Here is a 57,671-nt window from a genome sequence, read left to right on the forward strand (position 1 = left end):
TTCAACCACCTCAAACACCACCGCGGCTTCGCCACCCGCTACGACAAGCTCGCCGTCCGCTACGCCGCCACCGTCCACGTCGCCAGCATCGACCACTGGCTGCGACGACTTTCGTAACAGGCCCTAGCCGCCGGAGGGTTCCTTCACTTCCTCGCGGTCGACGTCGCCCTCGAGGAGGTCCTCGGCCGCCTTGGCCAGCAGCGGGTCGTCGACCTCGCCGGCACGGACCCGGGCGACGAGGTCGCGGCGCATCCGCGGCTCCCAGAACTTCTTGATGTGGGTCGCGATCTCCTCCGCGGCCTTCTCCGGGGGCAGCGCCTCGAAGTTACGGACGAGGTCGTGCCCGAGCCGGACCACGGGTGGGACGTCGCCGCTCACCGACGGTGCCTCGCCATCGCGCCGACCGGCATGTCGTGCGAGACCGCCTCGGGGGCCTCCCCGGCCTCGGCGCGTGAGGCCTCGGTGGCCACGGTCACCTGCACGGCCGTCACCTTGTACTCGGGGCAGTTCGTGGCCCAGTCGGAGTTCTCGGTCGTCACGACGTTCGCGCCCGTCACCGGGTGGTGGAAGGTCGTGTAGACGACACCGGCCGGCATCCGCTCCGAGACCAGCGCGGTGAGGCGCGTGGCGCCGACGCGGGACGAGAGCTCGACGACGTCGCCGTCGGAGATGCCCCGCAGCTCGGCGTCGGACGGGTGGATCTCGAGGACGTCCTCGGGGTGCCACGTCGAGTTGGGGGTGCGCCGCGTCTGCGCGCCGACGTTGTACTGCGACAGGATGCGCCCCGTGGTCAGCACGAGCGGGAACCGCCGGTTGGCGCGCTCGGTGGTCGGGACGTAGACGGTCGGCGTGAGCTGGCCGAGGCCGCGGACGAACTGCCCGACGTGCATCGTCGGGGTGCCGTGCGGGGCGGCGTCGGTGACCGGCCACTGCATCGAGCCCTCGGCGTCGAGCCGGGCGAAGGACACCCCGGCGAACGTCGGCGTCGTCGCGGCGATCTCTTCCATGATCTCGGCGGCCGAGCCGTACGACATCGGGTAGCCCATCGCCGTCGCGATCTCGCAGACGACCTGCCACTCGTCCTTGCCGACCCGGCTCGGCATGACCGGACGCACCCGGTTGAGCCGCCGCTCGGCGTTCGTGAACGTCCCGTCCTTCTCCAGGAACGAGGCGCCCGGCAGGAACACGTGGGCGAAGCGCGCCGTCTCGTTGAGGAAGAGGTCCTGGACGACGACGAGCTCCATCGCCCGCAGCGCCGCCTCGACGTGCTGGGTGTTGGGGTCGGACTGCGCGATGTCCTCGCCCTGCACGTACAGGCCGAGGAACGATCCGCCGATCGCCGAGTCGAACATGTTGGGGATCCGCAGCCCGGGCTCGGGCTGGATCGTCACGCCCCACAGCGACTCGTAGATGTCGCGCACGTCGGCTCGCGACACGTGCCGGTACCCGGGCAGCTCGTGCGGGAAGGAGCCCATGTCGCACGAGCCCTGGACGTTGTTCTGGCCGCGTAGCGGGTTGACGCCCACGCCCTCGCGACCCAGGTTGCCGGTGAGCATCGCGAGGTTGGCCATGCCCATGACCATCGTCGATCCCTGGCTGTGCTCGGTGACCCCGAGCCCGTAGTAGATGGCCGAGTTCGGGCCGGCCGCGTAGAGCCGGGCCGCGGCGCGCAGCTCGGGGGCGGGGATGCCGGTCTCGGACTCGGTCGCCTCCGGCGAGTGCTCGGGCTGCGCGATGAACTCGAGGTAGCCGTCGGTGCCCTCCGTGCGGGAGCGGACGAACTCCTCATCGAGCAGCCCCTCGGTGACGATGACGTGCGCCATCGCGTTGACGAACGCGACGTTCGTCCCAGGCCGTACCGGCAGGTGGAAGGACGCCTCGACGTGCGGGCTGCGCACGAGGTCGATCCGCCGGGGGTCGGCGACGATGATCCTCGCCCCCGCCCGCAGCCGCTTCTTCATCCGCGACGCGAAGACCGGATGGGCGTCGGTGGGGTTGGCACCGATGAGCAGGATGACGTCGGCCTGCTCGACCGAGCGGAAGTCCTGGGTGCCCGCCGACGTGCCGAACGCGTGGTTGAGCCCGTACCCCGTGGGGGAGTGGCACACCCGCGCGCAGGTGTCGACGTTGTTGTTGCCGAAGGCCGCGCGCACCATCTTCTGGACGACGTAGACCTCCTCGTTCGTGCACCGCGAGGACGAGATGCCGCCGATGTAGCCGACGCCGTGCTCGTCCTGGATGGCGCGGAAGCCGTCGGCCACCTTGGCGATGGCCTCGTCCCACGACACGACGCGCCACTCGTCGTCGATCGAGTCACGGACCATCGGCTCCATCTGCCGGTCGTCGTGGGCGGCGTAGCCGTAGGCGAAGCGGCCCTTGACGCAGGAGTGGCCCTCGTTGGCGCCGCCGTCCTTCCAGGGCGTCATCCGCACGACCCGGGTGTCCTCGCCCGAGCCCTGCACCTCGGCCTTGAACGAGCAGCCGACACCGCAGTAGGCGCAGGTCGTGACGACCGAGCGGGTGGGCATCCCGAGCTGGACGACCGACCGCTCGGTGAGCGCGTCGGTGGGGCAGGCCTGGACGCACGCGCCGCACGAGACGCACTCGGAGTTCAGGAAGTCGGTGCCGCCGGCGCTGACCCGCGAGTCGAAGCCGCGGCCGTCGACGGTGAGGGCGAACGTGCCCTGGGTCTCCGAGCACGCCCGCACACAGCGCGAGCAGACGATGCAGGCCGCCGGGTCGTAGTCGAAGTACGGGTTGCTGTGGTCCGTGGTGTCGGCCAGGTGGCTCGCGCCGTCGAGGCCGTAGCGGACCTCCGCGACGCCGGTCGCCCGCGCCCACTTCTGCATCTCGCAGCTGCCGCGGGCGCAGCCGTCGCAGTCGGTGGGGTGGTCGGACAGGTAGAGCTCCATGACGTTCCGGCGCAGGTCCTGGACCTGCTCGGTGTCGGTGCGCACGACCATCCCGTCCGAGCACGGGGTCGTGCAGGAGGCGGGTGTGCCCTTGCCGCCCTCGACCTCGACGAGGCACAGCCGGCACGACCCGAACGCTGCGAGCGAGTCGGTGGCGCACAGCTTGGGGATCTCGATGCCGGCCTCCGCGGCGGCCCGCATCACCGAGGTCCCGGCCGGGACGCTCACCTCGCGGCCGTCGACGGTGACCGTGGCGGTCTCGTCCGACGCGACGCGGGGCGTCCCGTAGTCGGTCTCCTGCTCCGCGATCACGGTGCTCTCGTCGATGGTCGTCATGGCCGGGCTCCTCCGTCGGTGCTCGTGGCTGACTCGGGTATGTCGTCGGCGACGGCCTCGGCCTCGCCGGGTGGGGCGCCGAAGTCCTCGGGCCAGTGCTCGAGGGCGCTGCGGACGGGCATCGGCGTCAGGCCGCCCATCGCGCACAGCGAGCCCTTGGTCATCGTGGCGCACAGGTCCTCGAGGAGGACGAGGTTCGCCTCGCGGTGCGTGCCGGCCCGGATGCGGTCGATGACCTCGACGCCCCGGGTGGAGCCGACCCGGCAGGGCGTGCACTTGCCGCACGACTCCTTGGCGCAGAACTCCATCGCGAAGCGGGCCATCGCGCCGGCGTCCATCGAGTCGTCGAACACGACGATGCCGCCGTGCCCGACCATGGCGTCGGCCTCGGCGAAGGCCTCGTAGTCCATCGGCAGGTCGAACTTCCCCGGCGGGAGGTAGGCCCCGAGCGGTCCGCCGACCTGGACGGCCTTGACCGGGCGGCCGGAGGCGGTCCCGCCGCCGAAGTCCTCGACGAGCTCGCGCAGCCCGATGCCGAAGTCCGCCTCGACGATGCCGCCCCGCGCGACGTTGCCGCCGAGCTGGAAGACCTGTGTGCCACGCGACTTCCCCGTGCCGAGCGCGGCGTAGGCGGCGCCGCCGTCGGCGAGGACCATGGGGACCGCGGACAGCGTCAGGACGTTGTTGACGACCGTCGGTCTGCCGAACAGCCCCTGGAGGGCGGGGATCGGGGGCTTGGCCCGCACCTCGCCGCGCTTCCCCTCGAGCGAGTCGAGCATCGAGGTCTCCTCGCCGCAGATGTACGCCCCGGCACCGACCCGGACGTCGAGGTCGAAGGCGTGGTCGCTGCCGAGGACGGACGTGCCGAGCACGCCGTGGGCGTAGGCGATGTCGATGGCGCGGCGCAGCGTGCGGATGGCGTGCGGGTACTCGCTGCGCAGGTAGACGAACCCCTCCGTGGCGCCGGTCGCGACGGCGGCGATGGCCATCCCCTCGATGAGGGTGAAGGGGTCGCCTTCGATGAGCATCCGGTCGGCGAAGGTGCCCGAGTCGCCCTCGTCGGCGTTGCAGCAGACGAACTTGACGTCGGCCTCGGCCTTGCGGACGGTGTCCCACTTGATGCCGGCCGGGAAGCCGGCGCCTCCGCGGCCGCGCAGCCCGGAGTCGGTGACCTCCTGGACGACCTCCTCGGCAGAGAGGGTGAGTGCGCGCTGCAGTCCCGCGAGGCCGCCGTGCTCACGGTAGGCGGCGATGTCGGTGGGCTCGGTGACCCCCACCCGCGCGAACGACACCCGGTGCTGGCGGGTGAGCCAGGGATGCTCGTCGACGACGCCCACGCAGCGCTCGGTGGAGGCGAGGTCGCCGGCCAGGACCGCCGTGGCCTCCGCGGGCTCGACGGCGGCGTACCCCACGCGCCCGTGGTCGGTCTCGACCTCGACGAGCGGCTCCATCCAGAGCATCCCGCGCGACCCGTTGCGACGAACGGTTGCCCCGGCGGCCTCGAATGCCTCGGCGACGGCGTCCGCTCCGACCGACACGGCCGCGGCGTCGCACGGCACCCAGACGACGGTGCTCATCGGCCCCACCCCTCGGTCAGGGCGTCGAGCCGCTCGGGCGTGAGCCGGGCGTGCAGCGAGCCGTCGAGCATCCCGGCGGGGCCGAGGGCGCAGTTGCCGAGGCAGAAGACCTCGCCGACCTCGACCTCGGTGGAGCCTGACCAGCGGTCGGCCGCCGCGGCGTAGGTGGCCTCGGCGCCCCGGGCCTGGCACGCCTCGGCGCGGCACAGGCTCACCCGGTGCGTGGTCGGGGGAGTGCGCCGGAAGTCGTGGTAGAAGCCGACGACGCCGAGGACGTCGGCCCGGCTGAGGTTGAGCACGTCGGCGATGACCGGGATGTCGTCGTCGTGGACGTACCCGTGCACGGCCACGACCTCGTGCAGCACCGGCATGAGCGGGCCGCGGGCGGCCGCGAGCTGCTCGGCGATGGCCCGGACGGACGCCGCCCGGGACGGGTCGGTAGGCGCTGGCGCTGGTGCGGGGGTGGGTCCTCGCTGTGGCACAACCTCCACCTCTCTGTGGGGTCATCGACGTACCGCCCGAGCCTACGCGGAGAAGAGCCCTGCGTGCGGCGGCGGACCGACGAATCCGCGCGGGAGTCAGAGGCGTTGGGCGCCGGGGCGTCCGGACTCCACGACGAAGGACGCGGACGTCGAGACCCCGCCCCCGCGCCGCCCGACGAACTCGACCGTCCGCAGGTCGGTCCGCCACTCCGCCCGGGTGACCGTGTGCAGCTGGTAGCCGCGCCGGTCGCCGTCGAAGTACCGGATGTGCGGGTTGTAGCGGATCATCGGCCCGTAGTACGGGCCGTAGACCTCGCGGTCACCGTTCGTCGTCACCGACGTCCCGACGAACTCGGTCGCCACCACGGGCGAGCCCGGGTCGTCGAAGTCCTGGCGGATGTCGTTGACGAAGGTCGAGTGCCAGTCGCCGGTGAGGACGACCGGATTACGCACCCGCGCCGTCGCCAGGACCTCGGTGATCCGGTTCCGTGCCGCGGGGAACCCGTCCCAGGCGTCGTGCCAGAGGCGGGCGCCCGGGGTCGCCTCGTGCTCGAGCCGGGCCATCATCACGTTGTTCCCGAGGACGGCCCAGTGCGCGCGCCCGGCCCGCAGACGGGCGGTGAGCCACGACTCCTGGCGCCGTCCGAGCATCGTCACCGACGGGGCGTAGGCAGCAGCACTCGCCGGTGCCTCGCCCCAGCCACCCGGCGGCACGTCACGGTGCTGGCGCCCGTCGAGCATGCTCAGCCGCACCAGTCCGCCGAGGTCCAGGCCGCGGTGGAGGGTGAGGCCACCGTCCGGGCGCGGGATGGAGGCCACCCGCAGCGGCTGGTGCTCGTAGTACGCCTGGTAGGCCGCGGCCCTGAGTGCCGAGATGTCGCCCTCGTACTGCGACCGGGTGCCGGCGTAGTCGTTCTGCACCTCGTGGTCGTCCCAGGTGACGGCGAACGGGACAGCGGCGTGCGCGGCCCTGAGGTCGGCGTCGGACTTGTACAGCGCGTAGCGGATGCGCCACTGCTCGAGGGTGCGCGGCGCCGGCCTCGCGGGCTCCGGGACGGGGGTGCCTCGTGCCCCGGCGGTCGCCCCGACGGCGCCCTCGTACACGTAGTCCCCGAGGTGGAGGACGAGGTGGGGGTCGTCGTCGACGAGGTGGCGGTACGCGGTGTAGAAGCCGCTGGAGTAGTCCTGGCAGCTCACCGTGGCCAGGGTCGCGGTGCGCAGCGGGTGGCCCGCGGCCGGCGCGGTGCGGGTCCGCCCCACGTCCGAGACGTGACCCCGGTACCTGAACCTGAACCAGTACTCGCGCCAGGGCCTGAGCCCTCGGAGCTCGACGTGCACGCTGTGGGCGAGGCGGGCCGGTGCGAGGGCGAGCCCCGAGGCCACCTTCGTTCGCAGCCGCTCGTCGGAGTAGACGGCCCATTCGACGGCGAGGTCGCGCCCGGGTGCGCCGCCGCCGGGCACGAGGGGGTCCGGTGCCAGGCGGGTCCACAGCACGACGCCGTCGGGCCCCGGGTCCCCGGAGGCCACTCCGAGGGTGAACGGGAACCCGATGTCGGGCCGTGGTGCGGCGGAGGCGTCCGCGAGGGGGACCTGAGCGGCGGCCGCGGTGCCGGCGAGGGCCCCGACCACGGCCAGGAAGCGACGGCGGTCCACCCCGTGCGAGTGGTTGGGCGTCCGTGGAGGCAGCACGGTCCACGACCGTAGGCAACCTCGGCGACCAGCCGGTGACGTAGGGGGGACGCGTGGGTGAAGTCCGAGGGGGTGGGAGAGCATCGGGTGCCGACGGCCGCGCGACCGTCCCGGGCGGTGCTCTCCGGGCCACCGTCCGATTAGGAGCCCGGTACCCCCGCTGGTAGCCTTGTCGACTGCCGTGAGATCGGCCGCGGAACCAGAGAGCCCCGGTGAACCAGCCCGGGCGCGCCGCGCAGCAGACACCAGGAACAGGAGAGTCGTCGCCCCATGCCGCTGAGCACCGACGTCAAGAAGAGCATCATCGCCGAGTACGGCACGTCCGAGGGCGACACCGGCTCGCCCGAGGTGCAGGTCGCGCTTCTCACCCAGCGCATCAAGGACCTCACCGAGCACAGCCGCGAGCACAAGCACGACCACCACTCCCGTCGGGGTCTGCTCCTCCTCGTCGGCCGCCGCCGCCGCCTCCTGCGCTACCTGGAGAGCATCGACGTCGAGCGCTACCGCTCGCTGATCAAGCGCCTCGGTCTGCGCCGTTGAGACTTCCGAGAGGGCGGTCCTCACATCCGTGTGGGGACCGCCCTCTCGCATGAGCGGGCCCGTCCCGCTCGGGGGTGGGCCCAGCCGCCCGCGAAGAACCCACAACTGAACACCGGAACCATCTGCGGCGCGGCCCGTCGCCCCGCCGCCTGAAGGACACACCCGTGCACAACGACGATGCACGCGGTGCGAATGACATCGAGAAAAGGAGGGCCCATGGAGGGTCCCGAGATCACCGCCACCGAAGCCGTCATCGACAACGGCAGCTTCGGTACCCGTACCGTCCGGTTCGAGACCGGACGCCTGGCCAAGCAGGCCGGAGGCGCCGTTGCCGCCTACCTGGACGAGGACACGATGCTCCTCTCCACCACCACCGCCGGGAAGTCCCCGCGTGAGGGCTTCGACTTCTTCCCCCTGACCGTCGACGTCGAGGAGCGGATGTACGCCGCGGGCAAGATCCCCGGCTCGTTCTTCCGCCGCGAGGGCCGTCCGTCCACGGACGCGATCCTCACCTGTCGGCTCATCGACCGCCCGCTGCGCCCGACCTTCCGCAAGGGGCTGCGCAACGAGGTCCAGGTCGTCATCTCCGTCCTGTCCCTGAACCCGGACCACCAGTACGACGTCCTCGCCATCAACGGTGCGAGCGCGTCGACGCAGATCTCCGGCCTGCCGTTCTCCGGCCCGGTCGGCGCCACCCGCGTCAGCCTCATCGACGGCCAGTGGGTCGCGTTCCCGAACTTCAGCGACATCGAGCGCTCGACGTTCGACATGGTCGTCGCGGGCCGCATCGCCGGTGACGACGTCGCGATCATGATGGTCGAGGCCGAGTCCACGGAGAACACCTGGGACCTCGTGAAGACCGCCGGCAAGACCGCCCCCACCGAGGAGGTCGTCGCCGAGGGTCTCGAGGCGTCCAAGAAGTTCATCAGGGTCCTGTGCGAGGCCCAGTCCGAGCTGGCCGAGAAGGCCGCGAAGCCGGTCGAGGAGTTCCCGATCTTCCTCGACTACGAGGACGACGCCTACCAGGCCGTCGAGGAGGCCACCTCCGGTGACCTGACCTCGGCGCTGCAGATCGCCGGCAAGCAGGAGCGCGAGGAGCGCATCGACGAGATCAAGGAGTCGATGAAGGCCTCGCTCGCCGAGCGCTTCGAGGGCCGCGAGAAGGAGCTGTCCGCCGCCTACCGCAGCGTGCAGAAGGCGCTGGTCCGCCAGCGCATCCTGCGCGACAAGGTCCGCATCGACGGCCGTGGCCTCGCCGACATCCGGGCGCTGAGCGCCGAGGTCGAGGTCCTGCCGCGCACCCACGGCTCGGCCATCTTCGAGCGTGGCGAGACCCAGATCATGGGGGTCACGACGCTCAACATGCTCCGGATGGAGCAGCAGCTGGACACGCTGTCGCCGACCACGCGCAAGCGCTACATGCACAACTACAACTTCCCGCCGTACTCGACCGGCGAGACCGGCCGCGTGGGCTCTCCGAAGCGCCGCGAGATCGGCCACGGGGCGCTCGCCGAGCGGGCCCTCATGCCGGTCCTGCCGACGCGCGAGGAGTTCCCGTACGCGATCCGCCAGGTCTCCGAGGCGCTGGGCTCCAACGGCTCGACGTCGATGGGCTCGGTCTGCGCGTCCACCCTGTCGCTGCTCAACGCCGGGGTGCCGCTGCGCGCCCCGGTCGCCGGCATCGCGATGGGCCTGGTCTCGGCGGAGGTCGACGGGCAGACGCAGTACGCGGCGCTCACCGACATCCTCGGCGCCGAGGACGCCTTCGGCGACATGGACTTCAAGGTCGCCGGCACCCGCGAGTTCGTCACGGCCATCCAGCTCGACACCAAGCTCGACGGCATCCCCGCCGACGTGCTGGCCGGTGCGCTGACCCAGGCCCGGGACGCCCGCTTCCACATCCTCGACGTCATGAACGAGGCGATCGACGCCCCGGACGAGATGTCCCCGTACGCCCCCCGCGTCATCTCGGTGAAGGTCCCGGTCGACAAGATCGGCGAGGTCATCGGCCCGAAGGGCAAGATGATCAACCAGATCCAGGAGGACACGGGCGCCGACATCTCGATCGAGGACGACGGCACGGTCTACATCGGCGCCACGGATGGCCCCTCGGCCGAGGCGGCCCGCGCGGCGGTCAACGCCATCGCCAACCCGCAGATGCCGGAGATCGGCGAGCGCTTCCTCGGGACCGTCGTCAAGACGACGACCTTCGGCGCGTTCGTCTCCCTGCTGCCGGGCAAGGACGGCCTGCTGCACATCTCCGAGGTGCGCAAGCTCGTCGGGGGCAAGCGCATCGACGCCGTCGAGGACGTCCTGTCGGTCGGCCAGAAGATCCAGGTCGAGCTCAAGGAGATCGACCCGCGCGGCAAGCTCAGCCTCGCCGCAGTGACCGCCGAGGGCGGCTCCGACGCCGCAGCGGCCCCGGCCGCTCCGGCGGCCGACGCCGGCTCCGACGCGACGGACGACACCGACGCCGATGACGCCGATGACGCCGACGACCAGGGCGGCAGCGACTCGGACGAGCGCGGTGAGGGCGGCGAGCGTCGCCGCCGCAACCGTCGCCGTCGTGGCGGCCGTGGCCGCGGTGAGCGGTCGGAGGAGGGCGCGCCCAGCGACGCCTGACGCCTCGCGTCATCCGGACCGGAGCCCCGGTGCACCCTCGGTGCACCGGGGCTCCGGCCGTCCCGGGCGGTTGTCCACAGGGGGAGTCTTCCCCATCGAGGGACACCGCCGCGGACGGCTAGGTTGTGCGCGACCGCTCAGGGGAGCCGGTCCCGCTCACAGAAGGATTCGTTCTATGCGTGCTGTCCTCGGCGTGCTCGTCGCGCTCGGTGTCCTGCTCACTCTCGCCGGAGGTACGGCCGCGGTCGTCATCGGCCCGGACGGGGTCGCCGAGACGCCGACGAGCGAGGTCGACCTCGGGGAGAGCGCCGTGCTCGTGACCTCCGCCGGCGTGCTCTCGTTCCGCGGTGCCACCATGCAGCTCACGGCGTCGTCCCCGGACGGCCCGGTCTTCGTCGGGCAGGCGCACCCGGTCGACGTGGCGGACTGGGTCGGGCACTCGGGCCGGTGGGTGGTCACGTCGGTCGACCAGCAGGGAGTCGGCGGGACGTCGGTTCCCGGCGATGCGGAGGCGAAGGCCCTGGTGGCCCCCGCCGACCTCCCCTTCTGGACGCGCCGGGCGTCGGGCGCAGGCGAGCAGACTCTCGTGCTGCCGCTCGACGGGTCGCCGACGCAGGTGGCGGTCCTCCCGCCGGAGGGCTCGACCGCGCTGGCCGTGCGGATGGGCCTCGCCCTGCCGGGAGCCTTCACCACGGCTCTGGTCACGGCTGGTGCCGGGCTCGTGCTCGTCGCGGGGGGCATCGTCGGGATGCGCCGACTGGCGCGCCGCGGCCGCGTCGCGGACGAAGCCGTGCCGGTCGAGGACGAGGCACCCGCACCGGCCTCCGGGGCCGTGCTGCGCGCCGTCGTCGCAGGTCTGGCGGTTCCGCTCCTGGTGTCCGGCTGCTCGTGGGGCCCGCAGCAGGTTGACACCTGGGGAGCCGGACACCGTGACCAAGACCGCGGTCGAGGCCGACGGGCTCGGGGCGCTGCTCGAGGACTACGACGAGCGCAACAACGCGGCCATCGCCGCGGCCCACAAGAGCGACGACCCAAAGGTGTGGGCCTCCGCCGATGCCGAGCTCGTCCTCGACGGGGACCGTTTCGACACCCGTCGGGCGAAGGTCGCCAAGAGCAAGGAGCCCGCCTCGACGCTGCGTCACGAGCCGGGGGCGCTCTACGCACCCGAGTTCGGCGAGTACCCCATGTTCGCCATCGGGTCGGCGACCGTCACCTCGTCGGTGAAGGACTCCGAGCCGTGGTCCTCGGTCGGGGTGTGGCTCCGGGAGTCCGCGGCGGAGCCCTGGAAGCAGGCAGCGAACGTCGCTACCGCGGACGACCTGAAGCTGCCCGGGCCGAACCCCGTGGGCGCCGAGAGCGTGCCCACACCGGAGCAGCGCAAGGCCACCCTCGCCGCGGCCACGGCCGTGCTCGGCTACCTCCGGGGCGAGGGCAAGGCCTCGGGCGTCACCCTCGACAAGACGCTCAAGGAGCTCCGCGCCGGGTCCTCGATCCGGGACGCGAAGGGGGTGGACCACCGGATGTCGGCCACGTTCGCCAACGGGGCCGACGACCAGGTCTCGGCCGAGGGGTCGGTGCGCGCGGTGCGCACCGACGACGGCGTGCTGGCCGTCGTGAGCATCCGGGCGCACGACTCGTTCTCGGTGGGTGGCAACAGCCGCCTCCAGTGGGACGAGCCGTACGGCACCGCCCTCGGACAGTCCGGACAACGCACGCTGTTGTCCAGGGACATCGGCGTCGTCGTGCTGCTCGCCGTCGCGGACTCGGGGAAGGCCCGGGTCCTCGCCTCGGGCTGGGACACCGCCAGGTGACGAACCTGCCGGCGACACCTCGGTGTCGCTGGCAGGTTCATGACCTTCCGGAGGACACGCATCGTCTAGCGTGTGTCCGGTAGATGTCGGCAGGGGGACACCGCCGATGCGAGATGGGGGAGTGGTGTGAGATGAACAGACCTGCCGAGGACGCAGCAGCCACCGGGCCGGCGCCACGGGACGTGCCGGAGGAGCCGGTGGACGGCTCTGGGTCGGACCTCATCACAACGCCCGGCGTCGAGCCGACGTCGACCGACCCCGCCTGGCCCGTGCGCGTGAACCGGCCGGAGGGCGGGGCCGCCTGGGCCTGAGGCCCGGGACACCGAAAGGGCCCGCTCCACCTCGTGGTGGAGCGGGCCCTTCGATGTGTGCTCAGGCCGCGGAGCGGGTGCGCAGCTGGTGCGGCGCCTTCCAGCGCATCTCCATCCGCGTCCGTCCGTCGGCAGTCACGACCGGCACCCAGCGCATGGCCAGGCCGGTACGGGTCGTCGTAGTGGCGACCTTTCTCATGATGCCTCCTCCCGGATCGTTCACCCTGCGTTCACCAAGAGTACAGGTATCGCGGAGCTAAGGTGAACAAAACATGAACAACCTGCGTGGCACGGGTATCCCCGGTGGCGCCTCGGAGGCCCGGTCCGTCGTCGTCACCGCGGGGGGAGGGGAGTGCTCCCCGTTGTGCCCGACGCGGAGCAGGTCCACTGTTGGCCCGGGAGAGGCCGACCGACCGAGGGCAAGGAGTGTGACCGTGGAGCGCGACATGGAGACCCTGTGGGAGACGCGGGAGGAGATCGACCGCAGCCAGCAGCGGCTTGACTCGATCCCCGTGCGGGACGAGGACGTCGAGGGCAGCGACCCGGCCCGGGTCGTCTCGGTCCGGGTGGCGGCGGACGGCACGGTCCGGTCCATCACCGTCGACCACCGGTGGCAGGACCACGTGGCCGCGGCAGACCTGGCCGACACCATCGCCGCCGCCTACGTCACGGCCGCCGGTGAGCGCGTCGGGACCTGGGTCACCGACGTCGAGGACGCCTTCGCCATGCCGGCACCCCGCAACCGGCCGCTGCCGACGACGGTCGAGGAGGTGATGGAGCTCGTCCCCGACTCCGAGAACCTGACCGAGGAGGAGGTCATGACGCGCATCGCCGAGCTGTGGTCGGAGATCGAGTCCGAGCTGGACGGCGCCCTCGCCGACCTCGAGGACCGCACGACACAGGTGCACCGGGCCTCCAGCCCCGACGGCACCGTGCACGTCGAGCTGAGCGCGTCCGGCGGCCTCCAGCAGCTCGTGCTGCGCGAGTCCTGGCTCGAGCGGGCGCACCCGGCGAACATCGGGCGCAGCATCCTCGCCGTGCTCGAGCAGGCGCAGGCGAGCGCGCTCGCGGGCTTCGCCCGGACCAGGCAGGACGCCGACGCCGCCGTGGACCGCCTCGGCCGGCTCGGCGACCCCACCCGGCTGGCCCGCCGCGCGGGCCTGGACGTCTGAGGAGGGCACCGTGTCGTTCGAGGTCCAGAAGGAAGCCCTGGAGCACGACGCCAAGATCTGGGACGCCACCGGGGACACCCTGTCCACGGCGGCGGGCGCCGCACGGGGGATCGTGCTCTCGACGAACGCGGTCTCGTTCGTCGGTGACGCCACCGGGTTCACGAGCACCTACGCCGACATCCAGTCCTTCGTGGCCGGGCTGCTCGACGAGGGGTCCGCCGCGTCGTCCGACATGGCGACGACCCTGCGGGACGTGCGGAAGCAGTACGAGGCCGACGAGCAGTCGGCCGCCCAGCGCATCGGCGACCAGTGGTCGCCCGTCGAGTGAGGACACCGAGATGACACCCGAAGAGATCCTCGAGAAGCTGCACGCCAAGTGGGAGGAGGTCGAGCGCAAGGCCACCGCCCTGCTCGAAGCCTTCAACAACACCCTGCAGAAGATCGCCCGCTTCTCCGGCTGGGTGGCCGAGAAGGCGGCCGCCTTCTGGAACAACACCGTCGTGCCGGCCTGGCAGAAGGCCGTGGACTGGATGTCCGAGCACTGGAACGTGTTCGGTGCACCCTGGCTATGCTTCGGGGCCGCCGGCGACTGGCGCTCGGGGGTCGGGCAGCCGACCTCGGAGCGGGCGGGCCTGGCGACCAAGGGCCAGCTCGACGTCGACACGACCTGGAAGGGCACCGCCGCGACGCGCTACAACGACCGCCTGGGCGAGCAGGAGCGGGCCCTCGGTGCGGTCTCCGAGCAGTTCGCGGAGACCATCGCGGCCAGCCTGACCAAGGTGGGTGCCGGGATCATCACCTGGTGGCTCGGCATCATCGTCGGCATCGGCATCCTCGTCATCTGCCTCGTCACGGCCACGGGTGAGGCCATCTCGGTGTTCGGGCTCCCGGCGGTGCCCCCGACGGTCTACGCGGGCTGGGCCTCGTTCGTCGGCGGGCTGATCATCGGCACGGGTGCCCTCACGACCCTGTGCCTGCTCGCCAAGAGCGACCTCGCGGGTGCGCGTACGAAGCTCGCGAAGTTCCCTGGCGGCTCCTGGCCGGCGTTCGGCTCGTAGGCTGCCGCCGTGACGATGGACGAGCGCACCGCCCGGGACGCGGCGACGATCCGGGCCCGCGGTGCCCTCGCGGCGCTCGCCCTGTGCCTGCTCCTCGCAATGGCGTGCGCGGCCTTCGCGCTCACCGCGCCGGGAGACGCCGCGGCCCTGCTGTGGGTGGGTGCCGCGCTCGCCGTCATCGGCGCCTTGGCCGCGCTGGTCGTGCAGCGGGCCAACCGCCGCCTCGCCGGTGACCCCCGGGACGGTGCGGCCGTCGCCGGGATGGGGCTGCTGGCCGTGGCGGTCCTCATGGCGTGGGCGGTGGGGGTGCTCGTCGTGCTCGCCGTCACCCGCGAGGTGGTCTACACCCTGGCGGCCCTCGCCTTCGTCGTCCTCGTCCTGCCCCCGCTCGTCATGGGGTGGGTCACCGCGAAAGGGCCCCATCCCTCCTGAGCGTGCCGCTCACTAGAGTGGCGGCCATGAGTGGCACGAAGGTCGCGGTCGTCGGCGCATCCGGGCGGATGGGGTCCACCACCTGCGCCGCCGTCGAGGCGGCCGGCGACCTCGAGCTCGTCGCGCGGGTCGGGTCGGGTGACGACCTGGGCGACCTGGGCGGGGCCGAGGTGGCCGTCGACTTCACCGTGCCGGACTCCTCGCCCGGCGTCGTCGCGCACTGTGTCGAGCGCGGCGTGCACGTCGTCGTCGGCGCGACCGGATGGAGCGAGGCGCGCCTCGCCACGTTGCGCGACCACCTCGCCAGCCACCCCGAGGTCGGCGTGCTCGTCGCCCCGAACTTCGCCGTCGGCGCGGTCCTCATGATGGAGCTCACCCGCCGGGCCGCCCCCTTCTTCGAGTCGGTCGAGGTCGTCGAGCTGCACCATCCCGACAAGGTCGACGCGCCGTCCGGCACCGCCGCCCGCACGGCCGCCGTCATCGGCGTGGCGCGCGAGCAGGCCGGCTGCGACCCCGTCCCCGACGCCACCCGGCACGACCCGGACGGCGCGCGTGGCGCCCTCGTCCACGGAGTCCCGGTGCACTCGGTCCGGTTGCGCGGGCTCGTGGCCCACCAGGAGGTCCTGCTCGGCAACCCCGGCGAGATGCTCACCGTCCGGCACGACTCCTTCGACCGCGTCTCGTTCATGTCGGGCGTCCTGGCCGCCGTCCGGCAGGTCTCCGCCCACCCGGGTCTCACCGTCGGCCTCGAGCACTACCTCGGCCTCGACGGCTGACCGCCGTACCCCTCACCTGGGCCGACGCATCCATGTGACGGGCGTGTTACCGAACCCTCACACCCTTCGTGCCCGCCGACATGAGGTGGATGTTTCGGACGGTTCACACGGGCCGCGGCCCACTGAAACACCCCGTTCCTAGCGTTCTCGACGTCCGACAACGACGCGGGACGCCGGAGGTCGGTGTTCCCGAGGCACTGGAACTCCGGGAAAGGGCAGCACATGAGCGCCACCGTCACCCCCAGGTCGACCAGCACGGTCGACGTCGAGCCGGGGCACATCGGCCCCGGCCGTTGGATCGAGAAGTGGGACCCCGAGGACGCCGGCTTCTGGGCGGCGAAGGGCAAGGCCATCGCCCGGCGCAACCTCACCTGGTCCATCGTCGCCGAGCACATCGGCTTCTCCGTCTGGCTGCTGTGGTCGATCGTCGTCGTCAAGATGACCGGCACCTACGCGGCCGACGGCTCGCTCGTCACGCCCGGCGCGGCCGGGTGGGCCCTGACCGCCGGGGAGGCGCTGACCGTCCTCGCCGTCGCCTCGGGGGTCGGCGCGTTCCTCCGCATCCCCTACACGTTCGCGGTGCCGCTCTTCGGCGGCCGCAACTGGACGACGATCTCGGCGCTGCTCCTGCTCGTGCCGACGCTCGGCCTCGCCTGGGTCGTGCAGCACCCCGAGATGCCGTTCTGGGTCCTCCTGGCCGTCGCGGCGACGGCCGGCTTCGGCGGCGGCAACTTCGCCTCCTCGATGGCCAACATCTCGTTCTTCTACCCGGAGAAGGAGAAGGGCTGGGCGCTCGGGCTCAACGCGGCCGGTGGCAACATCGGTGTCGCGGTGGCGCAGAAGATCGTCCCTCTGGCCATCGGGCTCGGCGGCCTCGCCGCGGGGCTGTCGAACGCGGGTCTGGTCTACGTGCCGCTCTCGATCGCCGCGGCAGTCCTCGCCTGGCTCTTCATGGACAACCTGCGCGAGGCCAAGGCGGACCCCACCCCGACCGCCAACGCGACCAAGCACCTGCACACCTGGGTCATGGCCTTCCTCTACATCGGGACCTTCGGCTCGTTCATCGGCTACTCCGCGGCGTTCCCCACGCTGCTGAAGGTGGTCTTCGAACGAGGGGACATCGCGCTCACGTACGGCTTCCTCGGCGCGCTCGTCGGCTCGCTGTCCCGCCCGCTCGGCGGCAAGCTGGCCGACCGGGTCGGTGGCGCGGTGGTCACCGTGTGGACCTTCGTGGCGATGGCCGCCGCCGGGTGGACCGCCGTCATCGGCGTGCAGAACGAGAACCTGCCGCTGTTCTTCGTCAGCTTCATGGTGCTCTTCGTCGCCACCGGTGTCGGCAACGGCTCGACCTACCGGATGATCCCGGCGATCTTCACCCGGATCGCGGGGCGTGACGGCGACGGCTCCGAGACGAGCCGGGTCGAGTTCAAGCGTCGCGCGGCCGGCGCGGTCGGCATCATCTCGGCGGTCGGCGCCTTCGGCGGGTTCGTCATCCCCTTCGTCTACAAGTTCGCGAAGGAGAGCTACGGCTCGATCGTCCCGGCCCTCCAGGCCTACGTCGTGCTCTTCCTCGTCATGGCCGTCGTCACCGGGGTCGTGTACGTCCGCAAGGGCTCGCTCATGGCGAAGGTCTGACGTGACCCTCTCCCCCGACCGGGCGACGGTGGGGCCGCGCGACGGCGGCCCCACCGCCACCCACTGCCCCTACTGCGCCCTGCAGTGCGCGCAGCAGCTGGTCCGCGCCGAGGGGCCAGTGCCCGTCGAGGTGCAGGCGCGTGACTTCCCGACCAACCGCGGCGGGATGTGCCAGAAGGGGTGGAGCGCGGCCGAGGTCCTCACCGCACCGGACCGGCTCACGACCCCGCTCGTCCGCCGGGACGGCGAGCTCGTCCCGGCGACGTGGGACGAGGCGCTCGACCTCGTCCACGCGCGTCTCGAGGGGATCCGCGACGAGCACGGCCCGGAAGCGGTCGCGGTCTTCGGCGGCGGCGGACTGACCAACGAGAAGGCCTACACCCTCGGCAAGCTCGCCCGGGTCGTCCTGCGTACGCCGTACATCGACTACAACGGCCGGTTCTGCATGTCGTCCGCCGCGGCCGCGGCGAACCGGACGCTCGGTGTCGACCGCGGGCTGGCCTTCCCCGTCACCGACCTCGGCGGCGCCGAGGCCGTCCTCCTCGTGGGGTCCAACCCCGCGGAGACGATGCCGCCGCTCGTGCAGCACCTCGCGGGCGCGCGGTCCCACGGCGGCCTCGTGGTCGTCGACCCGCGCCGCTCGGCCACCGCCCGCCTCACCGAGCACGGCGCGGGCACGCACCTGGCCCCCGTCCCGGGCAGCGACCTCGTCGTCCTCCTCGCGCTGACCCACGTGCTCGTCGACGAGGCCCTGGTCGATGCCGACTACCTCGCCGAGCGCACGACGGGATGGGAGGACGTCCTCGCCACCGTGAGCCGCTGGTGGCCCGAGCGCGCCGAGGCGGTGTGCGGGGTGCCGGCCGACACCCTGCGCCGCACGGCCCGCCGTCTCGCGGCCGCGGCACCCGTGCACGGCGGGGGCGGTGCCTTCGTCCTCACCGGGCGCGGGATGGAGCAGAGCGCGCACGGCACCGACACGGTGTCGGCCGCGATCACCCTGGCCCTCGCCCTCGGGCTGCCCGGCCGGCGCGGCTCCGGGTACGGGCCCCTCACCGGACAGGGCAACGGCCAGGGGGGCCGGGAGCACGGCCTGAAGTCCGACCAGCTCCCGGGCTACCGGCTCATCGCCGACCCCGCGGCGCGCGAGCACGTCGCCGGGGTGTGGGGCGTCGACCCCGGGTCGCTGCCCGGCCCGGGGGTCCCCGCCGTCGAGCTGCTCGCCCGGCTCGGCACGGAGGGCGGACCGCGCGCGCTGCTCGTCCACGGCGCGAACGTCGTCGTGTCCGCACCGAACGTCGGCCGGGTCCGCGAGGCCCTCGGTCGCCTCGACCTGCTCGTCGTCAGCGACGTCGTCCCGTCCGAGACCGCCCGGATGGCCGACGTCGTCCTCCCCGTCGCCCAGTGGGCGGAGGAGGAGGGGACGATGACGAACCTCGAAGGTCGCGTCGTCCGCCGCCGGCGTGCCACCGACCCGCCCGGCGACGCCCGCGACGAGCTGTGGGTGCTGAGCGAGCTCGCCCGCCGGTTCGGCCACGACCTGTCCGCCGACGCCCGCGAGGTCTTCGACGAGCTGGCCCGGGCCTCCGCGGGTGGCAAGGCCGACTACTCCGGCATCACCTACGACCGGCTCGACGCGGGGGAGGCCCTGTACTGGCCGTGCCCGGCGGACCGTCCGGCGGGCACGCCACGGATGTTCGAGCACGGCTTCGCGACCGCGGACGGCCGGGCGCGGCTCGTCGCGGTGGACCACCGGGACCCCGCGGACGACGTCACCGGCGACCGGCCGCTGTTCCTCACGACCGGGCGCGTCCTTCACCACTACCAGTCCGGTGCGCAGACCCGTCGGGTGGCCGAGCTCGTCGACGCCGCGCCCGAGCCGTTCGCCGAGCTGAGCCCGCTCCTCGCCGACACCCTCGGGGTGGCGGAGGGCGACCTCGTCCGGGTCGTGTCGGCCCGCGGCGCGCTGGAGCTCCGGGCCCGGGTGACCTCCGCCATCCGGCCGGACACCGTCTTCGTCCCGTTCCACTGGGCCGGCGCGCTCAGCGCGAACCTCCTGACCTCGGACGCGACCGACCCGGTCTCGGGGATGCCGGAGTTCAAGGTGTGCGCGGTGTCCGTCGAGCGGGTCGCGGCGCGGAACGCGCGCCCGGTGCTCGAGGAGGTCCACGCATGAGGGTCGTCGTCGTCGGCCACGGCATGGTCGGCTCCCGCGTGGCCGAGGAGCTCGTCACCGCCGACCCCACCGCCGAGGTCACCGTGCTCGGCAAGGAGCCGGTGCCCGCCTACAACCGAGTGCTGCTGTCGAGTGTCGTGGCGGGCTCCAAGGACCCTTCCCTGCTCTCCGTCGCCGGCCCGGCGCACCCGCGGCTGCGGGTGCTGACCGGTGTCGGGGCCGTGGACGTCGACCGCACGGCCCGCGTCGTGCACGACGACGCGGGGGAGACCCATCCCTACGACGCCCTGGTCCTCGCCACGGGCTCCGCGGCCCGGGTGCCGGCCATCCAGGGTGTCGCCCTCGACACCGGCCTCGTCCCCGGCGTGTTCGTCCTCAAGGACATGGCGGACGCCACCGGCATCGTGGAGGCGACGCGCTCGGCGCGGCGGGCGGTCGTCCTCGGCGCCGGGGTCCTCGGTATCGAGGTCGCCACCGGGCTCGCGGCACGCGGCCTGGCGGTCCGCGTCGTCCACCTCGGGGAGCGCCTCATGGAGCGCCAGCTGGGGTGGGAGGCCTCGCAGGTCGCCGTCGCGAGCCTGGAGCGGATGGGCATCACCACGCACGTGGGTTCCTCGGTCGTCGGTGTGACGACCCGGCGAGGCCGGCTGGACGGCGTCCGGTTCGGAGACGGGCTCGAGGCCGCGGCGGACCTCTTCGTCATGTGCACCGGCACCGTCCCGGACACGATGCTCGCCCGCCGCGCCGGGCTCACCTGCGACCGCGGCGTCGTCGTCGAGGACGACCTCCGCTCACCCGACGACCCCGCGGTGTTCGCCGTCGGCGACTGTGCGCAGCCGCCGGGTGGGGCGACCGGCCTCGTGGCCCAGGGGTGGGAGCAGGCCCGCCGGGTCGTCTTGCGTCTCGCCCGGGCCGACGCGGTCGACCCCGCTGCCTCCACCACCGACGTCGTGCGCGTCAAGGCCTCCGGGATGTCGATGGTGAGCATGGGGCTCTCCGGCGACTTCGACCGGGACGACCCACGCCACCGCGTGCTGTCCCTCAAGGACCCCGAGCGCGGCCGGTTCGTCGAGGTCGTCGTGTCCGGAGGGATGCTCGTCGGTGCGACGTGCCTCGGGGACGCCGAGGTGGGCGCGACCCTCTCCGCGCTCTACACCCGGTCGATGCCGGTCCCCGAGGACCCCGCGCTGCTCATGGTCCGCGCACTGTCCGGCGGTGGCCCCGGTGTCGTCTCCCGGGCCCCCGCCGACCTCGAGGACGGCGACCGGGTCTGCACGTGCAACAGCGTCACGGCCGGGACCATCCGGGCCGCGCTCGCGGACGGCTGCCGGACGGCCGCCGACGTCTCCGCGCGGACCCGCGCGAGCACCGGGTGCGGCGACTGCCGCACCACCGTCGAGGCCCTCGTCGCACACGCGGCGGACGGCCACCAGCAGGACATCGAGCACGACCCCGACCTCGTGAGGAGCGAGTCATGACCGAGCACGTCGTCGTCGTCGGTGGGGGGATGGTCGCCCACCGGTTCGTCGAGGCCCTCCGGGCCCGGGACACCGAGGGCGCCTACGCCGTCACGGTCCTCGCGGAGGAGCCCCGCGCGCCCTACGACCGGGTCGGGTTGTCCGCCTTCTTCTCCGGGACCGCACCGGAGGACCTGGCTCTCGGTGACCCCGCGCTGTGGGAGGACCCCCTGGTCGCCCTGCGGCTGGGTGACCCGGCCACCGGGCTCGACCGGGACGCCCGCACCGTGACGACGGCATCGGGTGACGCCGTCGGCTACGACCACCTCGTCCTGGCCACCGGGTCGTACGCCTGGGTCCCACCGCTCCCCGGCGCCGACCTGCCCGGCGTGTTCGTCTACCGGACCGTCGAGGACGTCGTCGCCCTGCGCGAGTGGGTGCAGGAGCGGGCGGCCTCGCTCGACCGCCCCGTCCGCGGTGCGGTCGTCGGCGGCGGGCTCCTCGGCCTCGAGGCCGCCGGAGCGTTGACCAGCCTCGACGTCGCGACGACCGTCGTCGAGTTCGCCCCGCGGCTCATGGCACTGCAGGTCGACGAGGGCGGCGGCCAGGCGCTGCGACGGATCATCGAGGGCCTCGGCGTCGATGTCCGCACGGGAGCCGCGAGCGAGGCCGTCGAGCCCGCCGACGACGGCACGGTGGGCGGGCTGCGGCTCACCGGGGACGACGACCCGCTGCCGGTCGACGTCGTGGTCGTCGCCACCGGCGTCCGCCCCCGCGACGAGCTGGCGGCACCGGCCGGTCTCGCGGTCGGCCCGCGCGGTGGCGTGCTCGTCGACGAAGGCTGCCGCACCCCGGACGAGCGGGTCTACGCCGTCGGCGAGGTCGCGTGCATCGAGGGCCGATGCCTCGGCCTCGTCGCCCCGGGCTACACGATGGCCGAGATCGCCGTGGACCGGCTGCTCGGCGGGGACGCGACCTTCCCCGGCGCCGACCTCTCGACCAAGCTCAAGCTCCTCGGCGTCGATGTCGCCTCGTTCGGGGACGCCTTCGCCACCTCGCCCGGTGCCCTCGAGATCGTCCACTCCGACCCGGTCTCCGGGACGTACAAGAAGCTCGTCCTCTCCGACGACGCCCGGGTCCTGCTCGGCGGCATCCTCGTCGGCGACGCCTCGTCGTACGCGTCCCTGCGGCCGATGGTCGGGGCCGAGCTGGGCGACGACCCGGGCCTGTGGCTCGTGCCCGAAGGCGCCGGCGCCCGGCCGCAGACCGAGCTGCCCGACGCGGCCCAGGTCTGCTCGTGCAACGGCGTCTCGGCCGGCACGATCCGGGCCTCGGTCGTCGAGGACGGCTGCCACGACCTGCCGGCCGTCAAGGCGTGCACCCGGGCGGGTACCTCGTGCGGGTCGTGCGTGCCGTTGGTGAAGAAGCTCATGTCCGTCGAGATGGCCAAGGCCGGGCTCACCGTGTCGTCGGCGATGTGCGAGCACTTCGCGATGGCCCGGGCGGAGCTGTTCAACGCCGTCATGGTGAGCGGCCTGCGCCGGTGGAGCGAGATCGTCGAGCGGTTCGGCACCGGTCGCGGCTGCGACATCTGCAAGCCGGCCGTGGCCTCCATCCTCGCGACGCTCTACAACGAGCACGTCCTCGCCGAGGACCGGGCGGCGCTGCAGGACACCAACGACCGGGTCATGGCGAACATGCAGAAGGACGGTACGTACTCCGTCGTCCCGCGGGTGCCCGGTGGCGAGATCCGCCCCGAACAGCTGGTCCTCATCGGCGAGGTCGCCCAGGAGTTCGGTCTCTACACGAAGATCACCGGTGGCCAGCGGATCGACCTCTTCGGCGCGCGGCTCGAGCAGCTGCCCGCCATCTGGCAGCGTCTCGTCGACGGCGGGCTGGAGTCGGGCCACGCCTACGGCAAGGCGCTGCGCACCGTGAAGTCCTGCGTCGGGTCCTCCTGGTGCCGCTACGGCGTGCAGGACTCGGTGGGGATGGCCGTCGCGATGGAGCTGCGCTACCGCGGCCTGCGCAGCCCGCACAAGCTCAAGCTCGGGGTCTCCGGCTGCGCGCGGGAGTGCGCCGAGGCGCGCGGCAAGGACGTGGGGCTCATCGCGACGGAGAACGGCTGGAACGTCTACGTCGGTGGCAACGGCGGGTTCACCCCGCGGCACGCCCAGCTGCTCGTCGAGGACGTCGACACGGAGAGCGCCGTGCGGATCGTGGACCGGTACCTCATGTACTACGTCCGCACCGCCGACCGGCTGCAGCGCACCGCACCGTGGCAGGAGGACCACGAGGGAGGTCTGGACCGGATCCGAGAGATCGTCGTCGACGACGCCCTCGGCATCGGCGCCGACCTCGACGCGCAGATGGCCCGGCACGTCGACTCCTACGAGGACGAGTGGGCCGCCGTGCTGCGTGACCCCGAGCGGCTGCGCCAGTTCTCGTCCTTCGTCAACGCTCCCGACACGCCCGACCCGACGCTCGCCTACGTCGAGGAGCGCGGCCAGCGCCGCCCTGCGACAGACGAGGAGCGCGCCCACGGTCCCGTCCTCATCGCTCCCGCCACCCTGGAGGTCCGCTCATGACCAGCGTCGCGTCCTCGCAGACGACCGTCGTCGACGTCTGCGCCTACGACCGGCTCACGCCGGACCTCGGGGCCGCGGCACTCGTCGGTGACGTGCAGGTGGCCCTGTTCCGGCTCCCGGACGGCTCGGTGCACGCCCTCGGCAACGTCTGCCCGTTCTCCGGGGCGGCCGTGATGTCGCGCGGGATCACCGGCACCCGCGGTGAGGTGCCCACGGTGGCGTCGCCGGTCTACAAGCAGGTGTTCTCCCTGCTCGACGGTCGCTGTCTGGACCCGATGGGGATGGAGCCGCGCCCGGGTCGTGGTCAGGATTTGCCGGTGTACCCCGTCCGCGTGAACGATGGGCGCGTGGCCATCGAGCTCGTGGACGGCGAGTGACGACACTCGTCGGGCTGGACCTGGCCGGACGCCGCGTCGTGGTCGTGGGGGCCGGCCGTGTCGGGGTGCGCCGCACCCGGCGCTTCCTCGAGGACGGAGCGCACGTCGTCCTCGTCGACCCCGAGCCCTCGGACGAGGCACGCCGCATCGCCTCGCACGGTGACGTCGAGCTCCTCGAGCGCGGCGTGGAGGTGGACGACCTCGCCGAGGCCTGGCTCGTCGTGGCCGCCACCTCCGACCGCGGGCTCAACGCCCGGGTCGCCGCGTGGTGCGAGGAGCACCGGACCTGGTGCGTCAACGCGTCCGACGGCGAGTCCGGGTCGGCGCGGGTGGCCGCGTCCAGCACCCACGGCGACCTGCGGATCGGGGTCGTGAGCAACGGCCCCGCCGACTCGCGCCGCGTCGCCGCGGTGCGTACCGCGCTCGGCCGGCTCGTCGAGACCGGCGCCGTCGACCTGCGCCGGCACCGCCGCCGACAGGGCCGTGTCGTGCTCGTCGGCAGCGGCCCCGGTGCCGCGGGGCTGGTCACGACCGCGGGCCGCGAGGCCCTCGCGACCGCCGACGTCGTCGTCACCGACCGGCTCGGCGCCACCTGGCTGCTCGAGCAGCTGCCCGACGACGTCGAGGTCGTCGACGTCGGCAAGTCGCCGACCAACCACCCCGTGCCCCAGGAGGAGATCAACCGGATCCTCGTCGAGCACGCCCGCACCGGCCGCACCGTGGTGCGGTTCAAGGGCGGCGACCCGTACGTCTTCGGCCGCGGCGGCGAGGAGGTCCACGCCTGCCGGGCAGCGGGGGTTCCCGTCGAGGTCGTGCCCGGCATCACGTCCGCGTTCTCCGTGCCGGCGCTCGCCGGCATCCCGGTGACCCAGCGGGGGGTGGCCACGTCCGTCCTCGTCACGTCGGGGCACGCCGGGGCCGACCCCGCGACGACCGCCGCCCTCGCCGCGGGCGCCACCGTCGTCCTCCTCATGGCGGTGTCCTCGCTGCCCGAGATCTGTGCCGCGGCCCTCGCGGCCGGCGTCGCTCCCGACCTCCCCGTCGCCGTCGTCGAGAAGGGGTCGACCACCCACGAGCGCGTCACCCGGGCCACCGTCGCCACCGCCGTCGAGGTCCTCGCGCGGGCGGGGGTCCGCCCCCCGGCGGTCGTCGTCATGGGGCTCGTGGCCGCCGAGGGCTTCCTCGACGACCCGGTCTGCGCCACCCCGCTGCGGGAGGTGGCGGATGTCTGAGAACCGGTCCGGAACCCAGGTCCTGGCGGGCTGCACGATCGCCATCACCGCCGACCGCCGCTCCCGTGAGCTGGCCGGTGCGCTGGAGCGGCGCGGGGCGTCCGTCGAGCACGCGCCGGCGCTGCGGGTCGTACCGCACCTCGACGACGAGTCGCTCGTCGAGGTCACCCGCACGGTCATCGCCGACCCACCGGACCTCGTCGTGGCGACGACGGGGATCGGGTTCCGCGGATGGGTCGAGGCGGCCGACGCCGCCGGCCTCGCCGACGAGCTGCTCGACGTCCTGCAGGACGCCCGGCTGATCGCCCGCGGTCCGAAGGCGCGGGGCTCCATCGAGGCCGCCGGCCTGACCGCCGACTGGGTCGCGACCTCCGAGACCGCAGCAGAGATCAAGGACTTCCTGCTCGCCGAGGGTGTCGCCGGCAAGCGGATCGCCGTGCAGCACCACGGCAGCGGCTCGGACGGCCTCGACGAGGCGTTCGCCGGCGCAGGGGCCGAGGTGCTGAGCCTCGTCGTCTACCGGTGGGGCCCCGCGGACGCCGAGGTCCTCGCCAGGTCCGTCTCCCGGACCGCCGAGGGAGCCCTCGACGCGGTGGTGTTCACCTCGGCACCCGGCGCGAGCGCGTGGCTCGGGTGCGCCACCGACGACGAGCTCATCGGCATCCGGCGGCGCAACCTCGAGGGGAGCCTGCTGCTCGCGACCGTCGGACCGGTCACGGCCGGGCCGCTCGCGGCGCACGGGATGTCGCCGCTCGTGCCGATGCGGTGGCGGCTCGGCGCGGTCGTCCGCGAGATCGTCGGCCACTACGCGGCGCAGCCGTTCCTCGCGACGGTCGCGGGTCCGCTCTCGGTCCGCGCCCGGGGCGCGGTACTCGACGGCAGCGCGCTCACCCTGACCCCCGCCGGTCACGCGATCCTCTCCGAGCTCGTCGCGGCCCGTGGCGCGGTCGTCCCGAAGGAGCATCTGCTGACGCTGCTGCCCGGGGGCTCTCGCGACGCGCACGCTCTCGAGGCCGCCATCGCCCGGCTGCGGGACACCTGCGGCTCCCGGGACCTCGTCCGCACCGTCGTCAAGCGCGGCTACTCGCTCGCGCTCGCCTCCTGAGCCGTCGCGTGCAGCCCGTCCTCGTCGTGTGCGCGCACGGCACCCGGGACCCCACGGGGCGGGCCACGGTCGCCGACACCGTGCGAGCCGTGGCCGCCCGCCTGCCGGGTGTCGAGGTCCGAGAGGCCTACGTCGACGTCCACGGCCCGGAGGTCGACACCGTCGTCGCGGGCCTGCCGCGCTTCGAGGAGGGGCTCGCAGGGGTCGTCGTCCCACTGCTCCTCGCAGCCGGCTACCACGTCCGGGTCGACCTCGCGGCGGCGGTCCGCGACCGGCAGGACGTTGTCGTGACCCCGGCGTTGGGCCCGGACGACCGGCTCGTCGACGTCGTCCGCGACCGGCTCGGCCCCGAGGTCGGGCCCTCGGACCAGGTCGTCCTCGCCCCGGCCGGCTCGAGCGACGAGCGGTCGCAGGAGGACTCCCGCGAGACCGGCCGACGGCTGGAGCAGCGGCTGCGGGTGCCGGTGCGGGTCGCCTACGCTGCCGGGGCCCGACCTCCGGTCGCGTGCGGCGTCACCGCGGCGCGGATCGACGGCGCGCAGCGGGTCGTGGTCGCGTCGTACCTCCTCGCGCCCGGGTTCTTCCAGCGCAGGCTCGAGGGCAGCGGTGCGGATGCCGTGAGCGCGCCGCTCCTCCCCGACGAGCGGGTGGTGGCGCTGGTGGTCGAGCGGTACCGGTCTGCGCTCGGCGGTGCGTCGGCGGGCTGAGCATCCGAGCCGCGGCGGGCCGGGTACCGGAACCTCGGGTCACACCCCCCGAAGTTCGAGGTGTGCGAGAGGACCTTCCGGCACGAGGCGAAAAAGAGGTGGGGGCTCAGGACCAGCCGAGCGCGCGCAGGACGCCCGCGACGAGCGCGGCGCCGGCGACGACGACGAGGAAGTTCGCCCGCAGGGCGAGCAGCAGGAACGCGACCGCCAAGGCCGCGATCCGGGCGTCGAGCACGAGCAGACCGCCGTCACCGACGACGGTCTGCACCGCGACGAGGGCGGACAGCAGCGCCACGGGCAGCAGGGCGATCATCCTCGAGCGGCGCGGACCGTCGAACCAGCCGGCGGGGACGAGGTAGCCGGCCAGCTTGAGCGCGTACGCCGCGGCGCAGGCGAGGAGGACGGTGACCCAGGGCGTCATGGCAGCGGGTCCGCCCCGGGCCGGTCGTCGGCGTGCGCGGTCGGCGCGCTCTCGTGGCGGCCGGGGCGCCGCAGCCCGACGACGACCGCGGCCGCGGCGGCGAGGATGACCGGGACGCCGGCCGGCAGGACCGGGCTCGCGACGAGCGCGACGACGACCGCGAGGACGGCGGTCACCGCGGCGTCCCCGCTGCGCAGCCGCGGCCACAGCAGGGCGGCGAAGGCCGCGGCCGCCGCGGCGTCCAGCCCGTAGGCCCGGGGGTCGCCGAGGGCGTTGCCGAGGAGTGCGCCCGCGAGGGTCATGAGGTTCCATCCGGTGAACACCGCGAGACCCGTGACCCAGAACCCGAGGCGCTGTGCCGCCCGCTCCTCCTGTCCCAGCCCGACGGCCGTCGACTCGTCGATGGTCAGCTGGGCGGCCGCGAGCCTGCGGACCCCCCGGACGCCGAGGAAGCGGGAGGTCTGCAGCGCGTACAGCCCGTTGCGGACCCCGAGGAGCGTCGAGGTCGCGACGGCCGCCGCGCCCCCGCCACCCGCGCCGAGGACGCCGACCACGGCGAACTGCGACCCGCCGCTGAACAGCAGGAGGGAGAGCACCTGGGTCTGCAGCACCGTGAGACCCGAGGCGACCGAGAGCGCCCCGAAAGAGATGCCGTAGGCGCCGGTGGCGACTCCGACGGACAGGGCCTGACGGACGACCGCGCGACGGCGGTCCGGTGTCAGCGGGTGCTCGACCGCGGCGGTCATCCGTCGTCCGCGATGCGGGCGACGAGCCGCACCTCGCGCAGCGCGTCGCCGTCCGGGGACACCGCCCGGTCCCGGAACGCGCCGTCCGGGCCGAAGCCGGACGCGGTGAGGAACGTGCGGGTGCCCTCGTCGTCGGCGGGCAGCCATGCGGTGACGGCCTCGGCGCCGGCCTCCCGGAGGAGGTCCACGGCGGCATTGAGGAGCCGGGATCCGTGTCCCTGCCGCCGGGCGTCCGGGTGCACGACGAGGAGGCTCACCTCGGCCCACGCGGGCTCGGCGTCGGGGTCCTGGGCGGGACCGGTCGCGACGGCGCCGACGACCTGCTCGCCGGCACGGGCGACGAGCAGCCGGTACGCACCCTCGGGTGGGTTCGTCAGGCCGTCCCGCCAGGCCCGCGCGAAGGGCTCGGGCTCGAAGGCGGCCAGGACCTCGTCGGGGACCCGGCCGGCATACGTGTCGCGGAAGACCGTCGCCTGCACCAGCCCGACGGCGGGTGCGTCGTTGGGGCGCGCGGCCCGCACGCTCGCGTCGGCGACGGGTCCGGGGGAGTGGTCGTGCGCCATCGGCTCAGTGCCCCCTGAACCGGGGCTCGCGGCGCTCGGCGAAGGCGGTGCGCCCCTCGACGAGGTCCTCGCTCGCCCACGCCCGGGCGAACGCGGCCTCGTAGCGCGACACGGCGGCGTCGTCGCCGGGCCGGGTGCCCAGCCCGAGCTTCGAGCCGGCCTGGGTCATCGGTGCGAGGGAGGCCGCACGACGGGCGAGGGAGAGCGTCTCGGAGAGCCCCCCGCGTCCCTGGGCGAAGCCGAGCCGCCACGAGTCGTCCGCGGTGAGGACGGCCGAGGCGAGCACCATGTGCCGGGCCGCGCCCTCGCCCCAGAAGCGGGCGAGGCGGTCGACGGTCCAGTGGTCGACCATGAGCCCGAGCCGGGCGACGGGCACCGCGAACCGGGCGCCGTCGTCGACGACCCGGAGGTCGCAGGCGAGCGCGAGCTGCATCCCGAGACCCATGCACGCGCCGTCGATGGCGGCGACCGTGACGACCGGGACGTCGGCGAGGTGGTGCAGGACGTCGGCGAGCCGCTGGGTGAACGAGACGTCCTCGAGCTCGGTGAGGTCGGCCCCGGCGCAGAAGTGGCCCCCGGCGCCGGTGAGGACGATCGACCGCGCACCGGAGTCGGCGGCCTCGGCGACCGCGGCGTGCAGCTCCTCGAGGGCGTCGAGGTCGAGGGCGTTGCGGCGCTCCGGGCGGTCGATGGTGACGAGGGCGACGCGGTCCTCGAGCGAGCAGGTGACGGGCACGGCCCGACCCTAACGGAGCGCCCTGCGGTGGCGGGACGGCCGGCGCCCGGCGCTCTCTCTCAGCCGCGCTCGTAGGTGACCCAGGAGAAGCCGTCGCGCGGCTCCCGGGAGGTCTCGCGCCACACCGCGGGGTCGATGGCCGGGAAGACGACGTCGCCCTCGGGTTCGAGGTCGACCTCGGTGACGAGCAGCCGGTGCGCCCAGGGCATGGCCTCGGCGTACACCTGACCTCCCCCGACGACGAAGACCTCGTCGGCTGGTCCTGCGAGCGAGAGTGCCTCGGGAAGGGAGTGCGCGGTCTCGACGCTCGCGTGGGACCAGTCGTGCTGCCGGGTCACGACGATCGAGCGACGCCCCGGGAGCACCCGGCCGATCGAGTCGAAGGTCCGCCGACCCATCACCATGGGGTGGCCCATGGTGGTGCGCTTGAAGAAGGCGAAGTCCTCGGGCAGGTGCCACGGCATCGCGTTGTCCGTGCCGATGACCCCGTTGCGGCCGACGGCAGCGATGAGCGAGACACGGGTCATACCGCGATCGGCGCCTTGATCGAGGGGTGCGCCTCGTAGCCGACGAGCTCGAAGTCCTCGAGGTCGTACGCGTCGATGGAGCTGCGCGGCGTGATGTGCATCCCGGGCAGCGGCAGGGGCTCGCGGGTCAGCTGGAGCGCGGCCTGCTCGACGTGGTTGCTGTAGAGGTGCGCGTCCCCGAGGGTGTGGACGAACTCGCCGGCCCGCAGCCCGGTCTGCTGGGCGACCATCATCGTGAGCAGGGCGTAGGACGCGATGTTGAACGGGACGCCGAGAAAGATGTCGGCGCTGCGCTGGTACAGCTGGCAGTCGAGGTAGGCGGCGCCCCCGTCCGCCGCGGGCCGGACGTAGAACTGGAACATCGTGTGGCAGGGCGGCAGGGCCATGTCGTCGACGTCGGCGACGTTCCACGCCGAGACGATGTGCCGTCGCGAGTCGGGGGTCGTGCGGATGGACTCGACGACCTTGGCGATCTGGTCGACGGTGCGTCCGTCAGGGGTCGGCCAGGAGCGCCACTGGTGGCCGTAGACCGGGCCGAGGTCGCCGTTCTCGTCCGCCCACTCGTCCCAGATCGTGATGCGCCGCTCGTGCAGCCATCCGACGTTGGTGTCGCCACGGAGGAACCACAGCAGCTCGCCGATGATCGAGCGCAGGTGCAGCTTCTTCGTCGTGAGGACGGGGAACCCTGCCGTGAGGTCGAAGCGCATCTGGTAGCCGAAGACGCTGCGGGTGCCGGTACCGGTGCGGTCCGACTTGTCGACCCCGTGGGTCACGACGTGGTCGAGGAGGTCGAGGTACTGGCGCACCAGCCCAGCGTAGGGGAGCGGCGGGCGCCGACCGCGTGTCGACACCCGCCGCCCCGGTCAGTGCCCGTCGGCACCCGTCCGGCCCGTCACGGGCGCTTGAGGAACGCGGTGCGGAGCAGGGGCTGGTTGTTGACGAACCCGTAGCCCGCGCACTCGGACGCGCTGCAGCCGACGCGTGAGTTGACGCCCACCCGCATGTCGATGTGCAGGTGTGGCGACGTGCCCAGCGCGTGCGCCGAGGTGCCGACCGTGCCGATCCGCTGCCCCTTGCTCACCTGCTGCCCCTCGGAGACGACCGGTGCGGGGTTGTGGTGCATGTGCGCGAGGTACCAGAGGCGGCCGAACTTGTCCTTGACGGTGACCGTGCTGCCCACCCCGCTGGAGCGCGGGTTCACCGTCTTGACCGTGCCGTTCACGGGCGAGACGACGGCCGTCCCGGTCGCCGCGAAGATGTCGGCGGCGTTGTAGTCGTGGTGGCAGTTCGTCTTGCTGTTCCAGCACCAGTGGGGTGAACGGTTCTTGATGTGGGCCTGGTTCGTGTTGAGCGGGAACCGGAGCTCTGCGTTGCCGATGATGTGCGAGGCGTTGTCGTTGCGCACGTTGTCGTTGAGGTTGACCTTGGTGTTGGTGGGGATCCGGTCGTAGCGGCCGCCGAAGTCGCTGTTGTAGAAGACGAAGACCGGCTTGCCGGTGCGGTTCCACACCGAGGCGGCATGGTTCTTGACGCACACGGTGGACCCGACGAAGGTCGTGCACCCCGACCCGGTCCCGTAGTTGCGGATGGACCGCTTGACGTCGAGGACGGCCCCGCCCTGGCCGACCTTCTGGTAGAGGCAGAGCTCGCCCGACTCGCACGACCCGTTCCGGGTCGCCGCCGAGGCAGCAGGTGCGGTGGCGACCAGCGCCCCCACGAGACCGAGTGACGCGACCGCTGCGGCCGCCATGCGCTTCATCATGATGTCCCCCTAAGAACACGTGACTGTCGTGTCGCGAAGGAACGGCCCCACCGAAACCACACGGCGGCGACGAGCCGCTGTACGCCCCCCGGCGATGCCCCCTCCGCTGGGCGGACACCCGGAACCGGTTCCGGTCTGCACGCCCAGGACGTCATGGGACGTCCACCGACGACCGTAGCCCCGCAGGCCCGACATGACAACCGCGGACGGAGGGGACGGCCGGGAGGGAGCAGTGACCACTACGCTGGAGCGCATGACGTCCAACCCCTTCGGCCGAGTCCTCACCGCGATGGTGACCCCGATGTCGCCCGGGGGGGACCTCGACCTCGCGGGGGTCGACGCCGTCGTCGAGCACCTGCTCGGCACCGGCCACGACGGCATCGTCGTCAACGGCACCACCGGTGAGTCGCCCACGCTCAGCGACGACGAGAGCATCGAGACGGTCCGGCGGGTCAAGGACCGCGCCGGCGACCGGGCTCCGGTCACCGCCGGGGTCGGCTCCAACGACACCGCGCACGCGGTCGAGATGGCGGGCCGCGCGGCCGAGGCCGGGGCCGACGCCCTGCTGCTCGTCTCGCCCTACTACAACAAGCCGACCCAGCCGGGGCTCGTCGCGCACTGCCGTGCCGTCGCGGACGCCACCGACCTGCCCGTGATGCTCTACGACATCCCGGGCCGCACCGGCGTCCCGTTCGCCACCGAGACGCTCATCGCCCTCGCCGAGCACCCGAACATCCGCGCGGTCAAGGACGCCAAGGGCGACCTGCACGCGTCCAGCAGCGTGATGGCCGCCACCGACCTGCTGTGGTTCAGCGGGGAGGACGCGCTCAACCTGCCGCTGCTCGCGATCGGGGCCACGGGCGTGGTCTCGGTCGTGGGTCACGCCGCCGGCAAGCAGTACCGCGCCATCGTGGAGGCCGTCGACCGCGGGGACCTCACCGAGGCCCGCCGCATCCACCGCGCCCTGATCCCGCTCGTCGACGCCGTCATGAAGCCGTCGCAGGGCGCCATCATGGCCAAGGCCGCGCTCGTCGAGCTCGGCGTCATCGAGCACGCCACCGTGCGCCTGCCCCTCGTCGAGTCGCCGGCAGCGCACCTCGAGGCGCTGCGCACGGCCCTCGCCACCCTCTGACCGAAAGAACGCATGAGCCACCCCCACCCCGACCTGGACACCCCTGCGCCGCTCGCGAAGGGAGGGGTCCGGGTCACCCCCCTCGGCGGTCTCGGCGAGGTCGGCCGGAACATGACGGTCGTCGAGCACGACGGCCAGCTGCTCGTCATCGACTGCGGCGTGCTGTTCCCGGACGACCACCACCCCGGCATCGACCTCATCCTCCCGGACTTCGCCTCCATCGAGGAGCGGCTGGACCAGGTGCAGGCGATCGTCCTCACGCACGGCCACGAGGACCACATCGGGGCGGTGCCCTACCTCCTGCGGCTCAAGCCGGACATCCCCGTGGTCGGGTCCCAGCTGACGCTCGCCCTCGTCGAGGCCAAGCTCAAGGAGCACCGGATCACCCCGTACACCCTCGGGGTCGCCGAGGGAGGCCGCGAGCGCCTGGGCGTGTTCGACTGCGAGTTCGTCGCGGTGAACCACTCGATCCCCGACGCGCTCGCGGTGTGCGTCCGTACCTCGGGCGGCACGCTGCTGCACACCGGTGACTTCAAGATGGACCAGCTGCCGCTGGACCGCCGGCTCACCGACCTGCGGGCCTTCGCGCGGATCGGCGAGGAGGGGGTCGACCTCTTCCTCACCGACTCGACGAACGCCGAGGTCCCGGGGTTCACGACCCCGGAGCGGGAGATCGGCCCGGCGATCGACAAGGTCTTCCGGGACGCCGACCGGCGGATCATCGTCGCGTGCTTCTCCTCGCACGTCCACCGCGTCCAGCAGGTGCTCGACGCCGCCGCGGCGGCCGGCCGGAAGGTGGCGATGATCGGTCGGTCGATGGTGCGCAACATGGGCATCGCCTCCGACCTCGGCTATCTCCGGGTGCCCGACGGGGTGCTCGTCGACATCAAGGAGCTCGACGACCTGCCGGACCACCGGGTGGTCCTCGTCTGCACCGGCTCGCAGGGCGAGCCGATGGCCGCGCTGTCGCGGATGGCGAACCGCGACCACCGCATCGAGGTGGGGGAGGGGGACACCGTCCTCCTCGCGTCCAGCCTCATCCCCGGCAACGAGAACGCGGTGTACCGCGTCATCAACGGGCTCATGCGCCTCGGGGCGACGGTCGTGCACAAGGGCAACGCCAAGGTCCACGTGTCCGGCCACGCCAGCGCCGGCGAGCTGCTGTACGTCTACAACATCGTCAAGCCGCGCAACGTCATGCCCGTGCACGGCGAGTGGCGGCACCTCGTGGCGAACGCCGAGCTCGCCGTCGCCACCGGGGTGCCGCGCGGCAACGTCGCGGTGGTCGAGGACGGCGTGGTGGTCGACCTCGTCGACGGACGCGTCTCGGTGGCCGGGGCCGTCGACTGCGGGTACGTCTACGTCGACGGCTCGTCGGTCGGGGAGGCCGACGAGACGCTGCTCAAGGACCGTCGCATCCTGCGGGACGAGGGCTTCATCTCGGTGATCGTCGTCATCGACTCCTCCACCGGCAAGGTCGTGGCCGGGCCGGAGATCACGGCCCGCGGCTTCGTCGAGGACGACGTCGTGTTCGACGAGGTCCGTCCGCGGATCGAGGCCGCGCTCGACGAGGCGACCGGCCAAGGGGTCACGGACAGCTACCAGCTGCAGCAGGTCATCCGGCGCACCGTGGGCTCCTGGGCCGGCCGCACGATCCGGCGGCGCCCGATGATCATCCCGACCGTCATCGAGTCCTGACCTGGGCGGACTGGCCGAATGCCCGACGGTGGGCAGCCCGTTCGGCCTATCTTGAGACATCGATGTCATGACCTTCCCCTCACGTTCGGTAAAGGAAAGGTAAAGTAAAGGTCATGACTTCGCCGGGTCAGGGCCCGGCGACCGTGTTCCCGACAGTTGGGTGACCTTCCACCATGTCTGTGCAGATGCAGGAACGGACGACCGACGAGCCCGTCGCGCCGCACGAGCCTGACAAGACCGCTCTCTCCGAAGACCCGGCCCGGCCGAACGGCCCGGCCCGCCCGAGCCGCCGAACGGTGGCCACCGGCCTCGCGTGGGCCGTCCCGGTGGTGGGCATCGGCGCCGCCGCCCCCAAGGCCTCCGCGTCCCCGTGTCCACCCGACAGCTACGTGATGTCGTGGGGCGGGTCGAGCACGACCTACACGCGCAACTCGTCCACGTCCGCCACCGCCGTCACCGACCCCGACGGCGCCGGGTGGATGCCGCCGGTCACCCTGTCGATCGCGTCGGTCCTCGATGGCCGCATGGCCACGGGGAACGAGTCCGGCAGCCAGAACCAGAACCTGCGTATCTCGAGCGGCACCGTGGGAGGCACCTCCAGCCGCGGGCTCCAGCTCGAGCAGACGGTGACGGGGACGCGCAACTCCGTGCCCGGACGTAGTGCGCGTCAGACGGTGACGTTCTCGTTCAGTAGACCCGTGACCGGCCTGTCCTTCACGATGACCGACATCGACGCCGTCCAGGGCGACTTCGTCGACATGGTCGAGCTGTCCGGGGCCTTCACCTACTCCTACAACTCGACCTGGCTGCAGGGAAGCGGCACCCAGGGTGACCCGCTTCGCCCGAGGTACTGGGGTGACCGGTCGGCCACCGAGAACCTCGGCAACGCGACGATCACGTACCCCGGCACGATCTCGAGCTTCACGATCGTCTACTGGAACAACGCTCCGTCGTTCAGCAACGCCGACCGCAACCAGATCGTCACGTTCACCGACTTCTCGTTCCAGGTCATCCGGCAGGACTGCTGACCGACCCGCCGGGGCCTTTCGTCCCAACGGCCACGGCCGGTGCTCGGCCGTTCGGTCGGACCGTGATGACGGCGGGCGATCCGCGAGTGGGAAAAGTAAAGGCTAGGTAAAGTAAAGGTAAGTCCTCGGTCAAGGCCCCGGAACGGCCGAGGAGCACCCCGGACCGCGGCGTGCCAGCGGCACCATCCCGGTCGGCCCCTCCGGTCGGCGCTCGCGCCGACGGTCGGCAGATGGCCGGCCGCGCCGCCGCGGTGCGGGGGCCGGGCCCTTCGGGGCCCGGTTCCGAAGCGGTGGCCCGCTCGATGACAGGGGTCGAGCGGGTCACCGCTTCGTCGCGTCCCGGGCAGACTTGGGCCTCGACGTGCCGCGTGTGACGCGTGAGTCTCGTGTGACTCTCGCGTAGCCTGCGACCATGGCGACCCGCACGTCCTCCACGTCCCGCGCGCGCTCGGGCTCGACCCGGCCGAAGACCCGCTCTGGCGGGGCTCGCGCACGGAAGACCTCCGGCGGCGCCCGGTCGGGGGGTCTCCCGCTGCCGCTGCGTGCCGCACAGACCACGTGGATGGGGGTCGCACACGCCACCGGGGCCGTCGCCCGCAAGGTCGGGGACACCGGCCGCGACCTCGACCCCGAGCACCGCCGGGACGGGGTCGGCCTCCTGCTCGTCGCCCTTGCGGTGGTCGTCGCGGCCCGCGAGTGGTGGGGGATGCCCGGCGCCGTGGGGGTCGTCGTGCATGCCGTCGTCGCCGGCACCGTCGGCAAGGTCGCCTACGCCGTGCCCATCGTCCTGCTGCTCTTCGGCCTCCGGGTGCTCCGCGCTCCGCAGGACGAGGCCGCCACCTCCCGGATGGCCATCGGCACGACGGCGCTCGCCTTCGCCGCCTGCGGTCTCGTCCACGTCTCCGCGGACATTCCCACGCCGCCCGAGGGCGCGGACGGCATGCGCGCCGCCGGCGGCATCATCGGCTTCCTCGCCTCGAGCCCGCTCGAGGCCGCGGTCTCCGTGTACGGCACCGTCCCCCTCCTGCTCCTGCTCGGGCTGTTCGCCGTGCTCGTCCTCACCGCCACCCCCCTTCACCAGGTGCCCCAGCGGCTGCGCGAGGTCACCGACCGGCTCACCGGCCACGTGCCCGAGCCCGCGCCGGAGCAGCCGGAGAAGGCTTCGCGTCGCCGGAGCCGCGCCCGGGCGGCCGACCCGGAGGTCCCGCAGGAGGGCGACGAGGCCTTCGAGCAGGCCGCCGTCGTCGACCCGCACACCGGCAGGAAGCTGCGGCCGGGGCAGAAGCGCCCGACGCCGGCCGACCCGCCGGCGCCGGCGGCATCCGCCCCGGTGGCCAAGGCCCCGCTCGAGGCGCCGCCGACGAGCCAGCTGCCGCAGCGTGTGGAGCAGCTCTCGCTCGCCGGCGATGTCACGTACACGCTGCCGGACTCCGGGGTCCTCGAGCCCGGCACCCCGCACAAGACCCGCAGCGCGGCCAACGACCGCGTCGTCGACGCGCTGACCCAGGTGCTCGACCAGTTCGACATCGACGCCCAGGTCACCGGGTTCACCCGCGGCCCGACGGTGACGCGCTACGAGGTCGAGCTCGGCCCCGGCATCAAGGTGGAGCGGGTCACGGCGCTCTCGAAGAACATCGCCTACGCCGTCGCCTCCGCCGACGTGCGCATCCTCAGCCCGATCCCCGGCAAGTCCGCGATCGGCATCGAGATCCCGAACACCGACCGCGAGAAGGTCAGCCTCGGCGACGTGCTCCGCAGCCAGGTCGCCCGCGGTACCGAGCACCCGATGGTCATGGGCGTCGGCAAGGACGTCGAGGGCGGGTACGTCATCGCCAACCTCGCGAAGATGCCGCACCTGCTCGTCGCAGGAGCCACGGGCGCCGGCAAGTCGAGCTTCGTCAACTCGATGATCACCTCGGTCCTCATGCGATCGACCCCCGACGAGGTCCGGATGGTGCTCGTCGACCCCAAGCGGGTCGAGCTCACCGCCTACGAGGGCATCCCGCACCTCATCACCCCGATCATCACGAACCCGAAGAAGGCCGCCGAGGCGCTGCAGTGGGTCGTGCGCGAGATGGACACCCGCTACGACGACCTCGCGCAGTTCGGGTACAAGCACATCGACGACTTCAACAAGGCGGTGCGTGCCGGCAAGGTCGAGCCGCTGCCCGGCTCGGAGCGGACGATCGCGCCGTACCCGTATCTGCTCGTCATCGTCGACGAGCTCGCGGACCTCATGATGGTCGCGCCGCGTGACGTCGAGGAGTCGATCGTCCGGATCACCCAGCTGGCCCGAGCGGCCGGCATCCACCTCGTGCTCGCGACGCAGCGCCCGTCGGTCGACGTCGTCACCGGCCTCATCAAGGCCAACGTGCCCTCCCGGATGGCCTTCGCCACCTCCTCGCTCGCCGACAGCCGGGTCGTCCTCGACCAGCCCGGCGCCGAGAAGCTCATCGGCCAGGGTGACGCGCTGTTCCTCCCGATGGGGGCGAACAAGCCGATGCGCGTCCAGGGCGCGTGGGTCACCGAGACCGAGATCCAGTCCGTCGTCCGGCACGTCACCGACCAGCTCAAGCCCTCGTACCGTGAGGACGTCGTCCAGGCGCAGCCCAAGAAGCAGATCGACGACGACATCGGCGACGACCTGGACATCCTGCTCCAGGCGGCCGAGCTCGTCGTCACCACGCAGTTCGGGTCGACCTCGATGCTCCAGCGCAAGCTGCGGGTGGGCTTCGCCAAGGCCGGCCGGCTCATGGACCTCCTGGAGTCGCGGGGGGTCGTCGGGCCGTCCGAGGGGTCGAAGGCGCGCGACGTCCTCGTCAAGCCGGACGACCTCCCGACGACCCTCGCGTTGATGCGTGGTGAGGACGTGCCCGAGGCCGACGTGCCGTTCGACGCCGAGGCCGACGAGGGGCAGCCGCTCGACGGCGACGCCCGCGCCCTGGCCCAGGCCGACGACGCCCGGAGCGACACCGCGGAGGTGCCGGTGCGCGACTACGGAGCCGACGCGCTCGAGGCCGAGCTCGACCGCTACCCGCAGGTGGAGGCCGACGACGACGGCGGCGAGGACGCCTGGGAGCTCACCGGCCGTCGTTGAGGTCGGGCGCCGCGAGGTGCTCGCGGACCTCCTCGACGAATGCCACGACGGCGTCGGACCCGCGGACCGGTCCGCCGGCGAGCAGCCCGTCGGTGCCGACGAGGACAGCGGACGGAGTGCCCGTGGCCAGCGCGCGATGTGCAATGCCGTGGGGGTCGAACCAGGCGTGGCCGACGAGCCCCGGGTGGTCGCCCAGCTCGTCCGGCCCGCCGACGAGCACGGCGTGCACGGACACCGGTGCGAGCTCTGCCGCCCATACCGGGACGAGTGGCGCCACGCGGGCGCACGCGCCGCACGCCGGACGGACGAAGACGAGGAGCCGGGCCGAGAGCGACGCCATGTGCGTCAGCAGCACGAGGTCGCCTTCGTCCGTGAGCAGCTGGACCTCCGGAACGGTGGCCCGCTCGTAGTCCTCGTCGTCGGACGTGCCGCCGGCCGTCCCCGCACCGTCGGACGGGTTGCCGGCCGGCTCCGCGCCAGGGGAGCGCCACGTCACGAGGACGCCGACGGCCACGGCCAGGGCTGTGGCCGAGAGCCATCCCCACGTGGCTCCCTGCATCGCGGCCGGGAGCACGGCCACCCCACGCACCGCCGCGACGACCCCGAGGATCGCGGCGAGGACGAGCACGGCGTTGCGGACAACGGTCGCCCGCGTGACGCGGTCCTCGCCGAGCGGGCCGAAGCAGCCGCACTCGGCAGGCTCCGGCCCGGCGACCGCCCGGGACACCAGGACGAGGTAACCCGAGAACAGGGCGAGGACCATCACCGTCACGACGACGAGCGCGGCCCCGGTGGCGACGAGCAGCCAGAGGCCGAGCGCGACCTCGACCCACGGCACGGACCGCACGAGCCAGGGCGCCCGCAGCCGCCGGGGGACCGGGAGCGAGTCGACCGCGCGTCCCAGGGCAGCGGGGTCGCGCAGCCCCGCGGCTCCACCCAGGGCGAGGACGACCGCACAGGTGAGCAGCGGGAGGACGAGCGGGCTCGGCATCCCGGCATTGTCGCCGAGAGCCGTCTACCGTGTGGCCATGACGCTCATGTGGGAGGAGCTGCAGGAGCCGCCGTCGACGTGGGGGCGGTGGAAGGCCACCCTGCGCAAACAGCCGTCGGCCTTCCTCCTCGTCGCGCAGATCACCGTCATCCTCCTGCTGCCGTTCCTCCAGACCAGCGGCGAGCAGTACAAGGGCGTCGGTCGAGCCGTGATCTCGCTGCTCAGCCTCGCCGCCGTGATCATCGCCGTCTTCACAGTCCGCTCGACCCCGGCGCTGACCTGGCTGTCGGTGGGCCTCGGTGTACCCGCCACTGTCCTGGAGGTCTGGAGTCTCTTCGAGCCGGCGAACTCCGGGATCCTCGTGGCGGCGCACCTCGCGCTCGCGATCTTCTACCTCTACACGGCGTACGCGCTCATCTCGTACATGTTCGAGGACTACTGGGTCACCAAGGACGAGCTCTTCGCGGTCGGGGCCTGCTTCACCGTGCTCGTCTTCGCCTTTGCCTACCTGTTCCTCGCGATCCAGGAGGTCTGGCCCCACTCGTTCACCTCGTACGAGGGTCCGGGCCAGCGCAGCTTCCTCGAGCTGCTCTACTTCTCCGGGGCCAACCTCACGAGCGTCGGGCTCTCCGACGTCGGTCCGATCAAGCCCCAGGCGCGGGCCCTGGTCACGGTCGAGCAGCTGGGCGGGGTGCTGTACGTGGCGATGGTCATCTCGCGCCTCGTCGCCCTCACGGTGATGCGTGCGCGTCAGTGACCCCGGGCCGCACGGATGCTCAGAACGGCGCGGGGGAGCCGTCGAGGTCCTCGATGCGGGCCAGCGAGGGCCCTCGGTCCGCGGCGATCCCGGCGGCGGCGTCCTCGGCGTCCCCGAGGGCCCGCATCGCGTTCCCGCTCGCCAGCCGGGCGAGGTCGGCGTCGCTCCACCCTCGCTCGGCGAGGGCGGCCAGCAGGCGCGGGTAGCCGCTGACGTCCTCGAGGCCCTCGGGCTGGAGGTCCACGCCGTCGTAGTCGCCCCCGAGCCCCACGTGCTCGATGCCCGCGACCTCGCGCACGTGCTCGCAGTGCGCGACGACGTCGGCCACGGTCGCCGCCGGCGAGGGATGGCCGCGCCGGTACTCGGCCGTGAACTCCGTGTAGGCGACGATGTCGGTGGACGAGATGCCCTGGGCGGCAGCCACGTCCGCCGCCACGAGGTCCCACTCGCGAACGGCCTGGCTGACGAACTTCGGGACGAACGCGACCATGCACACGCCGCCGTTCAGGGGGAGGCGCTCGAGGACGTCGTCCGGCACGTTGCGAGGGTGGTCGCAGACGGTGCGCGCGGACGAGTGCGAGAAGACGACGGGCGCCCGTGCCGTGTCCAGCGCGTCGTGCATCGTGTCCTGCGAGACGTGGCTGAGGTCGACGAGCATGCCGAGCCGGTTCATCTCCCGGACGACCTCGTGGCCGAACGCCGACAGCCCGCCGAGCACCGGCTCGTCGGTGGCCGAGTCGGCCCAGGGGACGTTGTCGTTGTGGGTGAGCGTCAGGTACCGGACACCGAGGGAGTACAGCATCCGGAGCGTCCCCAGGGACGAGTCGATGCTGTGGCCGCCCTCGGCCCCCATGAGCGACGCTATCCGTCGCGCGCCCCAGGCGCGCTCCACGTCGGCGCGGCTCGTGGCGAGGGCAAGGTGCTCCGGGTACCGGGCCACCATCGCGTGCACCGCGTCGACCTGCTCGAGTGTCGCCGCGACCGCGGCGTCCCCTGCGAGGTCGGCCGGGACGAAGACCGACCAGAACTGCGCGCCGACCCCACCCGCCCGCAGCCGAGGGAGGTCGGTGTGGGTCGGCAGCCCTCCCGCGGCGAGGTCGAGGCGGGACCAGTCGTAGGCGACCCGCCTGCGCGCCTCCCACGGCAGGTCGTTGTGCCCGTCGAACACCGGCGAGGTGTCGAGCAGCGTGCGGATCCGTCCCCCGAGCTCGTCCATGCGGCGGGACCATACCGGTCGACCACCGGGGTGTCCGGGCGAGCCACCCGCCGCAACTAGAGTGACGACATGACGACGAGGGCCAGCCGTGGCAGCGTCGCGCTCGTGACCCTGGGCTGCACCCGGAACGAGGTCGACTCCGAGGAGCTCGCGGGGCGCCTCGCGGCCGACGGATGGGACCTCGTCGACGACGCCGCCGACGCCGACGTCGCGCTCGTCAACACGTGCGGGTTCGTCGAACAGGCGAAGAAGGACTCCATCGACACCATCCTCGAGGCCGCCGACCTCAAGGAGTCCGGGCGGACCCGCGCCGTGGTCGCCGTCGGCTGCCTCGCCGAGCGCTACGGGAGGACCCTCGCGGACGAGCTGCCCGACGCCGACGCGGTGCTCGGCTTCGACTCCTACGCCGACATGTCCGGCCATCTCCGGGCCGTGCTGGACGGTGCCCGCCCCGAGGCGCACGTCCCCACCGACCGTCGGCGCCTGCTGCCGCTCACCCCGGTCGAGCGCCCGGCCGCGACCGGGGGGGTCTCGCTCCCGGGCCACGACGCCGGCGTCGTCCGCAGTCGGCTGGACTCCCGGCCGTGGGCGCCGCTGAAGATCGCGAGCGGCTGCGATCGGCGGTGTGCCTTCTGCGCCATCCCGATGTTCCGCGGCTCGTTCGTCTCGCGGCGCCCGTCGGACGTGCTGGGCGAGGCGCGGTGGCTGGCCGGGCAGGGTGTTCGAGAGCTGTTCCTCGTCAGCGAGAACTCCACGTCCTACGGCAAGGACCTCGGCGACCTCACCCTGCTCGAGACGATGCTGCCCGAGCTCGCGGGCATCGACGGTGTCGAGCGGGTGCGGGTGTCCTACCTCCAGCCGGCCGAGGTCCGCCCTGGGCTGCTCGAGACGATGGCCGCGACACCGGGGGTCTCGCCCTGGTACGACCTCTCCTTCCAGCACGCCTCGCCGACCCTGCTCCGGCGGATGCGCCGGTTCGGTGGCACGGAGGCCTTCCTCGGCCTGCTCGACGGCGTGCGTGCGCGCCAGCCGCTGGCCGGGGCGCGCAGCAACGTCATCGTGGGCTTCCCCGGTGAGACCGAGGCCGACGTCGACGAGCTCGAGCGCTTCCTCGTCGATGCCCGGCTCGACGTCGTGGGCGTCTTCGGCTACTCCGACGAGGACGGCACCGAGGGCGAGTCCCTGGACGGCCACCTGCCCGAGGACGTCGTCGCCGAGCGCGTCGAGCGGATCTCGGGGCTCGTCGAGGAGCTGACGGCACAGCGTGCTCGCGAACGGGCGGGGGAGACCGTCGTCGTCCTCGTCGAGGAGCACGACGCGGACGACCCCGCTGTCGCCGTCGGGCGGGCCGACCACCAGGGCCCGGACGTCGACGGCGTCTGCCAGGTGCGGGTGCCCGGGGGAGCGCCGCTGCCCGCGGTCGGCGACCTCGTCCAGGGAGTCGTCGTCGGGTCCGAGGGCGTGGACCTCCTCGTGGAGCCGCGATGAGCGAGCGTCCCGCCCGGCCGACCCGCCCGGTACGGCCCGGCCCGCTGGCCGAGGGACGGGCCAGCGACCCGTACCGCGTCGGCATCGACCCCGCGAGCCCCGCGGTTCCCGAGACCGGTCCGAGCGCGTGGAACATCGCCAACTACCTCACGGTGGCGCGCCTCCTCCTCGTCCCGATCTTCGGGTGGTTCCTCCTGTCCGACGGCGGTGAGCGGCCCGTGCTGCGCTGGGTGGCGTTCGTCGTGTTCGCCGTGGCGATGGTCACCGACCGCGTCGACGGCGACCTCGCGCGCAGCCGCGGCCTCGTGACCAACTTCGGCAAGGTCGCCGACCCCATCGCCGACAAGGCGCTCGTCACGATGGCCCTCGTGGGGCTCTCCAGCATCGGGGAGGTGCCGTGGTGGGTCACGGTGGTCGTTCTCGTGCGGGAGTGGGGCATCACCGCGATGCGTTTCTGGGTCATCCGGCACGGGGTGATGGCCGCGGGGCGCGGGGGCAAGCTCAAGACGCTGCTGCAGACCTTCGGGATCGGCTTCTTCCTGTGGCCGCGATGGACCCTTCCGGCCGCGGGCTTCTGGGACGCCCTCGCGTGGGGTCTCCTCGGTGCAGCCGTCGCCGTCACGGTCGTCACGGGCGTCGACTACGTCGTCCAGGCCCTCCGCCTGCGGCGCACGAGCGAGCGGACGGCGCGCAAGCGGGCGGCACGTGCGGCCCGTCAGGCGGAGCGCCGGGGATGACGCCCGTCGTACGCGGCGCCGTGGTCGTCGCAGCCGGAGGGCCTGCGGGAACACGGGCCGAGCACCACGTGTTGCCGAGAGACCGGGGCGAGCCGGGGGCCGCGGCCGTCGGTACGGCGGTCGACCTCCTCGCGCTGAGCGTCCCGAACATGCACGACGCCGCGGACCAACAGGGGTACGGTGGACCCACGGCACCGAGACCGACGACCCGAGAGGAGGCGCCGTGATCCTGCTCCGCCACGAGCTGGGCGAGGTCCTGCGCGACGTGCGGACCGCCCAGGGCCGCACCCTGCGAGACGTCGCGAAGTCCTCGGCCGTCTCGCTCGGCTACCTCAGTGAGGTCGAGCGTGGCACGAAGGAGGCGTCCTCCGAGCTCCTCGCCTCCATCTGCGACGGTCTCGGGATGCCGCTCTCGGAGCTCCTCGGCCTGGTCCGCGAGCGCGTCGAGCACGTCGAGACTCTCACCGCGCCGGTCACGCTCCCGGTCGGTCCGGCGGTCGACGCCGACGAGGTCTCCGCCTCCGCGGCCTGAGCGGTTCTCCTCACGGAGCACGGCGTCGGTAGGCGCCGCGTGGCCCCGGGCTGCTTCCGAGAGGCCGCTGCGGGCGGCCGTCGTCCGTGGGTGCGAGGCCGCCCTGACACGACGGGCACGAGAAGACCGTCCGCTCCCGGGGCGGACTGCCCGCCATCGCCACCCGGACGGTGTCACCGCAGCGTCGGCACGGCCGCCCGGACCGTGCGTGGACGTAGGCCTCCTCGCCGGCCCGCTGGACGCCGGTCGTCATCTGCCACCCCGAACGCTCGGCGGCCGTCATGAGCCGGTGCAGCCGGATGAGGAGCCGCTCGAGGTGGGCGGGGTCGGTGTCCCGGGCCGGGGCCCAGGGGTGCAGCCGCTCGAGGAACAGGACCTCGCTGGCCCAGAAGGTACCGACCCCGGCCAGAGAGCGTTGGTCGAGCAGCGCCTCGACCAACGTTCCCGGATGCGCCAGGAGGTTGTCGCGGGCGCGGCCGGGGTCCCAGTCCGGGCCGAGCACGTCCGGACCGAGGTGACCGACGAGGTCGCGCTCTCGTGCGGTCGGGACGAGGTCGAGCATCCCGAGCCGTAGCCCCACCGCCGACCACGAGGCGGTGAGGACCGCTGCCCGGAGGTCGCGGCGGCGGAGCATCCGGTCGGTGCGCGGGCCGGGGTGCTCGACGCGCCACTGGCCCTCCATCCGCAGGTGGGTGTGCAGCGTGGTGCCCGTGTCGAAGCGCTGGAGGACGTGCTTGCCGCGCGCCACGACCTCGAGCGTCGTCGAGCCGCGGAGGTCGACGTCCGGGACGGACGGCCAGCGCAGGTCGGCGCCAGTGACCTCGGCACCGGCGAGCGCGGCGTGCAGCCGCGCCGCGGTGCGGTGGACGGTGTCTCCCTCGGGCACGTTTCAGCGCCGCATCCGCAGGCCGCGTGGCGTCAGGTGGAACCCGGCGGTCTCGAGGGCCGCGACGACAGGATGGTCCGAGCCGAGGAGCCGACCGCCGTCGGCCTTCTCGACGGTGATCCGGCCGAGCTGCCCGCGGCGGACCGCGTCGGCGAGCGCCCCCGAGGCGACGGTGAGTGCCTCGCTGTCGTCGGTGTAGGTGAGCAGGGTGCGGCCGCCGCGCTCGACGTAGAGCGCGAGCACGCCGTCGACGAGGACGACGACGGCGCCGGCCTTGCGGCCCGGCTGGTGGCGCCGGCGTCGGTCGGCGGCGTCGGTGCCACTCTCGCCGTCCGCGGGGTCGACGGCGCGCTCGGGCCAGGGCAGCGCGCTGCCGTAGGGGTTCGCGGGGTCGCCGGCAGCCAGGACGAGGGGGACGGGCTCGGCACGCCGGTCGCCGCCGGTGCCGGCCCGGAGCCGGTCGACGGCGCCGGACGTGCCGAACTGGGACGCCCCCAGGCCCTCGACGAAGTAGCCCCGGCGGACCCGCCCGGCCTCCTCGGCCTTGCCGAGCACCCGGTAGACGCCAGCGAAGCCACCGGGGACGTCCTCGGCGGCCACGGCCCCCCGGGTGACGACGCCGTAACGGTCGAGGAGGAGCTCGGCGGTGGCCAGGGCCCGCAGTGTCGCGTCGTCCTCGGCGAGCGGCAGCAGTGACCAGCGTCCGGTCACGCGGGCCGGGCCCGAGCGGCTGGGCATCGCCGGACGCGACGGTGCCGATCCGAGCGCACCGAGGGGGCCGCGCCGCCCTGCGTAACGGGACCGACGCGGCCCGGGTGCGGACCGCCGGTGCGCCGTACGGCCCCCGGAGAGCAGCGCACGCACGGGGGCGAAGGTGTCGCCGGTGACCCGCCCGGACCAGACCAGGGCCCAGAGGGTCTCGGCAAGGACCTCGTCGTCGGTGCTGCCGACCTGGTCGGACAGCCCCCGGAAGAAGTGCGCACCGCCGCCGCTCAGGGCGTCGAGGACGGCGATGCCCTGCTCGTCGGGGACCTGCTCCGGGTCGGGACCGGGCAGCGTGAGGTGCGCGGAGTCGGCGACGTGCAGCGACACCCAGCCGTCGTCGCCGGGCAGCGAGCCGTGACCGCACCACAGGACCTCGCCGCTCGCCAGGAGCTCGTCGAGGAGTGCCGGGGTGTAGTCGGCCACCCGTGCGGGGAGGACGAGCGACTCGACGGCACTCGCCGGGAGGACGGCCCCGCTCAGCTGTTCGACGGCCCGGAGCACGCCGTCCCGGCCGCGCAGCCGGCCGCCCACGCCCTGCCACTCGGCGAGGAAACGGCCGAACGCGTCGGGGGTGACCGGCTCGACCTCCGCGCGCAGCGCGGCGAGCGAGCGGCGCCGCAGCATCCGCAGGACCTCGGCGTCGCAGAACTCGGTGGCGCCGCCGCCGGTGGGCAGGAGCTCGCCCTGCACGACCCGGCCGGAGGAGACGAGCCGGGCCAGGGACGTGGCGGCGACCGCCACGCCGATGCCGTACGCGTGCGCCACCTGGGCGGCGTGGAACGGCGCGTGCGTGCGGGCGTAGCGGGCGACGAGGTCGCCGAGCGGGTCGTCGACCGGCTCGAGGAAGGTCTGGGGGACGCCCGGGGGCATCGAGGCGCCGAGGGCGTCGCGCAGGCGCGAGGCGTCCTCGACGGCCGCCCACCGGTCCTCGCCGGCGACCCGCACCGGGATGACCTGTCGTGCGCCCTCCAGCCCGGCGAGCCATCCCTCGACGTCGGAGCCCGTCACGCCCTCCCGGGAGCGCTGCAGCACCGCCTCGGTGGACAGCGGGCCGAGGACGCGCAGGAGGTCGAGGACGTCGTCGGCGTCGCGGGCGGCACGCTCCGGGGTGAGACGCTGGAGCTCGGCCTCGGTGCGGGCCACCTGCTCGGCGTCGAGCAGGTCACGCAGCGCGAGCCCCTCGGAGCCGCCGAGCAGCTCGGCGAGCAGGCTCGGGTCGAGGGCCAGCGCCGCGGCACGCCGCTCGGCCAGCGGGCTGTCGCCCTCGTAGAGGAACTGCGCCACGTAGCCGAACAGCAGGGACTTCGCGAACGGCGACGGCGTGCTCGACTCGACCTCGACCACGGTGACCCGCCGCCCCTCGACGTCCCGCATGAGGTCGACGAGCCCGGGCACGTCGAAGACGTCCTGGACGCACTCGCGGACGGCCTCGAGGACGATGGGGAAGGTCGGGAAGCGGCTGGCGACCTCGAGCAGCTGTGATGCCCGCTGCCGCTGCTGCCACAGCGGCTGCCGGCGGTCCGGGCGGCGCCGGGGGAGGAGCAGCGCCCGCGCCGCGCACTCGCGGAACCGGCTGGCGAACAGCGCCGACCCGCCGATCTCGTCGGTGACCAGGCCGCGGACGTCGTCGGGCGCGAGGGTCACGAGGTCGAGCAGCTCGCGGCCGACGCCGCGCCGGTCGAGGCCTTCGACGTCGGCCCACTCGAGGTCGGGCAGCCGCAGGACGATGCCGTCGTCGCCGTGCATCGCCTGGACGTCGACGCCGAACCGGTCGCGCATCCGGGCCGAGAGGGCGAGTGCCCACGGTGCGTGCACCTGAGCGCCGAAGGGCGAGTGCACGGCGATCCGCCAGTCGCCGAGCTCGTCGCGGAAGCGCTCGACGACGACCGTGCGGTCGTCCGGCACGTGGCCGGTGGCCTCGCGCTGCTCGCGCAGGTACGTGAGGAGGTTGTCGGCCGCCCAGGTGTCGAGCCCGGCGGCCATGACGCGCTCGCGGGCCGCCTCGGTGGGCAGCGACTCGACCTCCCGGACGAACTCGCCGACCGCGCGGCCGAGCTCGGCGGGCCGGCCCAGGCTGTCGCCCTTCCAGAACGGCAGCCGACCCGGCAGACCGGGGGCCGGCGTGACGAGCACGCGGTCGTGGGTGATGTCCTCGATCCGCCACGTCGAGGTGCCGAGGGTGAAGAGGTCGCCGACCCGCGACTCGTAGACCATCTCCTCGTCGAGCTCGCCGACCCGCCGCCCGGGCCCCTCGCCGGTCGCGAGGAACACCGCGTACAGGCCGCGGTCGGGGATGGTGCCGCCGGAGGTGACGGCGAGCCGCTGCGCACCGCGCCGGCCCGACAGGGTGTCGGAGAGCCGGTCCCAGGTGATCCGGGCCCGCAGCTCGGCGAAGTCCTCGCTCGGGTACCTCCCGGCGAGCATGTCGAGGACCGACTCGAGGACGGGGCGGGAGAGCGTGGCGTAGGGCGCCGCCCGCCCGGCCAGGGCGAGGACGTCGTCGACCTGCCAGTCGTCGAGGGCGCACATCGCGACGACCTGCTGGGCGAGGACGTCGAGGGGGTTCTGCGGTACCCGGAGTGCCTCGATGCTGCCCGAGAGCATCCGCTCGACGACGACCGCGGTCTGCACGAGGTCGCCGCGGAACTTCGGGAAGAGGACGCCGCGCGAGACGGCGCCGACCTGGTGCCCGGCCCGCCCGACCCGCTGCAGCCCGGACGCGACCGAGGGCGGCGACTCGACCTGGACGACGAGGTCGACCGCGCCCATGTCGATGCCGAGCTCGAGGCTGCTCGTGGCGACGACGGCCGGCAGCTGCCCGGTCTTGAGCTCCTCCTCGATCCGGGCCCGCTGCTCCTTGCTCACCGACCCGTGGTGCGCACGGGCGAGGACAGGCGGCGCACCGCTGCTCTGCCCCGACTGGGCCATGACCTGCGCCGGGGTGCGCCTCAGGGCGGACGGCCGGGCCACCGCACCCTCGGCCCCGACGGTCGCGGCGCCGTCCGCGGCCTCGACGCGTTCCTCCCAGATCTCGTTGAGGCGGGTCGTGAGCCGTTCGGCGAGGCGCCGGCTGTTGCTGAACACGAGCGTCGAGGTGTGCTCTGCGACGAGGTCGACGATGCGCTCCTCGACGTGGGGCCAGATGGACGCGCGCTGCTCCTGGCCGGACGCGGCCCCGGCGAGGTCGCCGGTCGGCTGCCCGAGCTCGGACATGTCCGGGACGGGGACGACGACCCGGAGGTCCCACTCCTTCGTCGAGGGCGGCTGGACGACGTCGACCGGCCGGCCGCCCGCGAGGTAGCGCGCGACCTCCTCGACGGGGCGGACCGTGGCGGACAGCCCGATGCGCTGTGCCGGGCGGTCGAGGTGCGCGTCGAGCCGCTCGAGGGACAGCGCGAGGTGGGCACCGCGCTTGGTGCCGGCGAGGGCGTGGACCTCGTCGACGATGACGGTCTCGACGCCGGCTAGGGCCTCGCGTGCGGCCGAGGTGAGGAGGAGGAAGAGCGACTCGGGCGTCGTGATGAGGACGTCGCTCGGGGTGCGTGCGAAGGCCCGGCGCTCGTCGGCCGGGGTGTCGCCGGAGCGGACCGCGACCGTGATGTCCGGCTCGGGGAGGCCGAGACGGCTCGCCGCGTGCCGGATGCCGACGAGCGGGCTGCGCAGGTTGCGCTCGACGTCGACGGCCAGCGCCTTCATGGGGGAGACGTACAGCACCCGGCACCGTCGTAGCCGCTCGGCCGGCACGGGCTCGGCTGCCAGCCGGTCGAGCGCCCAGAGGAAGGCCGACAGCGTCTTGCCCGAGCCGGTGGGGGCGACGACGAGAGCGTGGCGGCCGCCGGAGACGGCCTCCCAGGCGCCTTCCTGTGCAGCCGTGGGTGCGCTGAAGCTCCCCCGGAACCACGCGGCCGTGGCGGGGGAGAAGCGGTCGAGGACGTCGCCATCCATGCTGCGCACACCCTCTCACCCCGGACCGACACCACGGCCCCGGAAGGCTCCGGCCCGGGGCTAGGGTCGAAGGCGTCGCGGCGACCGCCGCGGCCGGCCACGGAAGGACCCCACCCATGGAGCAACGACCCCTCGGACGCACCGGACGCGACGTCTCCGTCATCGGCCTCGGCACCTGGCAGCTCGGTGCGGACTGGGGCGACGTCAGCGACGCGGACGCAGCCGAGGTGCTCGCGGCCGCCGCCGACGGCGGGGTGACCCTCCTCGACACCGCGGACGTCTACGGGGACGGCCGCAGCGAGTCGACGATCGGGGCCTTCCTCGCCGACCGTCCCGGGCACCGTGTCACCGTCGCGACGAAGATGGGCCGTCGGGTCGCGCAGGAGCCGGTCAACTACACGCTGGAGAGCTTCCGGGCCTGGACCGACCGCAGCCGGGCGAACCTCGGCGTCGACACCCTCGACCTCGTCCAGCTGCACTGCCCGCCGAGCGCCGTCATCGAGGACGACGCCACGTACGACGCGCTCGACTCCCTCGTCGCCGACGGCGCGGTCGCGGCCTACGGCGTCTCGGTCGAGACCTGCGACCAGGCGCTCGCCGCCATCGCCCGGCCGAACGTCACCAACGTCCAGATCATCCTCAACGCCTTCCGGCTCAAGCCCCTCGACGAGGTCCTTCCCGCGGCCCTCGACGCCGAGGTGGCCGTCTTCGCCCGCGTCCCGCTGGCCTCCGGGCTGCTCACGGGCAAGTACACCCGCGACACGACCTTCGCCGAGAACGACCACCGCACGTTCAACCGGCACGGGGAGGCCTTCGACCAGGGCGAGACGTTCTCCGGGGTCGACTTCGAGACCGGTCTGGAGGCCGCTTCCCGTCTCACCGACGCCCTGCCGGACGGGGTGTCCCTGCCGGCCACGAGCCTGGCCTGGGTGGCGTCCCGGCCGGGGGTCACCTCGGTCATCCCGGGGGCGCGGACGGCCGACCAGGCGCGCGCCAACGTGGAGGTCGGCGCGCTGCTCGAGGGCGGTGCCGACCTCGGAGCCTTCGACGCCGCGGTGCAGGAGGTCTACGACGACCTGCTCAGGGAGTCCGTGCACCCTCGGTGGTGACCGCGGGCTGCTGCTGGGTGATGCAGTGGATGCCGCCGCCGCGGGCGAAGAGCGGCCGGGCGTCGACGCCGACGACGCGCCGTCCCGCGTAGACGGACCGGAGCAGGCGCGTCGCGTCGTCGTCGCGCGGGTCGTCGAAGGTGCAGGAGACCACGCCGTCGTTCGTCACGAGATGGTTGACGTAGGACCAGTCGACCCAGTCCTCGCCGTCGTCGAGCGTCGCCGGCGCCGGCAGCCGGACGACCTCGAGCGAGTTCCCCTGACCGTCGCGCGAGGCAGCGAGCAGCTTCTCGAGCTCGGCGCACACCGCGTGGTCGGGGTGCGCCGGGTCGGCCTGCCAGTGGAGCAGGACCGTCCCCGGGCCGGCGAACGTGGCGACGATGTCGACGTGCCCGCGGGTGCCCAGCTCGTCGTAGTCGCGGGTGAGCCCCCGGGGCAGCCAGATGCACGACGTCGCGCCGATGGTGCGGGCCATCTCCGCCTCGACGTCCGCGCGGGTCAGCCCCGGGTTGCGACCCGGGTCGAGCTGCACGGTCTCGGTGAGCAGCACGGTGCCGGCGCCGTCGACGTGGATGCCGCCACCCTCGTTGACCATCGGCGAGTCGACGACCTGCGCACCGGCGAGGTCGGCGACGAACAGCCCGATCCGCTCGTCGTGCTCCCAGACGGCCCAGTCCTGGGCGCCCCAACCGTTGAAGGTCCAGTCGACGGCGCCGAGCGACCCGTCGGGGCCGCGCACGAAGGTGGGACCGATGTCGCGCATCCACGCGTCGTCGAGGGGTGCCTCGACGAGGTCGACCCCGAACGCTGGCGCGCTGCCCCGGGCGAGGGCGCGGCGTGCGTCGTCGACGTCGGCGGGGTCGACCACGACGGTCACCGGCTCGAAGAGCGCCACCGCCCTCGCGACCGCCGCCCAGGTGCGCTGCGCCTCCTCCGCGTCGTCGGGGGTCTCCCCGAGGGCGTAGCCGGCCGTCGGCCAGGCCATCCAGGTCCGCTCGTGACGGTCCCACTCGGCGGGCATCCGCCAGGCGCCGGGGCTCGGCACGTCAGACCGTCCCGCGGTGCTCGGTGCGGGAGGAGCCGGTGAGGGGGCCGTAGGCGTCGGGGCGCCGGGTGGTGAGGAACGGGAAGAGGTCGAGCCAGTCGCGCTGCTGGGCGAGGTCGAGGTCGGCGACGAGCACCGCGGCCTCGTCGCGCGGGGCCCGGACGAGCACCCGGCCGTAGGGGTCGGCGACGAAGGAGGAGCCGTAGAAGGTGACGAGGCCCTCGTTGCCGTAGCGGTTGGGCACGACGACGAACAGGCCGTTGGCGATGGCGTGTCCCACGACGGTGTGCTCCCAGAGCGGCCGGGTGTCGAACTGCGGGTGGTCCGGCTCGGAGCCGATCGCGGTGGGGTACGCGAGCACCTGGGCGCCGCCGAGCGCGTACGCCCGGGCGACCTCGGGGAACCACTCGTCCCAGCACGTGGGGAGCCCCACCCGCACGGCCGGGTCGTCGAGGGCGTACACCGGGAACGCGTCGGCGGCGGGTCCACGGCGGAAGTACCGGTCCTCGTGGTAGCCGGCCGTCACCGGGATGTGCGTCTTGCGCGTGCGCCCGACGAGCGTGCCGTCGGGGGCGACGAGGACCGCGGTGTTGTAGCCGAGGCCGTCGTCCGAGCCGTCCGGTGCGGCTGCTCGCTCGAAAAGGCTGGCGTGGACGTACGCGCCGGTGTCGGCCGCGGCCGCGCGGGCGAACGTCGTCGTCGGGCCGTCCTCGAGCGACTCGGCGGTGGTGTCCGGCCGGCCCTCCGGCAGGGTGTCGGCGGGGTAGCGCGACAGCGTGAGCTCGGGGAGGAACACCACCCGGGCGCCCGCGCCCGCGGCGGTGCGCACGCCCTCGAGCAGGGTCGCTGCGAGACGCTCGGCGTCGGGGTCCCAGCAGTGCTGGACGAGCCCGACGCGGACCGGCGCCGAGGACGGCTCGTGGACCCGGGCGGGGGAGGGCGGCACGCCTTCGGCCGTGATGAGGCGCATGGGGCTCAGTATGCCGCCGGGCGAGGGAGCCCACCCGGCCGCCTAGCATCGGGGCGTGCGTCACTCGAGGTTCTGGGAGCTCATGGCGGGCGAGTTCGGCGACACCTACGCCCGGACCCTCGCCCGCACGCACGTGATGTCCGCGCTCGGCGGCCGGACCGCCAGCGAGGCCCTGGACGCCGGGGTCGCGCCTCGACAGGTGTGGCGGGCGCTGTGCGACGACCTCGACGTGCCGGAGGCCCGCCGGCACGGCATCGAGCCACCGCCGAAACCCTGATGCCCGGTGTCGGGGGTGTCGTCTACTGTCGCCGACGTGACGGACGAGGTGCTGCTCAGCGCCCGAGGGCTCTCCAAGACCTTCGGTGACTTCACGGCCGTCGACGGCATCGACGTCGAGGTCCGGCGGGGCGAGGCGTTCGGCTTCCTCGGCCCCAACGGCGCGGGCAAGTCGTCGACGATGAAGATGGTCGGCTGCGTCTCGCCGGCCACCGGGGGCGAGCTGCGCATCCTCGGACTCGACCCGGCCACCGACGGCCCGGCCATCCGCGCCCGGCTCGGGGTGTGCCCGCAGCAGGACATGCTCGACGAGGACCTCTCCGTCGAGGAGAACCTGTGGGTCTACGGGCGCTTCTTCGGGCTCTCCCGACGGGAGGTGCGGGCCCGCGCGGACGAGCTGCTCGAGTTCGCCCAGCTCACCGAGCGTCGGCACGACCGCGTCGAGCCCCTCTCCGGGGGGATGAAGCGCCGCCTCACCATCGCCCGGGCGCTCGTCAACAACCCCGAGGTGCTGCTCCTCGACGAGCCGACCACCGGCCTGGACCCGCAGGCGCGGCACGTCCTGTGGGACCGGCTGTACCGGCTGAAACGCGAGGGCGTCACGCTCATCATCACGACGCACTACATGGACGAGGCCGAGCAGCTGTGCGACCGCCTCGTCGTCATGGACCACGGGCGGATCGTCGCCGAGGGCAGCCCACGCGCGCTCATCGAGGCCCACTCGACGCGCGAGGTCGTCGAGCTGCGGTTCGCCGTCGACGAGCAGGAGCGGCACGTCGAGGCCGTCCGGGGCGTCGCCGACCGGGTCGAGGAGCTCCCCGACCGGCTGCTCGTCTACACCGCCGACGGGGACGATGCGCTGGCGCGCCTGCACGACCGCGGGGTGCGGCCGCTCTCGGCACTCGTGCGGCGCTCCACGCTGGAGGACGTCTTCCTCCTCCTCACCGGCCGCACCCTCGTCGACTGATGGCCACCACCTCCGCACCCACGGGAGCCGTCCCCGCCGGCGGGCGGCTGGCCCACGGCCCACGACCACCGATGAGCCGGGCGGAGCGCGTCGCCGCCGCGGCGGAGCACCACGTGCGCGTCTACCGGCGCACCTGGCGCGGCTCGGTCATCAGCCGCTTCCTCTCCCCGCTGTTCTTCCTGGCGGCGCTGGGGCTGGGGCTCGGCTCGCTCGTCGACGCCGGCAGCGGTGGCGTCGACGGCGGGTCGTACCTGCACTTCGTCGTGCCGGGGATCATCGCCTACCAGGCGGCGCTCCTCGGCTTCGGCGACACGACCTACCCCGTCCTCGGCTACATCAAGTGGAACAGGATGTACTCGGCTGCGCTGTCGACGACGCTCGACGTCACCGACGTCGTCCTCGGCCACCTCGCGCTGCTGTCCGTCAACCTCCTCGTCGCGTGCGGGATCTTCGTCGGGGTCGCCGCCCTCTTCGGGGCGTTCGCCTCGTGGTGGGTGCTGGTCGCCGTGCCCATCGGGCTGCTCACCGGGCTCGCGTTCGCGGTGCCCACCTTCGCCATCAGCGCCGGCGTCGAGAACGACAACGTCTTCGGCATCCTCTACCGGTTCGTCCTCACCCCGGTGCTCCTCTTCTCCGGCACGTTCTTCCCGCTCGAGCAGCTGCCGGTGTGGCTCCGTCCGGCGGCCTGGGTGACGCCGCTGTGGCACGGCGTGGTGCTCACCCGGGACGCCGCGTACGGCCGCTCGCCCGGGCTGGCGGGCCTGCTCCACGTCGGGGTGCTCCTGGTGTTCGTCGGGGTCGGCTGGGTGCTCGCCCGCCGGCGGCTGGCCCGGAGGCTGCTGTCGTGACCGTCACCTCCGCGCCGTCCCGTCGCCGCGCGCTGCCCTTCCCGGTGGGCCTGGGGATGGCCCGTTTCGTCGTCGCGCGGAACGCGACGGCCTTCCGTCGGGCGTGGGTCCTCCTGCTCAGCGGCTTCGTCGAGCCGGTGTTCTACCTCTTCTCGCTCGGGGTCGGCCTGGGCGCCCTCATCGGCCGGGTCACGACCGACGGCGGGTCGGTCGTCGGGTACGCAGCCTTCGTGGCGCCGGCGCTGCTCGCCGCGTCCGCGATGAACGGCGCCATCTTCGACGCCACGTTCAACGTCTTCTTCAAGCTGCGCTACCAGAAGCTGTACGACGCCATGCTCGCCACCCCCGTCGGGCCACGGGACATCGCGGTCGGCGAGATCACGTGGTCGCTGCTGCGGGGCAGCCTGTACTCCGCGATGTTCCTCGTCGTCGCGCTCGTCGCGGGGCTCGTCGAGTCCTGGTGGGCCGTGCTCGCCGTGCCGGCCGCCCTGCTCGTCGGCCTGGCCTTCGGTGCGGTCGGGATGTTCACGACGACGTTCATGCGGTCCTGGCAGGACTTCGACTACGTCACGCTCGCGATCCAGCCGATGTTCCTGTTCTCGGCCACGTTCTTCCCGCTGTCGACGTACCCCGACGCCCTCGAGTGGCTCGTCCGGGCCACGCCGCTGTACCACGGGGTCGCCCTGGAACGGGCGCTCATGCTGGACGAGGTCGGGTGGGGCCTGCTGTGGCACGTCCTGTACCTGGCCGTGCTCGGCGCCCTCGGGGTCGTCGGCACCTCGCGCCGGATCGCGACACTCCTCCTCACCTGAGCCCACCGGCGTGTCGCGCGTGTCGGGCACGATGTCGAACACGTGTTCGGCTACGGTCGTCCACAGGTGAGGGTTCCGGCTCCACTCGTCCACAGGTCCCACGGCGGCCCGTGGTCGGTGTCGGTGCTCCCGCCTAGCGTCTGACCAGACCTCGCGACGAGGCCGACAGCGGGAGCTGGTCGCCGGTGGGCGCGCCCGATGACGACATGTGAAGGAACAGGTGTGACATGGCTGGACCCAACGGCGCACGCGGTGCCGTCCTGACCCCTCCGGCGCCCGACGGCGCCGCCCCGGACGGCGAGCGCCAGAAGGCCATCGCCTCGGTGATGGCCCAGATCGAGAAGACCCACGGCAAGGGTGCGGTCATGCGCCTCGGGGACGACGTCCGTCCCCCGATCGCCGTCATCCCCACGGGGGCGATCTCCCTCGACGTCGCGCTCGGCATCGGGGGTCTGCCCCGCGGTCGTGTCGTCGAGATCTACGGCCCGGAGTCCTCGGGTAAGACGACGGTCGCGCTGCACGCGGTGGCGAACGCGCAGAAGGCCGGCGGCATCGCGGCGTTCATCGACGCCGAGCACGCTCTCGACCCCGAGTACGCGAAGAAGCTGGGCGTCGACATCGACGCCCTCCTCGTCTCGCAGCCCGACACGGGGGAGCAGGCGCTCGAGATCGCCGACATGCTCATCCGCTCCGGTGCCCTCGACATCATCGTCATCGACTCCGTGGCCGCGCTCGTGCCCCGGGCCGAGATCGAGGGGGAGATGGGCGACAGCCACGTCGGCCTCCAGGCGCGCCTGATGTCGCAGGCACTGCGGAAGATCACCGGTGCGCTCAACAGCACCGGCACGACGGCGATCTTCATCAACCAGCTCCGCGAGAAGATCGGCGTGATGTTCGGCTCGCCCGAGACGACGACCGGTGGCAAGGCGCTGAAGTTCTACGCCTCGGTCCGGCTCGACGTCCGGCGCATCGAGACCCTCAAGGACGGCAGCGACCCGGTCGGCAACCGCACCCGCGTCAAGGTCGTCAAGAACAAGGTCTCCCCGCCGTTCAAGCAGGCCGAGTTCGACATCCTCTACGGCCAGGGCATCTCCCGGGAGGGCGGCCTCATCGACATGGGCGTCGAGCACGGGTTCGTCCGCAAGGCCGGCGCCTGGTACACCTACGACGGCGACCAGCTCGGCCAGGGCAAGGAGAACGCTCGAGGCTTCCTCAAGGACAACCCCGAGCTCGCGGACGAGATCGAGAAGAAGATCAAGGACAAGCTCGGGGTCGGCGCCAAGCCCGACGCCGAGCCGACCGCGGACGCCCCGGTCGACTTCTGAGGGTGACACCGCGTGGCGTTCGGTGACGGCTCGGCCCCGCCGCCCGCATGGGCGGTGGGGCCACCACTCCTTTCCGGCGGCAGGGCGGACACGCACGGCGAGGGGGCGACCCTCGACGACCTGCGTGCGGTCCTGCAGGAGGCCGAGGACGGCGCTGGGCGTGCGGCCCAGGGCCGGCGTCGCGGTGACCGGCCCGGGCGGGCGCGCGACTCCCGGTCCCGGCCGGTCGTGCCGCCGGATGCCGAGGGCGACCCGCGCACACGGGGCGAGGAGCCGGACCCGCACGACTGGGCCCGGCAG

50 protein-coding genes (1 of these 50 running past the window's edge) are annotated in these 57,671 nt (G+C 73.2%); 31 read left to right on the forward strand and 19 right to left on the reverse strand.

Annotation, left to right across the window (positions count from 1 at the left end):
* Positions 1-123: 123 nt before the first annotated feature.
* The 5 genes from JQN72_RS11970 to JQN72_RS11990 all read right to left on the reverse strand — a co-directional run bounded on the left by JQN72_RS11970 (position 124) and on the right by JQN72_RS11990 (position 6,996).
* Positions 124-378 carry a formate dehydrogenase subunit delta gene (locus JQN72_RS11970; RefSeq protein ID WP_204135427.1) on the reverse strand — a complete coding sequence of 85 codons (255 nt, stop codon included), beginning with the start codon at positions 376-378 and terminating at the stop codon, positions 124-126.
* Positions 375-3,248, reverse strand: a complete 2,874-nt coding sequence (gene fdhF, locus JQN72_RS11975; protein ID WP_204135428.1) for a formate dehydrogenase subunit alpha — start codon at positions 3,246-3,248, stop codon at positions 375-377. Before fdhF ends, JQN72_RS11970 begins: the two co-directional genes overlap by 4 nt.
* Complete coding sequence (locus tag JQN72_RS11980; protein ID WP_204135429.1) at positions 3,245-4,825, reverse strand: NADH-ubiquinone oxidoreductase-F iron-sulfur binding region domain-containing protein; 1,581 nt, start codon at positions 4,823-4,825, stop codon at positions 3,245-3,247. Before JQN72_RS11980 ends, fdhF begins: the two co-directional genes overlap by 4 nt.
* Positions 4,822-5,307, reverse strand: coding sequence for an NAD(P)H-dependent oxidoreductase subunit E (locus tag JQN72_RS11985; RefSeq protein ID WP_307812644.1), 486 nt, complete (start codon positions 5,305-5,307; stop codon positions 4,822-4,824). The genes JQN72_RS11980 and JQN72_RS11985 overlap by 4 nt, the downstream gene beginning before the upstream one ends.
* 96 nt (positions 5,308-5,403) lie before the next feature.
* Positions 5,404-6,996, reverse strand: a complete 1,593-nt coding sequence (locus JQN72_RS11990) for an alkaline phosphatase D family protein (RefSeq protein ID WP_307812645.1) — start codon at positions 6,994-6,996, stop codon at positions 5,404-5,406.
* Positions 6,997-7,266: 270 nt separating this feature from the next.
* Here JQN72_RS11990 and rpsO point away from each other — a divergent pair, with 270 nt between their 5' ends.
* From rpsO to JQN72_RS12005, 3 genes are all read left to right on the forward strand, one after another.
* Complete coding sequence (rpsO, locus tag JQN72_RS11995) at positions 7,267-7,536, forward strand: 30S ribosomal protein S15 (RefSeq protein ID WP_204135431.1); 270 nt, start codon at positions 7,267-7,269, stop codon at positions 7,534-7,536.
* 216 nt (positions 7,537-7,752) lie between these two features.
* On the forward strand, positions 7,753-10,158 hold the full coding sequence (locus tag JQN72_RS12000; RefSeq protein ID WP_204135432.1) for a polyribonucleotide nucleotidyltransferase: 2,406 nt from the start codon (positions 7,753-7,755) through the stop codon (positions 10,156-10,158).
* Between the two features lie 929 nt (positions 10,159-11,087).
* Complete coding sequence (locus JQN72_RS12005; RefSeq protein ID WP_204135433.1) at positions 11,088-11,969, forward strand: hypothetical protein; 882 nt, start codon at positions 11,088-11,090, stop codon at positions 11,967-11,969.
* Between the two features lie 372 nt (positions 11,970-12,341).
* Here the strand turns inward: JQN72_RS12005 and JQN72_RS12010 are convergent, their stop codons facing one another.
* A complete protein-coding gene (locus tag JQN72_RS12010) occupies positions 12,342-12,479 on the reverse strand; it encodes a hypothetical protein (RefSeq protein ID WP_204135434.1) in 138 nt (45 codons plus the stop codon).
* Positions 12,480-12,714: 235 nt separating this feature from the next.
* Between JQN72_RS12010 and JQN72_RS12015 the strand changes: the two genes are divergently transcribed.
* From JQN72_RS12015 to JQN72_RS12075, 13 genes are all read left to right on the forward strand, one after another.
* Entirely contained in the window at positions 12,715-13,452 is a 738-nt protein-coding gene (locus tag JQN72_RS12015; protein WP_204135435.1) for a YbaB/EbfC family nucleoid-associated protein, read from the forward strand.
* A gap of 10 nt (positions 13,453-13,462) precedes the next feature.
* Entirely contained in the window at positions 13,463-13,780 is a 318-nt protein-coding gene (locus tag JQN72_RS12020; protein WP_204135436.1) for a hypothetical protein, read from the forward strand.
* A 10-nt stretch (positions 13,781-13,790) separates the two neighbouring features.
* Positions 13,791-14,510, forward strand: a complete 720-nt coding sequence (locus JQN72_RS12025) for a hypothetical protein (RefSeq protein WP_204135437.1) — start codon at positions 13,791-13,793, stop codon at positions 14,508-14,510.
* 9 nt (positions 14,511-14,519) lie between these two features.
* Positions 14,520-14,942: a hypothetical protein gene (locus JQN72_RS12030; protein WP_204135438.1), complete on the forward strand. Its 423-nt coding sequence runs from the start codon at positions 14,520-14,522 to the stop codon at positions 14,940-14,942.
* A 26-nt stretch (positions 14,943-14,968) separates the two neighbouring features.
* On the forward strand, positions 14,969-15,718 hold the full coding sequence (dapB, locus tag JQN72_RS12035) for a 4-hydroxy-tetrahydrodipicolinate reductase (RefSeq protein ID WP_204135439.1): 750 nt from the start codon (positions 14,969-14,971) through the stop codon (positions 15,716-15,718).
* A gap of 222 nt (positions 15,719-15,940) precedes the next feature.
* Complete coding sequence (locus JQN72_RS12040) at positions 15,941-17,353, forward strand: MFS transporter (RefSeq protein WP_204135440.1); 1,413 nt, start codon at positions 15,941-15,943, stop codon at positions 17,351-17,353.
* 1 nt (position 17,354) lies between these two features.
* Complete coding sequence (locus JQN72_RS12045) at positions 17,355-19,526, forward strand: molybdopterin oxidoreductase family protein (protein WP_204135441.1); 2,172 nt, start codon at positions 17,355-17,357, stop codon at positions 19,524-19,526.
* Positions 19,523-21,004, forward strand: coding sequence for an FAD-dependent oxidoreductase (locus JQN72_RS12050; RefSeq protein WP_204135442.1), 1,482 nt, complete (start codon positions 19,523-19,525; stop codon positions 21,002-21,004). The genes JQN72_RS12045 and JQN72_RS12050 overlap by 4 nt, the downstream gene beginning before the upstream one ends.
* Positions 21,001-23,571: a nitrite reductase large subunit NirB gene (nirB, locus tag JQN72_RS12055; protein ID WP_204135443.1), complete on the forward strand. Its 2,571-nt coding sequence runs from the start codon at positions 21,001-21,003 to the stop codon at positions 23,569-23,571. Before JQN72_RS12050 ends, nirB begins: the two co-directional genes overlap by 4 nt.
* Positions 23,568-23,948 (forward strand): nitrite reductase small subunit NirD, encoded by a 381-nt coding sequence (nirD, locus tag JQN72_RS12060; protein ID WP_204135444.1) that lies wholly within the window; start codon positions 23,568-23,570, stop codon positions 23,946-23,948. The genes nirB and nirD overlap by 4 nt, the downstream gene beginning before the upstream one ends.
* The gene (gene cobA, locus JQN72_RS12065) at positions 23,945-25,180 is read left to right on the forward strand and encodes a uroporphyrinogen-III C-methyltransferase (RefSeq protein ID WP_204135445.1); all 1,236 of its coding nucleotides are present in this window, start codon (positions 23,945-23,947) and stop codon (positions 25,178-25,180) included. Before nirD ends, cobA begins: the two co-directional genes overlap by 4 nt.
* Entirely contained in the window at positions 25,173-26,285 is a 1,113-nt protein-coding gene (locus JQN72_RS12070; RefSeq protein WP_204135446.1) for a uroporphyrinogen-III synthase, read from the forward strand. The genes cobA and JQN72_RS12070 overlap by 8 nt, the downstream gene beginning before the upstream one ends.
* 8 nt (positions 26,286-26,293) lie before the next feature.
* Positions 26,294-26,992 (forward strand): sirohydrochlorin chelatase, encoded by a 699-nt coding sequence (locus JQN72_RS12075; RefSeq protein WP_204135447.1) that lies wholly within the window; start codon positions 26,294-26,296, stop codon positions 26,990-26,992.
* A gap of 106 nt (positions 26,993-27,098) precedes the next feature.
* Here the strand turns inward: JQN72_RS12075 and JQN72_RS12080 are convergent, their stop codons facing one another.
* The 7 genes from JQN72_RS12080 to JQN72_RS12110 form a co-directional block, all read right to left on the reverse strand.
* Positions 27,099-27,413, reverse strand: a complete 315-nt coding sequence (locus tag JQN72_RS12080) for an AzlD domain-containing protein (protein WP_204135448.1) — start codon at positions 27,411-27,413, stop codon at positions 27,099-27,101.
* Complete coding sequence (locus tag JQN72_RS12085; protein ID WP_204135449.1) at positions 27,410-28,159, reverse strand: AzlC family ABC transporter permease; 750 nt, start codon at positions 28,157-28,159, stop codon at positions 27,410-27,412. Before JQN72_RS12085 ends, JQN72_RS12080 begins: the two co-directional genes overlap by 4 nt.
* The gene (locus JQN72_RS12090; RefSeq protein WP_204135450.1) at positions 28,156-28,722 is read right to left on the reverse strand and encodes a GNAT family N-acetyltransferase; all 567 of its coding nucleotides are present in this window, start codon (positions 28,720-28,722) and stop codon (positions 28,156-28,158) included. The genes JQN72_RS12085 and JQN72_RS12090 overlap by 4 nt, the downstream gene beginning before the upstream one ends.
* A gap of 4 nt (positions 28,723-28,726) precedes the next feature.
* Complete coding sequence (locus JQN72_RS12095) at positions 28,727-29,458, reverse strand: enoyl-CoA hydratase-related protein (RefSeq protein ID WP_204135451.1); 732 nt, start codon at positions 29,456-29,458, stop codon at positions 28,727-28,729.
* Positions 29,459-29,517: 59 nt separating this feature from the next.
* A complete protein-coding gene (locus JQN72_RS12100) occupies positions 29,518-29,985 on the reverse strand; it encodes a dihydrofolate reductase (RefSeq protein ID WP_204135452.1) in 468 nt (155 codons plus the stop codon).
* Complete coding sequence (locus tag JQN72_RS12105; RefSeq protein WP_204135453.1) at positions 29,982-30,791, reverse strand: thymidylate synthase; 810 nt, start codon at positions 30,789-30,791, stop codon at positions 29,982-29,984. Before JQN72_RS12105 ends, JQN72_RS12100 begins: the two co-directional genes overlap by 4 nt.
* Before the next feature lie 86 nt (positions 30,792-30,877).
* Entirely contained in the window at positions 30,878-31,747 is an 870-nt protein-coding gene (locus JQN72_RS12110; protein ID WP_204135454.1) for a peptidoglycan DD-metalloendopeptidase family protein, read from the reverse strand.
* A 253-nt stretch (positions 31,748-32,000) separates the two neighbouring features.
* On the opposite strand from JQN72_RS12110, the gene dapA reads away from it, so the two are divergent.
* The 4 genes from dapA to JQN72_RS12130 all read left to right on the forward strand — a co-directional run bounded on the left by dapA (position 32,001) and on the right by JQN72_RS12130 (position 38,702).
* Positions 32,001-32,879 (forward strand): 4-hydroxy-tetrahydrodipicolinate synthase, encoded by an 879-nt coding sequence (gene dapA, locus JQN72_RS12115; RefSeq protein ID WP_204135455.1) that lies wholly within the window; start codon positions 32,001-32,003, stop codon positions 32,877-32,879.
* A gap of 12 nt (positions 32,880-32,891) precedes the next feature.
* Positions 32,892-34,577, forward strand: coding sequence for a ribonuclease J (locus tag JQN72_RS12120; RefSeq protein WP_204135456.1), 1,686 nt, complete (start codon positions 32,892-32,894; stop codon positions 34,575-34,577).
* A gap of 185 nt (positions 34,578-34,762) precedes the next feature.
* A complete protein-coding gene (locus JQN72_RS12125; RefSeq protein WP_204135457.1) occupies positions 34,763-35,605 on the forward strand; it encodes a hypothetical protein in 843 nt (280 codons plus the stop codon).
* Positions 35,606-36,017: 412 nt separating this feature from the next.
* Positions 36,018-38,702, forward strand: coding sequence for a DNA translocase FtsK (locus JQN72_RS12130; protein ID WP_204135458.1), 2,685 nt, complete (start codon positions 36,018-36,020; stop codon positions 38,700-38,702).
* On the opposite strand, the gene JQN72_RS12135 is transcribed toward JQN72_RS12130, so the two are convergent.
* The gene (locus JQN72_RS12135; protein WP_204135459.1) at positions 38,686-39,693 is read right to left on the reverse strand and encodes a MauE/DoxX family redox-associated membrane protein; all 1,008 of its coding nucleotides are present in this window, start codon (positions 39,691-39,693) and stop codon (positions 38,686-38,688) included. The genes JQN72_RS12130 and JQN72_RS12135 overlap by 17 nt on opposite strands.
* 37 nt (positions 39,694-39,730) lie before the next feature.
* Between JQN72_RS12135 and JQN72_RS12140 the strand changes: the two genes are divergently transcribed.
* Positions 39,731-40,450, forward strand: coding sequence for a two pore domain potassium channel family protein (locus JQN72_RS12140; protein WP_204135460.1), 720 nt, complete (start codon positions 39,731-39,733; stop codon positions 40,448-40,450).
* A 19-nt stretch (positions 40,451-40,469) separates the two neighbouring features.
* Here JQN72_RS12140 and JQN72_RS12145 read toward each other — a convergent pair whose 3' ends face one another.
* A complete protein-coding gene (locus JQN72_RS12145; protein ID WP_204135461.1) occupies positions 40,470-41,666 on the reverse strand; it encodes a dipeptidase in 1,197 nt (398 codons plus the stop codon).
* 69 nt (positions 41,667-41,735) lie between these two features.
* Here JQN72_RS12145 and rimO point away from each other — a divergent pair, with 69 nt between their 5' ends.
* From rimO to JQN72_RS12160, 3 genes are all read left to right on the forward strand, one after another.
* A complete protein-coding gene (rimO, locus tag JQN72_RS12150; RefSeq protein WP_204135462.1) occupies positions 41,736-43,154 on the forward strand; it encodes a 30S ribosomal protein S12 methylthiotransferase RimO in 1,419 nt (472 codons plus the stop codon).
* A complete protein-coding gene (gene pgsA, locus JQN72_RS12155) occupies positions 43,151-43,891 on the forward strand; it encodes a CDP-diacylglycerol--glycerol-3-phosphate 3-phosphatidyltransferase (protein ID WP_204135463.1) in 741 nt (246 codons plus the stop codon). Before rimO ends, pgsA begins: the two co-directional genes overlap by 4 nt.
* A gap of 223 nt (positions 43,892-44,114) precedes the next feature.
* On the forward strand, positions 44,115-44,423 hold the full coding sequence (locus JQN72_RS12160) for a helix-turn-helix domain-containing protein (protein WP_204135464.1): 309 nt from the start codon (positions 44,115-44,117) through the stop codon (positions 44,421-44,423).
* A 10-nt stretch (positions 44,424-44,433) separates the two neighbouring features.
* Here the strand turns inward: JQN72_RS12160 and JQN72_RS12165 are convergent, their stop codons facing one another.
* Entirely contained in the window at positions 44,434-45,309 is an 876-nt protein-coding gene (locus tag JQN72_RS12165) for a DNA-formamidopyrimidine glycosylase family protein (protein ID WP_204135465.1), read from the reverse strand.
* Positions 45,310-45,312: 3 nt separating this feature from the next.
* On the reverse strand, positions 45,313-50,019 hold the full coding sequence (locus tag JQN72_RS12170) for an ATP-dependent helicase (RefSeq protein ID WP_204135466.1): 4,707 nt from the start codon (positions 50,017-50,019) through the stop codon (positions 45,313-45,315).
* A gap of 116 nt (positions 50,020-50,135) precedes the next feature.
* Here JQN72_RS12170 and JQN72_RS12175 point away from each other — a divergent pair, with 116 nt between their 5' ends.
* Positions 50,136-51,128 (forward strand): aldo/keto reductase, encoded by a 993-nt coding sequence (locus JQN72_RS12175; protein WP_204135467.1) that lies wholly within the window; start codon positions 50,136-50,138, stop codon positions 51,126-51,128.
* Here JQN72_RS12175 and JQN72_RS12180 read toward each other — a convergent pair.
* Both JQN72_RS12180 and JQN72_RS12185 read right to left on the reverse strand, forming a co-directional pair.
* Positions 51,100-52,149 (reverse strand): agmatine/peptidylarginine deiminase, encoded by a 1,050-nt coding sequence (locus JQN72_RS12180; protein WP_204135497.1) that lies wholly within the window; start codon positions 52,147-52,149, stop codon positions 51,100-51,102. The two genes, JQN72_RS12175 and JQN72_RS12180, sit on opposite strands and share 29 nt — an antisense overlap.
* A 25-nt stretch (positions 52,150-52,174) precedes the next feature.
* Positions 52,175-53,143 (reverse strand): nitrilase-related carbon-nitrogen hydrolase, encoded by a 969-nt coding sequence (locus JQN72_RS12185; RefSeq protein ID WP_204135468.1) that lies wholly within the window; start codon positions 53,141-53,143, stop codon positions 52,175-52,177.
* A gap of 55 nt (positions 53,144-53,198) precedes the next feature.
* On the opposite strand from JQN72_RS12185, the gene JQN72_RS12190 reads away from it, so the two are divergent.
* From JQN72_RS12190 to JQN72_RS12215, 6 genes are all read left to right on the forward strand, one after another.
* Positions 53,199-53,420 carry a DUF3046 domain-containing protein gene (locus tag JQN72_RS12190; RefSeq protein ID WP_204135469.1) on the forward strand — a complete coding sequence of 74 codons (222 nt, stop codon included), beginning with the start codon at positions 53,199-53,201 and terminating at the stop codon, positions 53,418-53,420.
* Between the two features lie 36 nt (positions 53,421-53,456).
* Positions 53,457-54,386 carry an ABC transporter ATP-binding protein gene (locus JQN72_RS12195; protein WP_204135470.1) on the forward strand — a complete coding sequence of 310 codons (930 nt, stop codon included), beginning with the start codon at positions 53,457-53,459 and terminating at the stop codon, positions 54,384-54,386.
* Complete coding sequence (locus JQN72_RS12200) at positions 54,386-55,234, forward strand: ABC transporter permease (RefSeq protein ID WP_204135471.1); 849 nt, start codon at positions 54,386-54,388, stop codon at positions 55,232-55,234. Before JQN72_RS12195 ends, JQN72_RS12200 begins: the two co-directional genes overlap by 1 nt.
* Positions 55,231-56,046: an ABC transporter permease gene (locus JQN72_RS12205; protein WP_307812648.1), complete on the forward strand. Its 816-nt coding sequence runs from the start codon at positions 55,231-55,233 to the stop codon at positions 56,044-56,046. The genes JQN72_RS12200 and JQN72_RS12205 overlap by 4 nt, the downstream gene beginning before the upstream one ends.
* Before the next feature lie 227 nt (positions 56,047-56,273).
* Entirely contained in the window at positions 56,274-57,371 is a 1,098-nt protein-coding gene (recA, locus tag JQN72_RS12210; protein WP_255541784.1) for a recombinase RecA, read from the forward strand.
* Positions 57,372-57,383: 12 nt separating this feature from the next.
* Positions 57,384-57,671: the beginning of a regulatory protein RecX gene (locus tag JQN72_RS12215; RefSeq protein WP_307812649.1), read on the forward strand. The gene runs 456 nt beyond the window's last position; only the first 288 of its 744 coding nucleotides appear in the window; it begins with the start codon at positions 57,384-57,386; its stop codon lies off the right edge, out of view.

The organism is Phycicoccus sp. CSK15P-2, assembly GCF_016888005.1.
GTDB lineage: Bacteria > Actinomycetota > Actinomycetes > Actinomycetales > Dermatophilaceae > Phycicoccus.

Bases quoted from the DNA above. Each gene is read 5' to 3' on its own strand.
- JQN72_RS12050 (WP_204135442.1), top strand. From the start codon at position 19,523: ATGAGGGTCGTCGTCGTCGGCCACGGCATGGTCGGCTCCCGCGTGGCC.
- JQN72_RS12110 (WP_204135454.1), bottom strand. From the start codon at position 31,747: ATGATGAAGCGCATGGCGGCCGCAGCGGTCGCGTCACTCGGTCTCGTG.
- JQN72_RS12025 (WP_204135437.1), top strand. From the start codon at position 13,791: ATGACACCCGAAGAGATCCTCGAGAAGCTGCACGCCAAGTGGGAGGAG.
- JQN72_RS12040 (WP_204135440.1), top strand. From the start codon at position 15,941: ATGAGCGCCACCGTCACCCCCAGGTCGACCAGCACGGTCGACGTCGAG.
- JQN72_RS12175 (WP_204135467.1), top strand. From the start codon at position 50,136: ATGGAGCAACGACCCCTCGGACGCACCGGACGCGACGTCTCCGTCATC.
- JQN72_RS12070 (WP_204135446.1), top strand. From the start codon at position 25,173: ATGTCTGAGAACCGGTCCGGAACCCAGGTCCTGGCGGGCTGCACGATC.
- JQN72_RS12090 (WP_204135450.1), bottom strand. From the start codon at position 28,722: ATGGCGCACGACCACTCCCCCGGACCCGTCGCCGACGCGAGCGTGCGG.
- JQN72_RS12080 (WP_204135448.1), bottom strand. From the start codon at position 27,413: ATGACGCCCTGGGTCACCGTCCTCCTCGCCTGCGCCGCGGCGTACGCG.
- JQN72_RS12130 (WP_204135458.1), top strand. From the start codon at position 36,018: ATGGCGACCCGCACGTCCTCCACGTCCCGCGCGCGCTCGGGCTCGACC.
- JQN72_RS12010 (WP_204135434.1), bottom strand. From the start codon at position 12,479: ATGAGAAAGGTCGCCACTACGACGACCCGTACCGGCCTGGCCATGCGC.
- pgsA (WP_204135463.1), top strand. From the start codon at position 43,151: ATGAGCGAGCGTCCCGCCCGGCCGACCCGCCCGGTACGGCCCGGCCCG.
- dapB (WP_204135439.1), top strand. From the start codon at position 14,969: ATGAGTGGCACGAAGGTCGCGGTCGTCGGCGCATCCGGGCGGATGGGG.
- nirD (WP_204135444.1), top strand. From the start codon at position 23,568: ATGACCAGCGTCGCGTCCTCGCAGACGACCGTCGTCGACGTCTGCGCC.
- JQN72_RS12120 (WP_204135456.1), top strand. From the start codon at position 32,892: ATGAGCCACCCCCACCCCGACCTGGACACCCCTGCGCCGCTCGCGAAG.
- JQN72_RS12180 (WP_204135497.1), bottom strand. From the start codon at position 52,149: ATGCCCGCCGAGTGGGACCGTCACGAGCGGACCTGGATGGCCTGGCCG.
- rpsO (WP_204135431.1), top strand. From the start codon at position 7,267: ATGCCGCTGAGCACCGACGTCAAGAAGAGCATCATCGCCGAGTACGGC.
- JQN72_RS12125 (WP_204135457.1), top strand. From the start codon at position 34,763: ATGCAGGAACGGACGACCGACGAGCCCGTCGCGCCGCACGAGCCTGAC.
- JQN72_RS12135 (WP_204135459.1), bottom strand. From the start codon at position 39,693: ATGCCGAGCCCGCTCGTCCTCCCGCTGCTCACCTGTGCGGTCGTCCTC.
- JQN72_RS12145 (WP_204135461.1), bottom strand. From the start codon at position 41,666: ATGGACGAGCTCGGGGGACGGATCCGCACGCTGCTCGACACCTCGCCG.
- JQN72_RS12185 (WP_204135468.1), bottom strand. From the start codon at position 53,143: ATGCGCCTCATCACGGCCGAAGGCGTGCCGCCCTCCCCCGCCCGGGTC.
- JQN72_RS12200 (WP_204135471.1), top strand. From the start codon at position 54,386: ATGGCCACCACCTCCGCACCCACGGGAGCCGTCCCCGCCGGCGGGCGG.
- JQN72_RS12140 (WP_204135460.1), top strand. From the start codon at position 39,731: ATGACGCTCATGTGGGAGGAGCTGCAGGAGCCGCCGTCGACGTGGGGG.
- JQN72_RS12085 (WP_204135449.1), bottom strand. From the start codon at position 28,159: ATGACCGCCGCGGTCGAGCACCCGCTGACACCGGACCGCCGTCGCGCG.
- fdhF (WP_204135428.1), bottom strand. From the start codon at position 3,248: ATGACGACCATCGACGAGAGCACCGTGATCGCGGAGCAGGAGACCGAC.
- nirB (WP_204135443.1), top strand. From the start codon at position 21,001: ATGACCGAGCACGTCGTCGTCGTCGGTGGGGGGATGGTCGCCCACCGG.
- JQN72_RS12170 (WP_204135466.1), bottom strand. From the start codon at position 50,019: ATGGATGGCGACGTCCTCGACCGCTTCTCCCCCGCCACGGCCGCGTGG.
- rimO (WP_204135462.1), top strand. From the start codon at position 41,736: ATGACGACGAGGGCCAGCCGTGGCAGCGTCGCGCTCGTGACCCTGGGC.
- JQN72_RS11980 (WP_204135429.1), bottom strand. From the start codon at position 4,825: ATGAGCACCGTCGTCTGGGTGCCGTGCGACGCCGCGGCCGTGTCGGTC.
- dapA (WP_204135455.1), top strand. From the start codon at position 32,001: ATGACGTCCAACCCCTTCGGCCGAGTCCTCACCGCGATGGTGACCCCG.
- JQN72_RS12100 (WP_204135452.1), bottom strand. From the start codon at position 29,985: ATGACCCGTGTCTCGCTCATCGCTGCCGTCGGCCGCAACGGGGTCATC.
- JQN72_RS12000 (WP_204135432.1), top strand. From the start codon at position 7,753: ATGGAGGGTCCCGAGATCACCGCCACCGAAGCCGTCATCGACAACGGC.
- recA (WP_255541784.1), top strand. From the start codon at position 56,274: ATGGCTGGACCCAACGGCGCACGCGGTGCCGTCCTGACCCCTCCGGCG.